This is a genomic window from Streptomyces sp. NPDC090442 (assembly GCF_044769405.1).
Classification (GTDB): domain Bacteria; phylum Actinomycetota; class Actinomycetes; order Streptomycetales; family Streptomycetaceae; genus Streptomyces.
This window is the reverse complement of record NZ_JBIVXW010000013.1, coordinates 1-57508: the sequence shown is the minus strand read 5'-3', so window position 1 is coordinate 57508 and position 57508 is coordinate 1. Positions and strand designations below refer to the sequence as shown.

Annotated in this window: 48 protein-coding genes (1 of these 48 cut by a window edge); 22 read left to right on the top strand and 26 right to left on the bottom strand. The window is 72.4% G+C overall.

All coding sequences use genetic code 11. From position 1 onward, the window contains the following. On the bottom strand, nt 1–861 hold the start of the coding sequence (locus ACIQU6_RS12085; protein ID WP_403481512.1) for a DUF5107 domain-containing protein. It extends 1179 nt beyond the left edge of the window; the window shows 861 of its 2040 coding nt (coding positions 1–861); it begins with the start codon at nt 859–861; its stop codon lies off the left edge, out of view. A gap of 108 nt (nt 862–969) precedes the next feature. Continuing rightward, nucleotides 970–1875 (bottom strand): arginase family protein, encoded by a 906-nt coding sequence (locus ACIQU6_RS12080; RefSeq protein WP_403481511.1) that lies wholly within the window; start codon nt 1873–1875, stop codon nt 970–972. A 137-nt stretch (nt 1876–2012) separates the two neighbouring features. On the opposite strand from ACIQU6_RS12080, the gene ACIQU6_RS12075 reads away from it, so the two are divergent. Continuing rightward, the gene (locus ACIQU6_RS12075; protein ID WP_403481510.1) at nt 2013–2348 is read left to right on the top strand and encodes a DUF6204 family protein; all 336 of its coding nucleotides are present in this window, start codon (nt 2013–2015) and stop codon (nt 2346–2348) included. Here the strand turns inward: ACIQU6_RS12075 and ACIQU6_RS12070 are convergent. The 3 genes from ACIQU6_RS12070 to ACIQU6_RS12060 form a co-directional block, all read right to left on the bottom strand. Then, entirely contained in the window at nt 2329–2775 is a 447-nt protein-coding gene (locus ACIQU6_RS12070) for a glyoxalase superfamily protein (RefSeq protein ID WP_403481509.1), read from the bottom strand. The two genes, ACIQU6_RS12075 and ACIQU6_RS12070, sit on opposite strands and share 20 nt — an antisense overlap. Continuing rightward, nucleotides 2772–3386 carry a GNAT family N-acetyltransferase gene (locus tag ACIQU6_RS12065; RefSeq protein ID WP_403481508.1) on the bottom strand — a complete coding sequence of 205 codons (615 nt, stop codon included), beginning with the start codon at nt 3384–3386 and terminating at the stop codon, nt 2772–2774. The genes ACIQU6_RS12070 and ACIQU6_RS12065 overlap by 4 nt, the downstream gene beginning before the upstream one ends. A gap of 148 nt (nt 3387–3534) precedes the next feature. Continuing rightward, the gene (locus ACIQU6_RS12060) at nt 3535–4977 is read right to left on the bottom strand and encodes a CoA transferase (RefSeq protein WP_403481507.1); all 1443 of its coding nucleotides are present in this window, start codon (nt 4975–4977) and stop codon (nt 3535–3537) included. A 307-nt stretch (nt 4978–5284) separates the two neighbouring features. Here ACIQU6_RS12060 and ACIQU6_RS12055 point away from each other — a divergent pair, with 307 nt between their 5' ends. From ACIQU6_RS12055 to ACIQU6_RS12045, 3 genes are all read left to right on the top strand, one after another. Beyond that, complete coding sequence (locus ACIQU6_RS12055) at nt 5285–5968, top strand: TetR/AcrR family transcriptional regulator (protein ID WP_403481506.1); 684 nt, start codon at nt 5285–5287, stop codon at nt 5966–5968. Nucleotides 5969–6162: 194 nt separating this feature from the next. After that, complete coding sequence (locus ACIQU6_RS12050) at nt 6163–7350, top strand: cytochrome P450 (protein WP_403481505.1); 1188 nt, start codon at nt 6163–6165, stop codon at nt 7348–7350. Between the two features lie 50 nt (nt 7351–7400). Next, nucleotides 7401–7595, top strand: a complete 195-nt coding sequence (locus tag ACIQU6_RS12045) for a ferredoxin (RefSeq protein ID WP_274912426.1) — start codon at nt 7401–7403, stop codon at nt 7593–7595. Nucleotides 7596–7725: 130 nt separating this feature from the next. On the opposite strand, the gene ACIQU6_RS12040 is transcribed toward ACIQU6_RS12045, so the two are convergent. From ACIQU6_RS12040 to ACIQU6_RS12025, 4 genes are all read right to left on the bottom strand, one after another. Next, nucleotides 7726–9546 carry a CocE/NonD family hydrolase gene (locus ACIQU6_RS12040; RefSeq protein ID WP_403481589.1) on the bottom strand — a complete coding sequence of 607 codons (1821 nt, stop codon included), beginning with the start codon at nt 9544–9546 and terminating at the stop codon, nt 7726–7728. 233 nt (nt 9547–9779) lie between these two features. Continuing rightward, on the bottom strand, nt 9780–11168 hold the full coding sequence (locus ACIQU6_RS12035) for a M20/M25/M40 family metallo-hydrolase (protein ID WP_403481504.1): 1389 nt from the start codon (nt 11166–11168) through the stop codon (nt 9780–9782). Then, nucleotides 11161–11994: a M55 family metallopeptidase gene (locus tag ACIQU6_RS12030; RefSeq protein WP_403481588.1), complete on the bottom strand. Its 834-nt coding sequence runs from the start codon at nt 11992–11994 to the stop codon at nt 11161–11163. Before ACIQU6_RS12030 ends, ACIQU6_RS12035 begins: the two co-directional genes overlap by 8 nt. Nucleotides 11995–12577: 583 nt before the next feature. Then, on the bottom strand, nt 12578–13084 hold the full coding sequence (locus ACIQU6_RS12025; RefSeq protein ID WP_403481503.1) for a PadR family transcriptional regulator: 507 nt from the start codon (nt 13082–13084) through the stop codon (nt 12578–12580). A 795-nt stretch (nt 13085–13879) separates the two neighbouring features. Between ACIQU6_RS12025 and ACIQU6_RS12020 the strand changes: the two genes are divergently transcribed. The 3 genes from ACIQU6_RS12020 (at nt 13880) to ACIQU6_RS12010 (ending at nt 17587) form a co-directional block, all read left to right on the top strand. Beyond that, nucleotides 13880–15562, top strand: a complete 1683-nt coding sequence (locus ACIQU6_RS12020) for a glycoside hydrolase family 13 protein (RefSeq protein WP_403481502.1) — start codon at nt 13880–13882, stop codon at nt 15560–15562. A 334-nt stretch (nt 15563–15896) separates the two neighbouring features. After that, nucleotides 15897–16808, top strand: coding sequence for a serine hydrolase (locus ACIQU6_RS12015; protein ID WP_403481501.1), 912 nt, complete (start codon nt 15897–15899; stop codon nt 16806–16808). 32 nt (nt 16809–16840) lie between these two features. Next, on the top strand, nt 16841–17587 hold the full coding sequence (locus tag ACIQU6_RS12010) for a Clp protease N-terminal domain-containing protein (protein ID WP_403481500.1): 747 nt from the start codon (nt 16841–16843) through the stop codon (nt 17585–17587). A 56-nt stretch (nt 17588–17643) separates the two neighbouring features. On the opposite strand, the gene ACIQU6_RS12005 is transcribed toward ACIQU6_RS12010, so the two are convergent. From ACIQU6_RS12005 to ACIQU6_RS11990, 4 genes are all read right to left on the bottom strand, one after another. Further along, nucleotides 17644–18378: a methyltransferase domain-containing protein gene (locus ACIQU6_RS12005; RefSeq protein ID WP_403481499.1), complete on the bottom strand. Its 735-nt coding sequence runs from the start codon at nt 18376–18378 to the stop codon at nt 17644–17646. 88 nt (nt 18379–18466) lie between these two features. Then, nucleotides 18467–20956: a SpoIIE family protein phosphatase gene (locus ACIQU6_RS12000; protein ID WP_403481498.1), complete on the bottom strand. Its 2490-nt coding sequence runs from the start codon at nt 20954–20956 to the stop codon at nt 18467–18469. A 128-nt stretch (nt 20957–21084) separates the two neighbouring features. Further along, entirely contained in the window at nt 21085–23577 is a 2493-nt protein-coding gene (locus ACIQU6_RS11995) for a collagen binding domain-containing protein (RefSeq protein WP_403481497.1), read from the bottom strand. Between the two features lie 251 nt (nt 23578–23828). Further along, nucleotides 23829–24272 (bottom strand): SRPBCC family protein, encoded by a 444-nt coding sequence (locus ACIQU6_RS11990; protein ID WP_274912434.1) that lies wholly within the window; start codon nt 24270–24272, stop codon nt 23829–23831. Nucleotides 24273–24445: 173 nt separating this feature from the next. Between ACIQU6_RS11990 and ACIQU6_RS11985 the strand changes: the two genes are divergently transcribed. Next, nucleotides 24446–25474 carry an Rv2578c family radical SAM protein gene (locus ACIQU6_RS11985; RefSeq protein WP_403481496.1) on the top strand — a complete coding sequence of 343 codons (1029 nt, stop codon included), beginning with the start codon at nt 24446–24448 and terminating at the stop codon, nt 25472–25474. Nucleotides 25475–25518: 44 nt separating this feature from the next. On the opposite strand, the gene ACIQU6_RS11980 is transcribed toward ACIQU6_RS11985, so the two are convergent. Both ACIQU6_RS11980 and ACIQU6_RS11975 read right to left on the bottom strand, forming a co-directional pair. After that, a complete protein-coding gene (locus ACIQU6_RS11980; protein ID WP_403481495.1) occupies nt 25519–25869 on the bottom strand; it encodes a MerR family transcriptional regulator in 351 nt (116 codons plus the stop codon). A gap of 84 nt (nt 25870–25953) precedes the next feature. Continuing rightward, nucleotides 25954–26745 carry an SDR family NAD(P)-dependent oxidoreductase gene (locus tag ACIQU6_RS11975; RefSeq protein ID WP_403481494.1) on the bottom strand — a complete coding sequence of 264 codons (792 nt, stop codon included), beginning with the start codon at nt 26743–26745 and terminating at the stop codon, nt 25954–25956. 236 nt (nt 26746–26981) lie between these two features. Here ACIQU6_RS11975 and ACIQU6_RS11970 point away from each other — a divergent pair, with 236 nt between their 5' ends. Continuing rightward, nucleotides 26982–27509 carry a GNAT family N-acetyltransferase gene (locus ACIQU6_RS11970; protein ID WP_403481587.1) on the top strand — a complete coding sequence of 176 codons (528 nt, stop codon included), beginning with the start codon at nt 26982–26984 and terminating at the stop codon, nt 27507–27509. A gap of 14 nt (nt 27510–27523) precedes the next feature. On the opposite strand, the gene ACIQU6_RS11965 is transcribed toward ACIQU6_RS11970, so the two are convergent. After that, nucleotides 27524–28201, bottom strand: a complete 678-nt coding sequence (locus ACIQU6_RS11965) for a HEAT repeat domain-containing protein (protein WP_403481493.1) — start codon at nt 28199–28201, stop codon at nt 27524–27526. A gap of 447 nt (nt 28202–28648) precedes the next feature. On the opposite strand from ACIQU6_RS11965, the gene ACIQU6_RS11960 reads away from it, so the two are divergent. From ACIQU6_RS11960 to pssA, 9 genes are all read left to right on the top strand, one after another. Beyond that, on the top strand, nt 28649–30475 hold the full coding sequence (locus tag ACIQU6_RS11960) for a 3-hydroxyacyl-CoA dehydrogenase family protein (protein ID WP_403481492.1): 1827 nt from the start codon (nt 28649–28651) through the stop codon (nt 30473–30475). A 136-nt stretch (nt 30476–30611) separates the two neighbouring features. Then, entirely contained in the window at nt 30612–31415 is an 804-nt protein-coding gene (locus tag ACIQU6_RS11955) for a TetR family transcriptional regulator (RefSeq protein WP_403481491.1), read from the top strand. Between the two features lie 463 nt (nt 31416–31878). Continuing rightward, nucleotides 31879–33291 (top strand): crotonyl-CoA carboxylase/reductase, encoded by a 1413-nt coding sequence (gene ccrA, locus ACIQU6_RS11950; RefSeq protein ID WP_403481490.1) that lies wholly within the window; start codon nt 31879–31881, stop codon nt 33289–33291. A 13-nt stretch (nt 33292–33304) separates the two neighbouring features. Beyond that, entirely contained in the window at nt 33305–35317 is a 2013-nt protein-coding gene (locus ACIQU6_RS11945) for a protein meaA (RefSeq protein ID WP_403481489.1), read from the top strand. Next, the gene (locus ACIQU6_RS11940; protein ID WP_403481488.1) at nt 35314–36279 is read left to right on the top strand and encodes an HpcH/HpaI aldolase/citrate lyase family protein; all 966 of its coding nucleotides are present in this window, start codon (nt 35314–35316) and stop codon (nt 36277–36279) included. Before ACIQU6_RS11945 ends, ACIQU6_RS11940 begins: the two co-directional genes overlap by 4 nt. Nucleotides 36280–36284: 5 nt before the next feature. Beyond that, entirely contained in the window at nt 36285–36809 is a 525-nt protein-coding gene (locus ACIQU6_RS11935) for a MaoC family dehydratase (RefSeq protein WP_403481586.1), read from the top strand. 4 nt (nt 36810–36813) lie between these two features. Continuing rightward, a complete protein-coding gene (locus ACIQU6_RS11930) occupies nt 36814–38019 on the top strand; it encodes an acyl-CoA dehydrogenase family protein (protein ID WP_403481487.1) in 1206 nt (401 codons plus the stop codon). A 170-nt stretch (nt 38020–38189) separates the two neighbouring features. Then, nucleotides 38190–38837, top strand: a complete 648-nt coding sequence (locus tag ACIQU6_RS11925; RefSeq protein ID WP_403481486.1) for a phosphatidylserine decarboxylase — start codon at nt 38190–38192, stop codon at nt 38835–38837. Then, the gene (pssA, locus tag ACIQU6_RS11920; RefSeq protein WP_274912444.1) at nt 38824–39684 is read left to right on the top strand and encodes a CDP-diacylglycerol--serine O-phosphatidyltransferase; all 861 of its coding nucleotides are present in this window, start codon (nt 38824–38826) and stop codon (nt 39682–39684) included. Before ACIQU6_RS11925 ends, pssA begins: the two co-directional genes overlap by 14 nt. Before the next feature lie 103 nt (nt 39685–39787). On the opposite strand, the gene ACIQU6_RS11915 is transcribed toward pssA, so the two are convergent. Beyond that, on the bottom strand, nt 39788–40912 hold the full coding sequence (locus ACIQU6_RS11915) for a glycerate kinase (RefSeq protein ID WP_403481485.1): 1125 nt from the start codon (nt 40910–40912) through the stop codon (nt 39788–39790). Nucleotides 40913–41183: 271 nt separating this feature from the next. On the opposite strand from ACIQU6_RS11915, the gene ACIQU6_RS11910 reads away from it, so the two are divergent. Together ACIQU6_RS11910 and ACIQU6_RS11905 are read left to right on the top strand one after the other, a co-directional pair. Next, the gene (locus ACIQU6_RS11910; RefSeq protein ID WP_403481585.1) at nt 41184–41690 is read left to right on the top strand and encodes an NUDIX domain-containing protein; all 507 of its coding nucleotides are present in this window, start codon (nt 41184–41186) and stop codon (nt 41688–41690) included. Nucleotides 41691–42018: 328 nt separating this feature from the next. Beyond that, nucleotides 42019–42834, top strand: a complete 816-nt coding sequence (locus tag ACIQU6_RS11905) for a nucleotidyltransferase domain-containing protein (protein ID WP_403481484.1) — start codon at nt 42019–42021, stop codon at nt 42832–42834. Between the two features lie 471 nt (nt 42835–43305). Here the strand turns inward: ACIQU6_RS11905 and ACIQU6_RS11900 are convergent, their stop codons facing one another. The 6 genes from ACIQU6_RS11900 to ACIQU6_RS11875 all read right to left on the bottom strand — a co-directional run bounded on the left by ACIQU6_RS11900 (nt 43306) and on the right by ACIQU6_RS11875 (nt 50689). Further along, complete coding sequence (locus ACIQU6_RS11900) at nt 43306–43890, bottom strand: methylated-DNA--[protein]-cysteine S-methyltransferase (RefSeq protein ID WP_403481483.1); 585 nt, start codon at nt 43888–43890, stop codon at nt 43306–43308. A gap of 8 nt (nt 43891–43898) precedes the next feature. Beyond that, the gene (locus ACIQU6_RS11895; protein ID WP_403481482.1) at nt 43899–45371 is read right to left on the bottom strand and encodes an AlkA N-terminal domain-containing protein; all 1473 of its coding nucleotides are present in this window, start codon (nt 45369–45371) and stop codon (nt 43899–43901) included. 346 nt (nt 45372–45717) lie between these two features. Then, entirely contained in the window at nt 45718–46248 is a 531-nt protein-coding gene (locus tag ACIQU6_RS11890) for an O-acetyl-ADP-ribose deacetylase (RefSeq protein ID WP_403481481.1), read from the bottom strand. 32 nt (nt 46249–46280) lie between these two features. Further along, a complete protein-coding gene (locus ACIQU6_RS11885; RefSeq protein ID WP_403481480.1) occupies nt 46281–47702 on the bottom strand; it encodes a phytoene desaturase family protein in 1422 nt (473 codons plus the stop codon). A gap of 40 nt (nt 47703–47742) precedes the next feature. After that, complete coding sequence (locus ACIQU6_RS11880; protein WP_403481479.1) at nt 47743–48672, bottom strand: inositol monophosphatase family protein; 930 nt, start codon at nt 48670–48672, stop codon at nt 47743–47745. A gap of 211 nt (nt 48673–48883) precedes the next feature. Continuing rightward, nucleotides 48884–50689 (bottom strand): gamma-glutamyltransferase family protein, encoded by a 1806-nt coding sequence (locus ACIQU6_RS11875; protein WP_403481478.1) that lies wholly within the window; start codon nt 50687–50689, stop codon nt 48884–48886. 145 nt (nt 50690–50834) lie between these two features. Here ACIQU6_RS11875 and ACIQU6_RS11870 point away from each other — a divergent pair, with 145 nt between their 5' ends. Both ACIQU6_RS11870 and ACIQU6_RS11865 read left to right on the top strand, forming a co-directional pair. Continuing rightward, nucleotides 50835–51599 (top strand): SIR2 family NAD-dependent protein deacylase, encoded by a 765-nt coding sequence (locus ACIQU6_RS11870; RefSeq protein WP_403481477.1) that lies wholly within the window; start codon nt 50835–50837, stop codon nt 51597–51599. A 120-nt stretch (nt 51600–51719) separates the two neighbouring features. After that, entirely contained in the window at nt 51720–52787 is a 1068-nt protein-coding gene (locus tag ACIQU6_RS11865; RefSeq protein WP_403481476.1) for a biotin/lipoate A/B protein ligase family protein, read from the top strand. 42 nt (nt 52788–52829) lie between these two features. Here ACIQU6_RS11865 and ACIQU6_RS11860 read toward each other — a convergent pair whose 3' ends face one another. From ACIQU6_RS11860 to ACIQU6_RS11850, 3 genes are all read right to left on the bottom strand, one after another. Next, the gene (locus ACIQU6_RS11860; RefSeq protein WP_403481475.1) at nt 52830–54338 is read right to left on the bottom strand and encodes a CoA transferase; all 1509 of its coding nucleotides are present in this window, start codon (nt 54336–54338) and stop codon (nt 52830–52832) included. Nucleotides 54339–54498: 160 nt separating this feature from the next. Further along, nucleotides 54499–55527 (bottom strand): GDP-mannose 4,6-dehydratase, encoded by a 1029-nt coding sequence (locus tag ACIQU6_RS11855; protein ID WP_403481474.1) that lies wholly within the window; start codon nt 55525–55527, stop codon nt 54499–54501. A 40-nt stretch (nt 55528–55567) separates the two neighbouring features. Then, nucleotides 55568–57496, bottom strand: coding sequence for an alpha/beta fold hydrolase (locus ACIQU6_RS11850; protein WP_403481584.1), 1929 nt, complete (start codon nt 57494–57496; stop codon nt 55568–55570). Nucleotides 57497–57508: the final 12 nt, after the last annotated feature.

Genomic DNA, 57508 nt, shown 5'->3' with positions numbered 1-57508 from the left:
CACCAGACCGCACCCCGCACGGTCGAGGGAGGCGATCCAGGGGCGGGCGCCCTCGGGCAGGTCGTAGAAGTAGTCCGCGGGGAACTCGCTGCCCAACGGGTACGTCCGGTCGGCCCCGTCGGACTCCGGCACCGGGACGCGTCGCAGGGTGCGCTGGTACCCGAAGTGCCAGGCGTCCTCGGCCGGGGCCAGGACGCGGGTGTGGGCGTCCTCGGGGACGGCGGTGTTGGACCACCAGTACACCGGGACGGTGTGATGGTGCGGGTTGCGGATGCGCACGCCCACGTAGAGGAAGTCCGCGCCGTCGGGCAGCCACAGGTCGACCTGGAACGGCAGGTCGCGCAGCCGCTCCCACTCCCACAATCGGAGCATCTCGCCCCCGTCGGGGGCCGGCACCCGGGCGGCGTGCAGGGGGGCGCACGAGAGGGTGGTGTGCCCGGTGGCGCCGATGTTCCATTCGATGCCACCGGAGAACCACGCGCCGTTGAGGGCGAAGTCGGCGGGCTGCACCACCGGGTTGCGGTAGAGCAGTTCACGGCCGGTGGGCTTGTGGTGGAGGGAGTGGATCCGGCCGCCGAGGCCGGGCAGGACGGTGGCGCGCAGCCGGTCGTTCTCGATGACCAGGGCATCGAGGTCGGTGCTGCGGCGGTCCCGGCCGTAGCCGTCGCGCCTTCGGGTGGGCAGGATCGAACGCAGCGGCTCGTAGCGGAGCTGCCGCGCCATATCGGGCGGCGGGGCGGCACCCGAGGGGACCTCGACGCGGTGCACGTCGCCGGGGTCGTGCAGGGCGGGCAGGGGATTGTCCGGGCCGACGGCGGCCATGGGAAGGGTCAGGGTGGTGCGTCGCACACTCGTGGCCACGGCTGCCTCGCAAGATCGTGCCGGGCCCCCTCGGCTGCGGCGGCCCCCTGTTGACCATGGAACAACGTGATCGCCGGTCTGACCAGGGCCCCTGGAGACCGGGTGGGGTCAGGGTTGCGCAAAAACGCCCTCAAGGAGGTCGGCCAGCAGCACGGCCCCGGAGCCGTCGGGGTCACGGTCCGGGTCGTAGATCGCCACGTCGATCCCCACGCAGCGCGGGGAGGCCGCCAACGGGCCGAGCAGCGCCCGCAGTTCCTCGGTGGACAGGCCGTCGGGGTCGGGACTGTCCACCGCCGGCATCACGGAGGGGTCCAGCACGTCCGCGTCCAGATGGATCCAGAAGCCGTCCAGCGGGGAGTTCTGGAGGTGCCCGAGCGCCGCCCGCGCGACCGTCTCCGGGCCGCGTCGCCGGATCTCGCCGACGTTGGTGCAACTGATGCCCAACCGCGCCAGCTCTCCCTGGTCGGTGTCCGCGTCCCGGATTCCCAGGAGGTTCACGTCCTCGTCCCGGACATACGGGCGCAGGCCCTCGATGTCCGTCAGATCGGGCTGACCGCGCCCGGTGATCTGGGCGGCGCCCTCGCCGGCCGCGGCACCAACGGGGCCGGACACCTCGGTGTTCCCCGGATGCCGGAAGTCGCTGTGCCCGTCCAGGTAGGCGACGCCGTACCGTCCCAGGCGCCGCAGCGCGAGGACCGAACCCAGCAGGATGCTGCAGTCGCCGCCGAGGACGACCGGGAAGTCCCCGTTGCGGACGTGGCCCTGGATCCGTCGGGCGAGCCGCACGCTGTACTGGGCGAGCGCCGCGGCGTGGAAGTCCCCGTCTCCCTCGCGCCACTCCCCCAGGCCGTACCGGGGCGGCACCACCACCCCGCCCTCCTGGGCCCCGAGCCGCCGCAGCAGTCCCTGCTCCCGCAGCGCTCCGGCCAGTTTGTAGCAACCGGGCACGGCACCGGGCGCGGGCGGCCGCAGTCCCAGGTTGGAGGGGGCGTCGATCAGCACGTTCCGGCGCATACGGCGATCGTAACGGGCGGCGTCCAAACGGCCGGTCGTTGCAGGGGGTTGCACGGAAAATGCGCGGGCGGCGCCGGGCTCGTGCGCATAGCCTCTACTGCTGCACACTGGGAACGGGAAGAACGGAAGCGGTGCAGATGGCCACGCAGCACACCTACCGGGTGATCGTCCGCGGCAAGTGGGACAACCTCACCGAGGAGGCGCAGGCGAAGCTGCTCGCCGAGGTCGACGACCACGGACTGGCGCAGATGAAGTTCACCCCCGAGGGCTCGCTGGCCTACGACAGCGCGCTGCACGCCTTCAGCTACCGCTACGTCATCGTCTCGGACGCCGAGTACGGCGAGGCGATGGCCGCCGCGCTCGGCGAGGAGAAGGCGGAGGACGCGCTCCGGGAGGCGGGTCTGGGTCACCGCGAACTGCGGGCCACCGCCACCGACATGGACACCATGAAGGTCAACCGGAAGCGCCGGTAGCGGCCCTCCCGTCAGAAGCGCCCTGGTTCCCCTGCCCCTTGGGGAACTGCTCGTTGAGGCGGATCCGGTTGCCGAACGGGTCGGTCAAGGTGAGGCAGGTCCCGAACTCGTCCTCCTCCAGGCCGGGTCGCAGGTACGGGTAGCCCTTGGTGGCCAGTTCGGCGTGCAGGGCCCGCACCCCGGTCAGCTCGACGTAGACGGTGGAACCGGGGGTCGCGTCGCCGTGGTGCTCCGAGAGGTGGAGCACCAGGCCGTCGCGGGAGACCTGGGTGTAGAGGGGCATGCCCGGCTCGAAGCGGTGTTCCCAGTCGACGGTGCATCCGAGGTAGTCGACGTAGAACTCGTGCGCCTTGGCCACGTCGAAGATCCGGAAGACCGGCACCGTGCGCCGGACGACGACCGCCCGCGTGTCCTGGGAATCACTCACTCCGCTTCGCCGCCCTTCGGGGTGTTCCGTTCCGCCCGGATACCGTCCAGGTCGGCCTGGTCGTCGGTGTCCTCCTGGAGCATCTCGCGGGTGATGGCCCAGCGTTCGTGGTCGCGCCAGGCGCCGTCGACGAAGAGGAAGTCCGGCGAGAAGCCCTCCAGACGGAAGCCCGCGCGCTCCACCAGGGAGATGGACTGCTTGTTGGGCGGCTGGATGTTGGCCTCCAGGCGGTGCAGGCCGAGCGGCCCGAAGGCGTGGCGGAGCACCAGCCACAGCCCCTCGCTCATCAGGCCGCGCCCGGCCGCGTGCGCGAACGCCCCGTAGCCGATGGCACCGCTGCGAAAGGCGCCGTGCACGATGTTGTTGACGGTCAGGTAGCCCGCGATGCGTCCCGCGTGGTGCTCGCAGATCAAGTAGCCCTCGCGCAGCGGCTCCTGGAGCCGCGCCAGATAGTCGTCGTACGCCTCGTCGGTGGCCGGCGGGAACAGCCAGGGGCGGTGCAGGTCGGCGCTCTGCCGGGCGAGGGCGGTGAACTCCTCGCGGTCGTCGGCGGCGAAGGGGCGAATACCCACCCTGGGACCACGCACGAGATAGCGGTCGGTGCTCGTCATCAGCAGATCGTACGAGGGGCGGTGGCACCGGACCAGCCGTCCCCTCTTCCGGGTGGCACACCACCCGGCTGTCGGCTCCGAACGACCGGGCGGCCACCCGGAGCCGACAGCGCCGGTGCGATGCCGAACGGGAACGCACCGGGATCGTTCAGCGCCACACGGGCGCGTCACTGCCGCAACGGCCGGGCGGCGTCGTCCAGTTCACCGGACCGCCGTCGAAGGCCACCGGAGGCAGGGCGTGCCGCAGCCGCCCAACGGGGCTGTCGGCCTCCCCGAGATAGCGGTCGGGGTCATAGCCCGGGGAGGGGGCGGGGAGCGTCGTGCCCTCATGGGCGGGCGGTTCGGTCTCGTTCCCCAGGTCGTGCACGAGCCAGCGTGCCGTACGGGCCAGCGCCAGCGTCGCCAGGTGCGAACCGCCCGTCCGGGACTGCTCGGTCAGCGCCCGCAGCACCGCCGCGGCCAGGAGGTACCCGGTGCCGTGGTCCAGTGCCTGGGCGGGCAGCGCGCCCGGGGTGCCGGCGCCGTCCGCCTCGATGGCGGCGATGCCGGTCGCCACCTGGACGACGCTGTCGAAGCCGCGCCGCCCGCCCCAAGGGCCGTCGTCGCCCCAGGCGGAGAGCTGCGCCACGACCAGCCCGGGGCGGCGCTCCGCGAGGGCCTCGGGGGCGAGCCCGAAGCGGTCGAGCGCACCGGGGCGGTAGCCGGTCACCACCACGTCCGCCTCGGCCAGCAGCGCCTCGAAGGAGGCGCGGCCGCCGGGCGAACCCAGGTCGAGCGCGGTGGAGCGCTTGCCGAATCCGGTGTCGTTGTGGGCGTCCTGGCTCTCCGGGAGCTGCGGGGCGTCGATGCGCAGGACGTCGGCGCCGAGGAGGGCGAGCGTACGGGTGGCGACCGGGCCGGCGATCACCCGGGTCAGGTCCAGGACACGCAGCCCGGCGGCGGGCAGCACCGGGTCCCCTGCGCGGGCCGGCACAGCGCGCGGCGGGGCGGCAGCGCCGAGCGGCTCCCGCGTCAGCAGCGGGTGACGGGCGACGGCGGCGCCCTGCGGGTGGGCGGACCACTCCTCGGGGGTGCGGGCGGCGATCGCCAGTCCACCGGCCGCGTAGACGGCGTCCTCGACCTCATCGGCCCGCCGGCCGGCGATCACGGCCTCGACGTCCGCGGGCTCGGCGGTATCCGGGAGGCCCAGTGCGCGGAGCAAACGGGCGCGGTGGTGCGGGTAGTTGGCGTGGGTACGGAGCCAGCCGTCGGAGGCGCGCCAGAAGCGGGAGAGCGGCGCGAAGGTCGAGGCGGCGTGACCGTCGATGCGCAGATGCCGCTCACTGACGAAGGCGGTGGCCACCGCGCCGTCGTCGACCCGTACGGAGCGCAGCGGGCCTCCGTCGCGCCCGGCGGCCAGTTCGGCAGCGGCCAGGGCGCAGGCGGCGACGGTGGCGCGGGCCAGGTCCATGGCCGGGAGTCGGGCCGCCAGCAGGCCGGGCGGCCCGGCGTAGGAGATCCGTTCCGTCAGCCCGGGATCGCCGCCGAGCGCGGCCCAGGCCTGGTCCGTAGCGAGAGTCCGTCGCCGTCCCGTGTCGTCTCGTTGCACCATGAACCGAGTCTGGCACTGAGTGCCAACCTTGACCAGGGGGTGACCCTCGGGGCGCCGAGCTGCGGGAAGCTGCCGATGACGATCACGGCGGCGACGCGCGTGAACAGAGCACCATGACGACGGTCGACGCACTCCCGACGCGCACGCCAGAGCGGCACCGTGTGCCAGCACGGCGCGCCGCCCGACCACTCCCCACACCCCGATGCCCTTCATCGCATCGCCGTACAGCCGACGGGAGTTGAGGCATCGCGCGCCATCCACAGGCCGCCGTCACGCGATGGCGCACGGAGTGACCGTACGGTAGCGTATGGCCATGGCGCGAAAGCGGGCGAAGGGGACCGACGACGGTGCCGCGCGGCAGCGGTTGACCGTGCAGGACTGGGCCGACGCGGCCCTGGCCGCGATGGGCGAGGGCGGGCTGGCGGCGGTCGCCGTGGAGCCGTTGGCGGCCCGGTTGGGCACCACCAAGGGCAGTTTCTACTGGCACTTCGCCAACCGGGACGCACTGATCGAGGCCGCCCTGGACCGCTGGGCGCAGGCCCGCACCGAGGCTGTGATCGCCGAGTCGGCGGACGAGCGGGATCCGGGCGAGCGGCTCCGCCTGCTGTTCCGACGGGCGACCCGCCGGACCGCCGGCGACCCCCTGGAGGTCTCGCTGCTGGCCTCCGCGGCGGACCCTCGGGTGGCGGCCGCACTCGCCCGGGTGGCCGACCGCCGGATCGGCCATATCGCCACCCTCTTCGCCGAGTTGGGCTTCCCCGAGGACGAGGCGCATCATCGGAGCCTGCTCGCCTACACCACGTATCTGGGGCACACCCAGCTCAGCCATGCCGTGCCGCGGTCCCTGCCCGACGGCGCCGCGCGCGAGCGCCACCTGGACGCGGTCCTGGAAACCCTGTTGCGTCCGGCGGGAACACCGGGGACAGTTTCGGACGTTCGACCATCGAAGCCACAGCACCGAGCAACGGAGACCACCGTCGAGAGGGGATGAGAGCGCATTCGAGCACCCAACGGGACCGCTTGCGCGCCGCGTTGAACGACCGGCGCGGAGCCGCGCCCGGTCCACCGCACCCCTCTGGAGATCAGCGCGGCCCCTCACACTCGCACGGGGGACGGCATGTCACACGACGGCCGTCGGTGACATCCCCCTGGTGAGCGCATCACCTCACCCGCACGGGAGAAACCGTGAGCGAAACCATCCCCTTCCCCCAGAACCGCACCTGCCCCTACCACCCGCCCTCCGCCTACCGGCCGTTGAGTGAAAACGGCCCGCTCTCCCACGTCTCCCTCTTCGACGGCCGCACCATCTGGGCGGTGACGGGTCACGCGGAAGCGCGGGTCCTGCTGAGCGATCAACGACTGTCCGCCGACCGGCAGAACCCGGCGTTCCCCATCATGATCGAGCGCTTCTCGAACATCCGGCGGGTGCGGACGCCGCTGATCGGCGTGGACGACCCGGAGCACAACACCCAGCGGCGGATGCTGATCCCCACCTTCAGCCTCAAGCGAACCGCCATGCTCCGGCCGAGGATCCAGCGCATCGTGGACGACCTGCTGGACCGGATGCTGGCGCAGGGCCCGCCCGCCGAGTTGGTCTCCGCGTTCGCGCTGCCCGTCCCGTCGATGGTGATCTGCGCGCTGCTCGGCGTCCCGTATGCGGACCACGAGTTCTTCGAGGAGCGGTCCCACCGCATCCTGCGCGGGCGTACGGCCGAGGAGGGCGAGGAGGCCCGCCGCGAACTGGAGGGGTATCTGGCGGACTTGATCGCCCGTAAGGAGAGGGAACGGGGCGACGGCCTCCTGGACGAGCTGATCGACGACCGGCTCCGGGCCGGCTCGCTGGAGCACCAGGAACTGGTCCGCCTGGCCATGGTGTTGCTGATCGCCGGCCACGAGACCACCGCCAACATGATCTCCCTCGGCACCTTCACCCTGCTCGAACACCCCGACGCGCTGGCTCAGTTGCGGGCCGACGACAGTCTGATCCCGGGCGCGGTCGAGGAGTTGCTGCGTTTCCTGTCCATAGCCGACGGCATGGTGCGGGTGGCGACCGCCGACATCGAGATGGCCGGCCAGACCATCCGCACCGGCGACGGCGTGCTGTTCCCGACGTCGCTGATCAACCGCGACGAGACGGCCTATCCGTCGCCGGACGAACTGGATCTGGAGCGCTCGGCGCGCCACCATCTCGCGTTCGGCTTCGGCATCCACCAGTGCCTCGGCCAGAATCTGGCCCGCGCCGAGATGGAGATCGCGCTACGCTCCCTCTTCAGGCGAATTCCCGATCTGCGACTCGCCGTGCCGGCTGCCGAGATTCCCTTCAAGCCGGGAGACACTCTCCAAGGAATGATCGAACTGCCGCTCGCCTGGTAGCGCCGATCGGCAACCACCGGGGGCGGCTCGTCAACGAAAGGGGTCCGGTCATGCGGATCACCATCGACAAGGACGTCTGTATCGGCTCCGGCCAGTGCGCCCTCACCGCCCCCTCGGTGTTCACCCAGGACGACGACGGATTCAGCGCGCTGCTGCCGGGCCGCGAGGACGGCGGGGGCGACCCGCTCGTTCGGGAGGCCGCCCGCGCCTGCCCCGTGCAGGCCATCGAGGTCACGGAGGACTGACGCCGGACGACCGTCCGCGAACCGCGTCGATGACGACCGCGTCCCCGATCGCCCCTCGGCACCGGGCGACCGCGGCCCGCCGGACGCGCACCGCCGCTGACTCCGCCACGTACGCCAGCCACCCCTTCCGCTACGGCACGGCCCCCTGGGTGACGGGGAGTTCGAGAACCCCGGTGTCCCCCGGCGCGCTGGTGACCGTCACCCACTTCGACCCGCGGTTGCCCACGTAGGCGGAGTCACTCGCGGCGATCACCAGCCGCAGCCGGTGCCCCGGCTGGTAACGGTGCACGATGCCCGGGAGTTCCACCGTGAACCGCCGGGTCACATCGGACACCCGGGCCGGGGCCACCAGCCGGTGCACCAGCGTCTTCCTCCCGTCCGGCGCGATGTCATAGAGCTTCGCGAAGAGCACCAACTTGTCGGCCGCGTCCGAGGAGTTCTGCACCTGCTCGGTCTGCGGCGAGACCACCCGCAGCGTCAACTTCGGTGCACCCACCACGTCCAGCGGCCGGCCCTCGACCGGCGCCGAGGTCCAGTCCAGGTAGGTGCCCTTGATGTCGTACGGCTGCGGGTCCGAGAAGCCGACCATGCTGGCGAGCGAGCTCTCCGAATGGCTGGTGGGCAGCCGCAGGTCACGGTACTCACGACTGCCGGGGACCACCTCGCCGCGGTCGTGGACCAGTTTGCCGTCCCCGGACAGGTAGAGCCGGCGGCTGCCGCCCGTGGGAAAGGCGGACGAGGCGGCGTAGGTGGGACCGTTGGTCACCCAGTCCCGGTAGTAGGCGAAGGCCGGCCCGGTGGCGGCCGTCCGGTGGCGGAGATAGCGGTCGAACCAGGAGAGGATCCGCTGGCCGACGTAGCTGCTCTCCAAATTGCCCTTGGCCAGGTCGAGTTCGCCCCTGGCCGGGTCCTTCATCCCGCCGCTGTGGCCCCAGGACTGCCAGATCATCTTGACCGGAGTGCCCTGGTCGGCGAGGGTGCGGTAGGTGGCCGCCGCCTCGTTGAGGTTGAAGAGGGTGTCGGCCTGGCCCTGGACGAGCAGCGTGGGCGCCTTCACGGACTTCAGATAGGAGACCGGGGAGACGCTGCGCACGTACTGGAACACGGCCCGGGTACCGTCGGCCGGGTACCGGTGGGAATCCAGCAGCCGCTTGGTGCGGCAGGCCGGCGCGACGAAGTGCAGACAGCCGGCGCTGCCGGTGCGCGACAGGCTCAGCCCCGGGTGGAGCAGCCCCTGCGCCTCCCCGAGGAGGAAGAACGCGTTCGTCCATTGGTACTTGTACGCACCGGCCAGCGGGCCGCTGACGCCGTGGGTGCGGTCGGCGTTGTTCGGGTCGAGGGAGTAGGACAGGTCGTTCCAGGTGACCAGCGGGACCAGTGCGTCGATGCGGTGGTCGACCGCGGCGGTGGCCATCTGGATCGCCCCGCCGTACGACCCGCCGATCATGCCGACGCTGGGGTCGCCGGGCCCGTCCTTGGCGACGAAGTCGACACGGGTGCCGTCGTTGGCGGCGCGGGTGCCGGCCAGCAGGTCGACCAGTTGGCTGGCCGCCTTGCCGTCGATCTCCGGGTCGTCGAGGGAGATCGGGCAGCCCGTCTCGCCGAAGCCCAGACCGGAGTAGGCGAGCACGACATAGCCGCGGGTGGCGAACGCCCGCGCGATGGCGTCGGTCGAGCCGTCGGTCTTGCTGCCGCCGAAGCCGTTGGTGGTCATCACGGCCGGAGCCGGGTGCGCGGCGTCGACACCCAGCGGACGGTAGAGGTCCGCGTCCACCTCACAGGTGCGGTCGCCGGCCCGCACCGACACCTTCAGCGCGGTGACGTCATACGGCGCGGCGGCGCCACCCGCGACGGCGGCGGGGGCGCTCAGGGCGAGGGGCGCGGTGAGGGCCGTACCGGCCAGCAGGGCGAGGGAGACGCGGACCACGGGGCGGAACGCGCCTCGGGACACGTTGGGCACGCAGACCTCCAAAAGGGCACGTCGTACCAACCAGTCGGTAACGGCGGGCTCATGGTGTGGCACGAGTAGCGGACAAGTCAACGCTCACGGCACGCGTCGGTGATAGGACGTCAGTTCAGCTCTCTGGGCGTGGAGATGAGCGGAAGCTACGGGTGGAAAGGCCGCGGGTGGGACGGCCGATCGCGGGCCGGCCGGGCCATCGGGCGGACCGGCCGGCCCCGTCGTCAGACGGCCGCACCTCCGCTCCCCGGCACGCCGCGCAGGAAGTGGTCCAGAACGCGGACACCGAACTGCAGGCCCTCCACGGGAACCCGTTCGTCCACGCCGTGGAACATTTCCTGATAGTCGAACCCCTCGGGCAGCTTCACCGGTGAGAAGCCATAACCGACGATGCCCAGACGGGAGAACTGCTTGGCGTCCGTGCCCCCCGACATGCAGAACGGCACGGTGCGGCCCTGCGGATCGAACCGCTCGATGGCGGCCCGCATCGCGGCGAACGTCGGCGAGTCGACCGGGGCCTGGAGCGCGACCTCACGGTGCTGGTAGTCCCAGGCGACGTCGGGACCGGTGAGTTCGTCCATGGTGGTGCGGAACTCGGCCTCGCCTCCAGGGACGACCCTGCCGTCTACGTAGGCGACGGCGGACCCCGGGATCACGTTGACCTTGTAACCGGCCGCCAGCATCGTCGGGTTGGCGCTGTTGCGGACCGTGGGCTCGACCAGCTTGGCGGACGGCCCCAGCTTGGCGAGCAGGGCGTCGACGTCGAAGTCGGCCCGCTCGGGGTCGATGTCGAGGTCGTGCAGCGCGGCGAGTTCGCGCAGGGCGGCGCGGACGGTGGGGGTGAGCCGCACCGGCCAGTCGTGCGCGCCGATCCGGGACACCGCGTCGGCCAGCCGACTGACCGCGTTGTCGCGGTTGACCTTCGAACCGTGCCCGGCCCGACCGTGGGCCGTCAGCTTCAACCAGGCGGTGCCGCGCTCCCCGGCCGCGATCGGATAGATCCGCATCCCGCCGCCGGCGTGGAAGGTGAACGCCCCCGACTCGCTGACGCCTTCGGTGCAGCCTTCGAAGAGGGCCGCGTGGCGGTCGGCCAGGAACCCCGAGCCGTCCTCGGCGCTGGCCTCCTCGTCGGCGGTGAACGCGAGCACGATGTCGCGCCGGGGACGCACTCCACCGCGGGCCCACTGCCGGACGACCGCGAGCATCATGGCGTCCATGTCCTTCATGTCGACGGCGCCGCGGCCCCAGACCACGCCGTCGCGGACCTCTCCCGAGAAGGGGTGGACCTGCCAGTCGGCTGCCTCGGCCGGGACCACGTCCAGGTGCCCGTGCACCAGCATCGCGTCGACGGACGGATCGCTGCCCTCGATGCGGGCGACGACGTTCGTGCGCCCCGGGGTGCGCTCCAGCAGGACCGGCTCGATGCCCACGTCGGTCAACTGCTCGGCGACGTACTCGGCGGCCGGACGCTCCCGGCAACTGCCGTCGCCGGCATTGCTGGTGTCGATCCGGATCAGCTCCGAGGTGAACCGCACCACCTCGTCGAGCGCCTGCTGATCGACCGCCCCGGCACCCGGGTCGGTCCTGTGCTCCGCCAGCTCTTTCTCAGCCATATTGTTCCTCCACGGCGGACGAGACGACGGTGGTGACCGCCTTGAAACACCGGATGGCTTCGTACATGTCCTGACTGGTATACGCGACGCGGCGCTCAGCGCTGCGCTCCACGCCGGGCACGCATGTCGCCGCCCCCACCAGATGCTCTGCGTCGAACTCCAACTCGAAACGGAACGGGCCGCCGTGGAACGGCTCGTGACGCACCGCGAGCGCCACGGCCTCGCTGGCCGCGGCCCGTATCTCGGCCGCCGTTCGGGCCGGCGGCCGGCACACCGCCGCGTAACGCGACACGTAGTCCTTGACCGCCACGGCGGGTGCCCGCGGGGCGTACCCCTGGGCGTCCGCACAGGTCCGGTCGTCGCCCGTCACCAGCACCACGGGCACGCCGTACTCGGCCACGACCAGGGAGTTGAGATATCCCTCGCTGGCCCGTGTGCCGTTGACCCAGACGCCGGTGAGCGTGTTGGCGAGGTAGGTGTGGGCCAGCACGCCCTCCGTCCCGGCGCCGGTGTGATAGCCGACGAACGCAATGCCGTCGACGTCGCCGTGCTGGACTCCCTCGACCATGCTCAACGCCTTGTGACGTCCCGTCAGCATCGCGGCGCGCTCGTCGAGCTGCTCCAGCAGCAGGTTACGCATCGTCCAGTGGGCCTCGTTGACGAGGACCTCGTCGGCGCCGCCCTCGAAGAACCCCGCGACGGCGGCGTTGACGTCCGAGGTGAACATGTGGCGGCAGCGCTCCCATTGCGGCGTGCCCGGCAGTACATCGGCGGGCCACGTCACGCCCGTGGCACCCTCCATGTCCGCGGAGATCAGGATCTTCACGTCTATCAGTCCCATCGCAGGTGAGAGGGCGTGCACTCAGCTCTTGAACGATCACGTTACGCGGCCACGAACACCCGTACCAGGGCTGTGGATAACTCCGGAGGTCCAGACCACTGGAGATCAACTGCAGGGCTGGGACGGGGCGTTCGGGCGGGGCGGACGGGGCAGGCGGAGTCGTGGTGCGCGCGTTCGCGTGTCGCGTCCGGCCCTCCACACCCGCCCACCCCCCGAAGGGGGGTGGGCGGCGGGGAAAAAACAAACCTAGGCAGGAGTCGACAGAGCGCGCGGCAGGGCGGGGCGGGAAGCACAGCAGGCAACGCGACAGGAAGCGAAGCGGGAAGCACGGCAGGGAGGACAGCAGGCAACACGGCAGGAAGCGCGGTAGCACGCACGGCCAGGAGTACCGCAGGCAACACGGCAAGGAACGCACCAGCACGCACAGTGAGGAGCCCAGCAGGCAGCGCGGCAAGGAACGCAGCGGGAAGTGTGGCACGTAGCGCAGCAGGAAGCCCGGAAGGAAGCGCGGTAGCACGCACCGCCGCGCGTCAGGGGCTGTAGGGGTGTGGCACGAGCGGGGCGCGCTTCACTCCAGTTCTTCCTGGCAGCGTTCCAGCCACTCCAGGTCTGCTTGGAGGTGCAGTAGCGCGCCTTCTATCAGCAGGTGTGCGACCCGGTTGCCCCGGTCCTCGGAGGCCGCCAGACGGGAGAGTTCCCGCATGGTCTTGAGGTAGTGCCGGCGCTGCTTGTTGATCAGGGCGATCTGACTGGCGGCCCCGGCGCGGGAGGCGAGCGCGAGCTTCATGAAGAACTCGTCGCGGACCCGTGGTGCGACCGTGGCGTCGCCGAACCACGCGCTCACCGTCTCCCGGCCGGCCTCGGTGATCCGGTAGATGCGCTTGTTCGGGCGGTCCGGTTGCTCGACCTCCTCACCCACGATGAGGCCCGCCTTCTCCAACCGCCCCAGGGTGACGTAGATCTGGCCGACGTTCGGCTGGGGGTAGGCCGCGCCCAGAAGCGTCTCCAGGGCGTGCTTGAGTTCGTAACCGTGCGCGGGCCCGTTGGCCAGCAGTGCCAGGAGTGGCAGCCGCACGCTTTCCCTCTCCCTGTGCCCTTGTTGACCGTGCCAATCGTCCGACCGTAGCCCGGTCCCGTCCGGCGGAGGAGGCCCTACCGGCGGCCGTTCACCCCGGAGGGGCCGGCAGGCCAGCGTCCCGTTGGGGAGGCCTCCCCCGGGAAGACTCGCCCTGAAGGCCACGACCCGAAGGACTTTCTTTAGTTTTTCGGCTCCTACCGACCGTCCCCTGTGGGCAACAGGTATACACGCACGTTGTCGACGAGTTCCGCCGGCCCCTGGACGCGCCCCGCTCCCTCCGGGTGCGGCGCACCGCGCCTCGCCCTCGCCGTTCCTCCACATCCGCCCCGCCACCCGGTGCCCGCCCCACCGCTTCCCGCGATCCGGCACCCCCGTTCCGGCGCGCGTCGCCCCACCCCCCGAAAGGCTCAACCACCGCTCCCCAAGCGCCGGTTTCCACGCCCCGAACACCCCACCACCCAACCCCCAGCGCCCGCCACCCAACTCCCCACCCCCGCTCCCCGCACCGCACCCGGCCCCGCACCGCACCCGGCCCCACGCCGCCCATCACCCACCGCCACCCTCTACTCGCTTGTTGTATACGGGAGTTGAGAGTGAGCGGAAGCAACCACCATCCCATCGGGTGCGATTTGGCAGTGGAGTTGGGCGCCATACGCCACAAATCCGGGCACGTATCGTTCGACTTCCGTCATTCCGTTGACACCGAAAAGATGCGGCTACCTAACATGCATGCATCACAGCAACTCGCAAGTTGCCGCGCCGACTTGCACCGTAAGAAGTGGATCCCGGCAGATGCTCACAGCCACCGCAGATCGCGGCCACCCGACCCCCGCCCAGGACACGGCCCAGCGCTGGTGGCGCGATGCGGTCATCTACCAGGTCTACGTACGCAGCTTCCGTGACACCACGGGGGACGGTGTCGGAGACCTGGCCGGGGTCCGCGGCGGGCTGCCGTACCTGAAGAAGCTGGGCGTGGACGGGGTGTGGCTCAGCCCGTTCTTCCCGTCGCCGCAGCACGACCACGGCTACGACGTGGCCGACTACCGCGACGTGGATCCGGCGTACGGCGACCTCAACGAGTTCGACCGGCTGGTGGCCGACGCCCACCGGCTCGGCCTGAAGGTGCTGCTGGACATCGTCCCCAACCACTGCTCCAGCGAACACCCGTGGTTCCAGGAGGCGTTGGAGGAGGGGCCGGGCGGACCGGCGCGTTCCCTGTTCCACTTCGCGGACGGACGCGGGGAGGGCGGGGAGCTGCCGCCCAACAACTGGCGGGCGATGTTCGGCGGGCCCGCGTGGTCCCGCATCACCGAGGAGGACGGCACCCCTGGGCAGTGGTACCTCCACATGTTCACGCCCGAGCAGCCCGACCTGAACTGGCGTAACCCCGAGGTGGCCGCCGACTTCGACAAGGTGCTGCGCTTCTGGCTGGACCGCGGGGTGGACGGCTTCCGGATCGACGTGGCGGCGGGGCTGTTCAAGCACCCCGAACTCCCCGACTCCCCCGACCCGTCGGCCGACGAGCGCACCCGCGACTCGGTCAACCCGTTGGCCTGGAACCAACCCGAGGTGCACCAGGTATGGCGTGACTGGCGGGCGCTGTGCGAGGAGTACACCGCCCGGGACGGTCACGACCGGCTCCTGGTGGGCGAGGTCTCGGTGCGCACCCCGATGGAGCAGGCCGCGTACGTCCGCCCCGACGAGCTGCACCAGGCGTTCTTCTTCCACCTGTTGACCGCACGGTGGGACGTCGACCTCTTCCGGAAGGTCATCGCCGAGGCGTTGACCGACATCGCCAACACCGGGTCCACCGTCACCTGGGTGCTCAACAACCACGACCAGGTGCGGACCGTCACCCGTTACGCGGGCGAACCGGGCACCCCAGAGGCCGCGTCGGGCCCGGCCCGGGCCCGTGCCGCGGCGCTGCTGATGCTGGCCCTCCCGGGGGCCGCGTACGTCTACCAGGGCGAGGAGTTGGGTCTGCCGGAGGTCGACGACCTGCCGGACGAGGTGCTCACCGACCCGATCTTCCATCGCACGGGCAGCCGACAGCACATCCGGGACGGCTGTCGGGTGCCGCTGCCCTGGTCGGGAGAGGCGGCCCCGTACGGCTTCAGCCCAGCCGAGGGGGCGCGGAGCTGGCTGCCGCAGCCCGCGTCGTTCGCGGCGCACACCGCGGACCGGGCGGTGGCCGACACGGGGTCGTTCTGGCATCTGTACCGCGAGGCGCTCCAGTTGCGCCGGGGCCTGCCGCAGCTCGGTGATGGCACGCTGCGTTGGTTGGAGTCGGAGCCGCAGGTGTTGACGTTCGTCCGGGGCGAGGGGCTGGTCTGCGCGATCAACTTCGGGACGGAGCCGGTGCCGGCCCCGGTGACCGGGGCGCCGCTGCTGGCCAGCGGTGACTGCCCGGCGGGAACGCTCCCGGGGGCCACTGCCGCGTGGTGGATGGACCCGGCCCGGCCGTTGCTCCCGTAGGCGGGCGGCGGTCAGGAGCGATACGGGAACGGGGGCGAGGCGCCGACCCCTGTTCCCCTCCGCCGGCGCCCTGCCCGCCATGTCCGTTTGGCGAATGTCACACGCGGCCGCCCTTCTCAAGGTGTGCCGCCGGCCCGCACGCTTGCGGAGTGCCCGCTTCCAGGGCACCGGCGTCGCTTCCTCGCCACTGCTGGTGGGATACCGGGCGGGCTTCCCCTAGGGGTGCCAGGCGGGCGGCGCACCCAGTGGGACAGGACGTACGCCCATGCACGGATCACGCATCGCACCTCGCTCGCGCCGGACACGTCGGGTGTTCGGAAGGCTCTGGACGCGATTGACGTGGCGTGCGCGTCGCGGACTGGCCACCCTGGTGGCCGCCGTGGCGACGGTCACCGTGCTGGGCGCCGCGGGGCCCGCCTCGGCGGGCACCGGCAGCGGCACCGTGGACGGCGCCGCCGAGGTCGTCTGCACCTCCGGCCGGCCGGGCCTGGCCGGCACCCTCTCCCGCGACATCGCCGGCGCGCTCCACGGGCGCGGCGGCACCTCGGCGCTCGCCCTCTACGACCGCCCCTCCGGGACCGACTGCGAGTTCCGGGCCGGCACCCACTTCGACTCCGCGAGCGTCATCAAGGTCACGGTCCTGGGGGCACTGTTGAGGCAGGCGGCGGAGGCGCACCGCGCGTTGACGCCGCACGAGGTCGAGCTGACCACCGCCATGATCACCAAGTCGGACAACGCCTCGACCAACGCCCTGTGGCACCAGATCGGCCGGGCCGGCATCCAGCACTTCCTGGACCTGGCCGGCATGCGCCACACCGTGCCCGGTGCGGGTGGCGCCTGGGGCCTCACCCAGATCACCGCCGACGATCAACTCGCCCTGATGCGGCTGCTGTCGACGGACAACGCGGTGCTCGGCCCGGCGTCCCGGCACTACGCCCTCGACCTCATGCGGAAGGTCGCCCCGGACCAGCGCTGGGGCGTCCCCGCCGGGGCGCCCGCCTCCACCACCGCCCACCTCAAGAACGGCTGGCTGCCGCGCCCTGAGGACGGCTGGCGGGTGCACAGCGTCGGCTCGTTCGACGGCAACGGCAACGACTACGCCATGGCCGTCCTCTCCAGCGGCAACGACACCCTGCGTGACGGGGTGGCCACCGTGGAGGCGGCCGCCAAGGTCATCCACCGGGATCTGGCCGGCGACGGTCGACCACCGGGGCGGGCCGCCACAAACCCGTCAACCGACGGTTGACGGGCGCGTGATCGTCAACCTATGGTTGACGCATGACGGAACCCGTACGCATGACGCATCCCGTTCGCCTCGACGATCTGATCGAGGCCATCAAGAAGAACCGCTCGGACGTACTGGAGCAGCTCTCCGACGCCGTGCTGACGGCGGATCACCTCGGCGAGGTGGCGGACCACCTCATCGGGCACTTCGTGGACCAGGCCCGCCGCTCGGGCGCGTCCTGGACCGACATCGGCCAGAGCATGGGCGTCAGCAAGCAGGCCGCGCAGAAGCGCTTCGTCCCCAAGGGGCCGGCCGGCAGCTCGGACTTCGACGTCAGCCAGGGCTTCAACCGGTACACCGAACGGGCCCGGAACGTGGTGGTGGCCGCGCAGAACGAGGCCCACGAGGCCGGCAACGCCGAGATCCGCCCCGAGCACCTGGTGCTCGGGCTGCTCCGCGAGCCCGAGGGGCTGGCGTTCCGGGCCCTGGTGGCGCAGGGCGTGACCGCCGAGGCCCTGCGCGAGGCGGCGACCGCGACGCTGCCGCCCGCGGTCGACGCGCTGCCCGCCCTCACCCCGTTCGACGTCCAGTCCCGCAAGGCGCTGGAACTCACCTTCCGCGAGGCCCTGCGCCTGGGCCACAACTACGTCGGCACCGAGCATCTGCTGCTGGCGCTGCTGGAGTTGGAGAACGGGTCCGGTCCGCTCACCGGTCTCGGCGTCGACAAGGCGGCCGCCGAGGCGTTCGTCGGCAAGGAGTTGGCCGCGATTCTCGCCGCCCGGCAGCAGCAGAAGCAGTAGTAGCCGGGCGGGGCGGGAGAGGCGCGGAAGAGTGCCACCCCGGTGGCCCCAGGGGGCTAGCCCCCTGGGGCCTCGCTCACCCCGGCCACCACCCACTGCGAGGGCAGCTCGATCAGGGCCCCGTCCGCCCCGTATTCCGTGGTGGTCAGCGGCAGTTGGCCGGACGCGGCGATCCGCAGGCCCTGTGCGCGCAGCAGTCCGGGCAGTTCGGAGTCCGGCATCTCGCCGGGGGCGATGCCGTGCGCGAGGACGGCGCGCACCTTCGCGGGCGGCCCGTCCGGGCCCTGGGCCAGGGCCAGCAGGACCTCCTTGGCGGCCGCGACCGGTTCGACGGCGAGGAGCCGGCCGCGGGTGCCCAGCAGCACCGCGGTGTTCGCCGCGATCCGGGCCCGCTCGCCGGCGGTGCACTGGTGCAGCAGGCCGCGCAAGTAGACGTTGCTGTCGCCGAGTTCGGCGTGGAGTTCGCGGACGGCGGCCTCGTCGGTGGCGTCGAGTCGGCGGAATTCGGCCACCGCGTCGGGGTCCTCGGAGCGGGCCCGCGCGATGGCCGCGGCGGCGCCGTCGACGCCCAGCACGCGTCCGAAGTGGCCGGCCAGACAGCGGGTCTGGGTGCCGTTGCCACAGCCCAGATCGACCAACGGGAGCGCGGCGTCGGCGTGTCCGGCCAGTATCGGGAGGTGCACCCGGGCGGTCAGCGACGGGTCGGAGTCCCAGAAGACCTGGCCCGCACCGGGTGGCGCGTCGTGCCAGAAGCCCTCCCAGGCCAGCAGGGTGCGGCGGGAATCGCTCATACCCCTTGCTACGCCCGCCGGTGATCACCCCGCAAGGGGCCCGGCGCCACCTTCACCAGTTCGCCAGAGGTTCTCCCAGACCGCCCGTTCAGTGCCGTCCGCGCCGCGTCGCCCCGGGCAGCGGCTGTTCGAACCAGACCGTCTTGCCGGTCGTGGTGCGGCTCGTCCCCCATTCCCGGGCCAGCCGGCTCACCACCCGTAGGCCGCGCCCGAATTCGGCGTCGGGCTCCGCGTCCAGCAACTGCGGCAGGGCGTGGTCGTCGTCCGAGACCTCGCACAGCAGGGCGTCGGTGTGCACCAGGCGCAGCACCACCCGCTCGGTGTGCGCGTGTTGGACGGCGTTGGTGACGACCTCGCTGACCAGGAGTTGGGCGGTCTCGACGGCCGACGGCAGGCCCCAGGCGGTGAGTTGCCCGGCGACCAGCCGGCGGGCCCGGCCGGCCTCCCGCGGGTCCAGCCGGAGCCGCCATTCGGCGACCGACTCCGGCGGGATGCCGTTGAGGCGGGCCATCAGCAGCGCCACGTCGTCCTTGCGGTCGTCGGTGACGTTCAGCGCCCGGATGATGGCGTCGCACGCGTCGTCCATCGAGGCGGCGGGGTGGGCCGCGGACTCCGCCAGCGCGGCCAGCCCCACCCCGATGTCCTCGCCGCGCACCTCCACCAGCCCGTCGGTGCACAACACCAGGCGGTCACCGGGCGCCACCGGGACCGTCACCGCCTCGAAGGGCACCCCGCCGACGCCGATCGGCGCGCCGGTGGGCAGCCGAAGGAGTTCGCTGCGGCCGTCCGCGGCACGGACCAGTACCGGCGGGACGTGCCCGGCGTTGGCGAGGGTCAGCCGCTGGCCGATCGGGTCGTAGACCGCGTAGAGGCAGGTGGCCAGGTAGGTGTCGCCGAGCCGCTGGGCGAGGTCGTCGAGGCCGCGCAGGAGCTGGGCCGGCGGCATGTCGATGGCGGCCATGGTCTGCACCGCGGTCCTCAACTGGCCCATCATCGCGGCGGAGTTCAGGCCGTGGCCCATGACGTCGCCGACCACCAGCGCGGTGCGGGAGCCGGGCAGCTTGATGGTGTCGAACCAGTCCCCGCCGACCCGGCCGAGGTGGGTGCCGGGCAGGTAGCGGGTGGCGGTGTCGCAGCCCGGCATACGGGGCACGATCTGCGGCAGCATGCTGTCCTGGAGCGTCTCGGCGACGTTCTCCTGGAGGGTGTACATCCGGGCGTTGTCGAGTACGAGGCCGGCGCGGGCGGCGAGTTCGGCTCCCGTTACCCGGTCCATGTCGTTGAACTCCGTGCGCGCCGGGTGCCGCAGCAGGATCATGAAGCCGAGCACCACGGTGCGCGCCTTGAGGGGGACGACCAGCAGCGACCGGCCGTTGATCAGCGGGCTAATGTCGCGCTTCTCGAACTGCGCGGCGATGGCGTTGCCCAACTCCTCGGTGATCCGCGGGATCAGCACCGGCCGCCCGGTGGTCATGCACTGGAAGAACGGGGTGTGGACGGGGAACGGCATCGACTCGCCGACCGGGACGACGTCGTCCCAGCGGCCCGGCTCGTCGTTGTGCTCGACGGCGACGCGGTGCCACAGGGTGGTGGCGTCGGGCGGGCCGTCGGGGAACCCCTCGCCGGCCACGACCTGTTCGCGCAGGTAGGTGCCGGCGACGTCGGTGAAACGGGGGACGACGGCCTGGCTGACCTCCTGGATGGTGCGGGCCAGGTCGAGCGAGGAGCCGATCCGACCGCTGACCTCGTTGAGGAATTCCAGGCGTTCGCGGACCGCCGCGTGTTCGAGGTCCGGCTCCGGTTCGGCGGCGGTCGCGGCGGCGCCCGGGTTCCGCTCGGCCTCCGCCGCCCGTTGCAGCCGGGCGCGCCGCTCGACCCGGCGGGGCACGCCCCAGTCCGGCGTCACCGGGACGCGCTCCTGTTGGCTGATCTCCAGTACGGGGTAGCCGAGTTCGAGCACCTGGGCGACGATCCGGGCGCTTTCCCGGGGGCTCATGCTCGGCAGGATGTCGGGCAGCCGTCGGGCCAGTTGCCCGGCCCCGGGGAAGTCGGTGTGGAGCGCGAAGCCGGGCGCATGGCGGCGCCGGTCGGCCCCGTGGTCGCCGGCGCCCGGCAGTCGGGCGGCGTCCGCGGCGAGGACGAGCAGCCGCTCGGGCCCGGGGCCGGCCAGGGGGTAGGCCCACCACAGCAGGTCCACCAGGCCGGCCGCGGCGGCCATCCGGGCCCGGCCCGCCGTGGGGTACGTGGCGCCGCCCCCGAGGTACGCCGCGAGCCCGTGCGCCGCCGGCAACTCCCCCAGCTGGGCGCCGAGATCGGCCGCATCGGCTCCGGGGCCGTCCCACTCCTCGGTGCCGAGGGCGCCGCTGACCGGTAGCAGGTCGACGGCGGGGGCACCCACCGCGTCCTCCTTGGCGGCGCCGAACAGCCGGCGTGCGCCGGTGCTCCAGTGGGAGATCAACCCGTCGGCGTCCACCACCACGACGGCGAGCGGGATCCGGCCCGGGATCGCCGCCCGTGGCGCGGGCACCTCGGGTACCGGGCCGGAGTGGTCATCGCCTCGCGCCGGGCCACGCTCCATGGGCGGTTGCTCCTTCGTATGCACCGATCTTGCACCACCGACACCAAGGTACGACCGCGGGCGGATGCGGCGGGTGGCATTCCGCGAAGAGGGCGTGCGCGGGCGCATGCGCGGGTGAGGACGTCGCGTCAGTCCTCGTGCCCCAGTTGGAGGTCCCGTTCCGTCCGGCCGCCCCCCGCGACCCGCAGCACGGTGGCGACCGGCGGGTATCCGGCGGCGATCACGGTGTACTCGCCGGCCGACAGGTCGACGAAGCGGAACAGCCCGTCGGGGCCGGTGGTCGCGGTGTCCACCACGTTGCCGGCGGCATCGAGGAGGGTGACCCGGGCGTCCTCCACCGGGCGCCCGTCGCCGGCCCGTACGGTGCCGCGCAGCACGGCGCCGCCGGCGAGTTCGACGTCCTGACGGGTTTCGCGGGACGCCTGGACGCTGACCGGGAGCGCGGCCGGGCGGAACGCCGGGGCGCTGGAGGCCAGGGTGTACTCCCCCGCCACCAACTCCCCGATGACGTAGCCGCCTTCGCGCCCGCTGCGGGTGGTGGCCACCACCTCGCCGCGGACGTCGGTGAGGGTGACCATGGCGTCGCGGACGGGGGTGCCGTCGGCGGTGGTGACCGTACCGGCGAGCCGTCCGGCGCCGCCGAGCACCACGTCCAGCTCCACCGGGCGCTCGCCGACGGTCACGGTGACGGCCTGCGGTTGGTGCCCGCCGGCGGCCGCGATCAGCACATAGGCGCCGGCCCCCGGGGTGCTCAGGGCGTACCGGCCGTCCTCTCCGGTGGCGCCGCGGCCGATCTGCCGGCCGGCGACGTCGATGAGGGTGAGCGCGGCGCGCGGCACGATGCTGCCGTCGTGGTGCTGGACGGTGCCGCATACCGGGACGCCGGCCGTGGCGGGCGCGGGCGCCCCGGCGTACGCCAGGCGGCCGGCCGGGTAACCGTCCCCGTTGGTCGCGGGGTTGACCGGGGCGTCGGCCGCGGCGCGGGCCGGTGGGACGGCGGCGGGGTCCGCGGGGTCGCCGTACGGCGGGTATGCGGTCGGTGAGGTCTGTGGGGCGTGGGACACCAGGGTGTTCTCTTTCCGGAAGAGGGCGAGCAGGATGCCCAGGACGAGGGCCGGGGCGAGGAAGAGGAGGCTGCCGGGCACGGCCTCGGCGTAGGCGGCGAGGGCGCCGTAGCCGTCCCGCAGCGTGGCGGGCAGGGCGTCCGGCAGGTGCGGGTCCACGAGCGCGCCGGGGAGCGGCAGTTGGGCCGTGAGGCGGGCTACGAGCAGCACGAGGGCGAGGGCCGCGCCGATGCCACCGCCGAGCCGTCGGAGGCAGGCGGGGGCGCCGGTCGGGTCGGGGTCGGGCACGCGGGCGCGGACGGCGCGCACCAGCACCGGCAGCACCAACCCGAGGCCGAGCCCCAGGAAGCCGGACCACAGGCCGAGGACCATCCGGGAGGCGTCCGGGCGCGGGTGGTCCAGGAGCCAACTGCCCGCCGCGGCCACCGCGCAGCCCAGGAACGGGAGGACCATGACGTGGCCGGTGCGGCGGATGATCCGGTCGGCGGTGAACCAGGCCAGCAGCAGCGCGCCCGGCAGGGGCAGCATCGACAGCGCGGACGCGGTGGCGGTGGGGCCGCCGGCCGGCGGCAGGACGGCCGGGAGGTGGCGGAGCGCCCCGTAGAGGGCGATGCCGAGGGCCGCGGCAACCAGGCCGGTGCGTCCGAAGAGCACCTCCCGGAGCAGCCGGGGCGGGATCAGCGGCGCGGTGACGAGGCGCTCGACGACGGGGAAGAGTGCCGCGGCGGCCAGTGCGCCGCCTCCCAGGCCGAGGATCAGCGGCGCGTCCCAGGGGTAGCGGGTGCCGCCCCAACTGGCCAGCAGGGTCAGGCAGATGGCGAGGCCGGCGAGGAGCAGCGCGCCGACGAGGTCGGGGCGGGGGCGGCGGCCGGCGGGCCGGGGCAACCGCAGCGCGGCCGCGGCAACGGGGAGGAGCAGCAGGCCGAGCGGCACGGTGAGGGTGAGGCTCCAGCGCCAGACACCGTGGTCCGCGCAGTATCCGCCGACCAACGGGCCAACGAGCAGCGCCACGGCACAGGTGACGGCTGCGGCCGTGCGGCGGCCCCGGCCCCGCCCCTGGTCCGGCGTGGTCTCGGCGAGGATCGCGTGGACCCCGCCCAGCAGGCCGCCGGCACCGAGGCCCTGGAGGGCCAGGAACGCGAGCAGTTGGGGCGGCGCGTGCGTCGCCCCGGCCAGCCCCGCGCCGGTGGCGAAGACCAGCAGCGCGAGGAGGAGAGCGGTCTTCTTGCCGAGGAGGTCGCCCAGCTTGCCTCCCAGGGGCAGGCCGACGGCCGTGGCCAGGAGGCAGGTGGCCACCACCCAGAACGCCCTTGGGTGGCCGGGCAGTTCGGCGGCGAGGGCCGGGAGCGCGGGGAGGACGGCGGTCTGGCCGAGGGCCGCGGGCAGTACCAGCGCCAGCAGCACCGGCAGGGGCGCCCTCGGCGGCCGGGGGCCGGACAGGACCTCCGGCGCCTCGGCGTTCGCCGGCTCGGCCGGTTGCGGCGCCGGGCCCGCGGTCGCCTCGGCGGCGGTCGGCCTGTCCGGCCGGTCCCGCTCGCTCAGGGTGGTCCCGCCCACGTCCTGCTCCCCTCGTCACGCTGCTGCGGGCGCCCATTTCTCGCACCGGCGACAACAACGATCAAGCGAGGAGAATCGGAACAGGAGGGGCGGGAACGGACCTCAAGTGCCGCACCTGGGAGGCCTCTTGGGCTCCCATCTGGGGTTTCCGTCGACGGGCCGACCGAAAGCACGAACGGCACCGCCCCGGGGAAACCACCCGAACCGGTGAGCATGACCGCTCCCCGAACGGGTTACGACGGGAGCCGCCCTCACTTCTCCATGTGGGCCGCGAGGTTGGCGAGGATCGCGTCGTAGATCCGACCAAGTCCCTTGGGGGCGAAGGTCCGCTCGAAGAAGCCGCCGATGCCGGTGGCGCCCTGCCAGGTGGTGGTGACGACGACCTTGGCGCGGTTCTCGCCGGCCGGGGTGACGACCCAGGTGGTCACCATCGAGGAGTTGCGGTCCTTCTCCACCAGCTGGCCGTCGGTCGGCTCGTCGACCTCCAGCAGGCAGTCGCGCACCCGCTTGCTGGTGGCCTGGAGCTTCCAGTGGACGAGAGTGCCCTTGCCGTCGCCGCCCTCACGGACCTCGTACTCGCTGAACTGCTCGGGCAGCAGTTGCCGGCGCGTGCCGCTGTAGTCGGCGAGCGCGTCGAACACATCCTCCGGATCCGCCGCGATCTCGCGCTGCGTGGTGGCCTCTACCTGCCCCATGTGTGCCTTCCTCCAGTAGTCGGCTGCCGGACCTGCGTGCGCCGCCAACCTGCGGTGCGCGGACAAGCCAACCACCACTGGGCAGCGGGCCCAAATCCGGGTTGACACCCCGGAAGCGAACGTGTGTTCTATTATCGACCTGGGGGCTCGGCAGGATCGCAACAGGAGGCCCGATGCGCTGGGACAATCTGGGCGAAAGCCCCTCCGCGCTGTTCGGCACGGATGTCGTCACCCGAACGGTGGACACCCCCGAATTCCGCGGCCTCACCTTCCACGAGGTGCGCGCCCGCTCCCTGGTGAACCGCGTCCCGGGCGCCTCCCGGATGCCGTTCGAATGGACCGTGAACCCGTACCGCGGGTGCAGCCACGCCTGCGTCTACTGCTTCGCGCGGAGCACCCACGGCTACCTCGACCTGGACACCGGCCTCGGCTTCGACTCCCAGATCGTGGTCAAGGTCAACGCCCCCGAACTGCTGCGCCGGGAACTGGCCGCGCCCCGTTGGCGCGGCGACCACATCGCGATGGGCACCAACGTCGACTGCTACCAACGGGCGGAGGGTCGCTACGCCCTGATGCCCGGCATCATCGCGGCGCTGCGGGACCGCGCCAACCCGTTCTCGATCCTCACCAAGGGCACCCTGATCCTGCGCGATCTGGAGCTGTTGCGGCAGGCCGCCGACGTCACCGACGTGGGCATCTCGGTCTCCGTCGGCTTCCTCGACGGCGAGTTGTGGCGCACCGTCGAGCCGGGCACGCCCGCCCCCGGGCGCCGCCTGGACGTGGTGCGCACCCTCGCCGCCCACGGCATCCCCTGCGGGGTGCTGATGGCCCCGGTGCTCCCGTTCCTGTCCGACACCCCGGAGCAGCTGCGGGCCACGGTCCGGGCCGTCGCCGAGGCGGGCGCCGACTCGGTCACGCCGCTGGTGCTGCATCTGCGACCGGGCGCCCGCGAGTGGTTCCTGTCCTGGTTGGGCCACCACCATCCGCACCTGGTGCGGCGCTATGAGGCGCTCTACGCCGGCGGCGCGTACGCGCCCAGGTGGTACCAGCGCCGGATCACCCGGCAGGTGCACGAGTTGGCGGCCGAGTGCGGCCTGGGGCCGTTCCGGCCGGGTCAGGCGCGGCGGATCCCGCCCGAGCCCGCGCCGCCCGCCGAGGCGGACGAACCGACGCCGGGGGCCACGCAGTTGACGCTGCTGTGAGGGGCCGGGCGGGCCTCTGCGCGCCCGGGCGGGCTCGGCACGGCTCAGGGGCCGGCAACGTCCAGGGCGCGCGCCAGGCGGTCCCTGGCGGCCGTCTGGGCGGCGATCCGCCGGTCGATGACGGCCAGCCGCGCGCGGGCGATCCGCAGGCCCTCCGGCGACGGCGGGGCGGTGGACAGGTCGCCGTCCAGGCAGTCCCGGAAACAGGCGACGTCGGCGAGGGTGAGGCCGGCGTCGAGGAGATGACGGACGTTGCGGACGCGGTTGGCGACGAGGTCGTCGTAGACCCGGTAGCCGTTCGCCGCCCGCCGCGAGTCGATCAGACCCGCGTCCTCGTACTTGCGCAGCGCCCGCGGCGACACCCCGGTGGCGTCCGCCAGTTCACCGATCCGCACCGGATCACCTCCCCTCGTGCGGGCCGACCCGGCGCGGGGGTCCGGCCGCGCTACCCCGGCCCGCCCCCACGCTACCGGCCCCGTTCAGCCGACCACCGCGCCGCCGTCCACCGGAAGCACCACCCCGGTCACGAACGCCGCAGCCGGGGCTGCGAGTCGGGTGACGGCCCAGGCGACCTCCTCCGGGCGGCCGATGCGGCCCATCGGGGTGTGGTCGATCTGCCAGGCGCGCAGTGCCGTGCGGTGTTCCGGGGACCAGCCCTGGTGGTCCGCGATGGGGGTGTCGATCGCCCCGGGTGCCACGGCCACCACCCGGACGCCGCGCGGCGCCAGTTCCACCGCCCAGCTACGGGTGAGGAGTTCCAGGCCGGTCTTGGTGGCGGCGTAGACGGCGTTGCCCGGCCAGGCCCGTTGGCCGACCGAGGTGCTGATGTTCACCACCACCCCACCGGTGCGCTCCAGTTCGGGCACCGCTTCCTGGGTGAGCAGGACCGGTGCGACCAGGTTGGTGGCCAACTGCGGCGCCATGGACTCCTTGGTGTGGCTGCCGAGGGCCCCGCTGCCGACCACCGCGGCGTTGTTGACCAGGACGTCCAGCCGGCCGTGGGTCTCGACCGTGTGCCGTACGACGGCCGCCGGGACGCCGTGCGCGGTGATGTCCGCGGGGTAGGGGGTGATCGCGCCGTCGGTGCCGGCGGCCAGGGCGACCGTCTCGGCCAGCGGCCCGGGACGGCGGCCGACGGCCACCACGTGCGCGCCCTCCGCCGCGAACGCCACCGCGGCGGCCCGGCCGATGCCGGTGCCGGCCCCGGTGATGACGACGACCCGGTGCCCGGTGCGCGGCGCCCCGGCGGTCTCCAGAGGTGTGAGTGCCATGCCGCAAGCCTCGGACCCTGACCCCAGGGACAAGGTCAAGTGCGGTGTCCAGAAGGCGTTCCCCAGGAGTGGCCGGGCGGACCGAAATCGGATTGACCGGTGTCCACGGCGGACCGGACCCTCGACGGAATGTGCCGAGCGGACAGGCGGACGTCGTGGAGACCGCGATGCGGGGGACGGATGGGGTTGGTGAGGGGATGGCGGTGCGGCCGGAGCGGGGGTTGCGGGTACGCGAGATGACGGAGGCCGATGTCGACGCGGTCGCGGAAGTGCGGGTCCGCGGTTGGCAGTCGGCGTACCGGGGGCTGATGCCACCGGCGTACCTGGCGGCGCTGAGCGTGGCGGAGGACGCCGACCGGCGGCGGGAGTGGTTCGCGCGCCGCCGGCCCGAGGCGTGGGAGCTGGTGGCCGAGCGGTCCGGCGGGGTCGTCGGCTGGCTGGCCGCCGGCCCGGCCCGGGATCCCGATCTCGCGCCGGGCCGCCGGGAGTTGCCGTCCGGCCGCGCGCCCGTGGCCGAGCTGCTGGCCCTCTACGTGGCGCCGCCGCTCATCGGGACGGGCGTCGGACGGGCGCTGCTGGACGCCGGGACGGCCGGGGCCCGGGCTCGCGGCTTCGGCGCGCTGTCCCTGTGGGTGGTACGCGGCAACGCCCGTGCCCAACGCTTCTACGAGCGGGCCGGGTTCGCACCGGACGGGGCGGAGCGGTCCGAGGACGTGGCCGGTCGGCGCGTCCCGGAACTGCGCTACCGGCGCCCGCTCCCGTAGGGCGTCGGCCCCGCCTAGGCGACCGGGCCGGTGCGGCCGGCCTCTCCCGGCGCCCTTTCGGCGGCCCGCCCGCTGACCACCCCCGGTGGGTCCTCGTGGACGCCGAGGCGGGCCAGGGATGCCGAGGCGGCCGCGGCCAGCCGGGCGTGGGCGGCGGCCGCCCGCAGCGCCGGCACGGCCCGCTTGTCGCCGAGCGCGCCCAGCCCTTCCACGCAGGCCAGCGCGACCCGCCAGTACGGGTTGTGCGGGGTCAACAGCCGTTCCAGGGTGGCGATCAGCGCCGGGACGGACTGCGGGGCGCGGAGCTCGGCGAGCAGGCGGACGGGGTGCAGGGCGTAGGCGGTGCGCAGCGGGTTGGTGGCCAGGGCGGCCGCGGCCCGGGCGGTGCGCGGGTCGCCCAGCTTGCCCAGGGCGTGGGCGGCGGTGGCGCAGCGGACCGGTTCGCGGTAGTTGAGCAGCAGGACCAGGGTCTCGAAGGCGCGTTTGTCGCCGGCGCAGCCCAGGATGAAGGCGGCGATCTCCCGTGCCCACAGGGGACGTTCCACCGCGGTGAGTATCCGGGCGAGTTCCTCGCGGCCGGCCGGGGTGTTCTTGCGGGCCAGCCCGAGCAGCCGCTCGTAGGCGACCAGATCCTGCGGGGAGCGGAGTTCGGCTCGCACCCGGTCCGTCAACTCGTGGAATTCGTCTTCCATTTACCGCTCCCCTCCCGCTGGCCGGGCCGGTTCTTCCGGCGTGGCCCGCACCACAACCTCATGCCCCGCATTACCCCTGGCGCTTCGGTTACCCACCGGTTAACCTGCTTCAACGAGCAGCACCCCTGCTCGGGCGGCCTGGTGACGCAGCCGCCGGAGTGTGACGTCGGTTCGGCACACCGCAACAGCACCACGCGTGCGCGGGCACGACAGCCCCGCGCGCGGCATCCACACAGCACGCCCCTCAGGGGGGAAGCGGCACGGCCTCGGGACAGGGTCCGCCGCGCTCCTCCACAGTAGGCGCCGCCCGCGGTGCCGTGGCTTCCGCGGCCCAACCGCCGCCGGTAGACCGCGCGTTGCCGCAGTCTTCCGCGCCGTGCGCCCGCCCCTTCAGTCGTCACGTTCTCCCCTTGCCCTTACAAGGGGAACACCTTCAGGAGTCTCGTGATGGGCCCTCAGTCCACCCCTGATCTCTCCACCGTCCGCTCCGCGTTGTCCCTCTCCACCGTCGCCGTCGTCGGCCTGGGCACCATGGGCACCGGCATCGCCCAGGTGTTGACCCGCGCCGGCCGCACGGTCATCGGCATCGACACCGACGAGTCCGCGATCCGGCGGGCCCGGGCCGCCCTCGAAACCGCCACCGCCCGCGCCGTGCAGCGGGAGCGGATCACCGAACGGGAGCGGCAGGACGCGCTGTCCCGCTTCCGCACCTCCGGCGATCTGCGGGCCGCCGCCGACGCCGATCTCGTCATCGAGGTGGTGCCGGAGGACTACGCCCTCAAGCGGGAGGTCTTCGCCGCGCTGGACGGCATCGTGCGCCCGGACACCGTCCTGGCCACCGGCACCAACGCGCTGTCGGTGACCCGGCTCGCCGCCGATTCCCAGCGCCCCGAGCGGGTGCTCGGCGTCCACTTCTTCAACCCGGCGCCGGCCATGAAGCTGGTCGAGGTGGTCTCCTCGGTGCTGACCGCGCCGACCGCGGTCGCCGCCGTCACCGACCTCGCCCGCGAGCTGGGCAAGGACCCGATCGCGGTCGGCGACCGCCCCGGATTCGTCGCCGACGGGCTGCTGTTCGGCTATCTCAACCAGGCCGCCGCGATGTACGAGTCGCGCTACGCCACCCGCGAGGACATCGACGCCGCGATGCGGCTCGGCTGCGGTCTGCCGATGGGGCCGCTGGCCCTGCTCGACCTGATCGGCGTGGACACCGCCCGGACGGTCCTGGAGGCGATGTACGCCGAGTCCCGCGACCGGCTGCACGCGCCCGCGCCGATCCTCGGCCAGCTCGCGGACGCCGGGCTGACCGGCCGCAAGGCGGGCCGCGGCTTCTACACCTACGAGGCACCCGGTTCCGCGGCCGTCGTGCCGGACGACCTCACGCCGGCCGCCGCCGACGGGGACGGCCGGGCGGCCGGCCGGCCGGTCCGCAGCGTCGGCGTCGCCGGCTCCGGCACGATGGCCAGCGGCATCGCCGAGGTCTTCGCCAAGGCGGGCTTCGCGGTGGTACTGGCCGCCCGCAGCCAGGAGAAGGCGGAGCGGGCCAAGGCCCGGATCGCCACGTCGCTGGGCCGCTCGGTGGACAAGGGCCGGCTGACCGCCGAGGCGCGCGACGCGGCGCTCGCGGCGATCACCCCGTCCGGGTCGCTGGACGCGTTCGCCGACGTCGACCTGGCGGTGGAGGCGGTGGCCGAGGAACTGGCCGTCAAGCAGCAGGTGTTCCGCACCCTGGACAAGGTCTGCAAGCCGGGCGCCGTGCTGGCCACCACCACCTCCTCGCTGCCGGTCGTCGCCTGCGCCCGCGCCACCTCGCGCCCCCAGGACGTCATCGGGATGCACTTCTTCAACCCGGCGCCGGCCATGAAGCTGGTGGAGGTGGTCCGTACCGTCCTCACCGCCGACGACGTGCACGCCACGGTGCGCGCGGTCTGCGCGAAGGTCCGCAAGCACCCGGTGGACTGCGGCGACCGGGCCGGATTCATCGTCAACGCGCTGCTGTTCCCGTACTTGAACAACGCGGTCAAGATGGTCCAGGAGCACTACGCGTCGCCGGACGACATCGACGCGGCGATGAAGCTGGGCGGCGGCTACCCGATGGGCCCGTTCGAGCTGTTGGACGTGGTCGGCCTGGACGTCTCCCTCGCCATCGAGAAGGTGCTGCACGCCGCGTTCCGCGACCCGGGGTTGGCGCCGGCGCCGCTGCTGGAGCACCTGGTCGCGGCGGGCTGCCTCGGCCGGAAGACCGGCCGCGGCTTCCGTGAGTACGCCCGGCGCTGACCCGCGGCGGCGCCCCCGGAGCGGGGGCGGGTGGGGCGGACTGCTGGAGCCCTCGGCCAGCGGCCCGCCCCAGGTCACGGGGGTCGGAGCGGCACCTCATGCCGCAGGACGCAGGAATATGCAGTACCTTCCCCACATGTCCCAGCCCGCTCGCCCGCAGTCCTCCGACGCCTCCGGCTCCCCCACCCCCGGCACCCGCCGGGCGGCCGCCCAACGCCTGAAAATGCGCCGGGAACTCTCGGCCGCCGCCATGGAGCTGTTCGCGACGAAGGGATACGAGGCGACCACGGTCGACGAGATCGCGGCCGCCGCGGGCGTCGCCCGGCGCACCTTCTTCCGCCACTTCCGCTCCAAGGAAGAGGCGATCTTCCCCGACCACGACGACACCCTGGTGCGCGCCGAGGCCGTCCTGGACGCCGCCCCGCCGCACGAGAACCCCCTCGACACGGTCTGCCGCGGCATCAAGGAAGTCATGCGGATGTACGCGTCCGCGCCCGCGGTGTCGGTGGCCCGTTACCGCCTCACCCGCGAGGTACCCACCCTCCGGGAGGCCGAGATCGCCTCGGTGGCCCGCTACGAGCGGCTGTTCACCCGTTATCTGCTGGGCCACTTCGACGAGGGCGCGCACCGCGAGGGCGACGACGACCCGTTGCTCGCCGAGGTCGCCGCGTCCGCCGTGGTCACCGCGCACAACCACGTGCTGCGCCGCTGGTTGCGGGCCGGTGCGGAGGGCGATGTGGAGACTCAGTTGGACCACGCCTTCGAGATCGTCCGGGAGACGTTCGGCGCGGGCATCGGCGCGGGCCGGGCCACCTCCGCGGAGGCGCCGCCGGCCACCGTCTCCCGGGAGGGCGCGGTGCTGGTCGCGGTCGCCCGCACCGACGCCCCCCTCGACGAGGTCATGCGCACCATCCGCAAGGCCCTCAAGGAACGCCACTGACCCGGGCCCTCGGCTCCGGGCAAGATCCGTAACGCATACCGCCGACCGCCCCGTTCGCGTCCGCCGCCCTCCCGCGGCTGGACGCGAACGGGGCGGTCCGCATTGCGGCCGCGGGCGTCCCAATCGACGCCGACGCGGGCGCAGTTGAACGATCATCGCTCATCTGAAGCCCCACTTACTCAACCGAGAAAATCATGGCACTCAGTGTCTTGCGGCCTGGCACCGGGTGTCATACGTTGGTGGTGTCCGGGCGGCCGGCACACCGATCAACCCCGGTGCGCCGACTGTCCCCGCAAGTACTTCGCGCGCCCGGACGCCTGCGTCACAGGCACCTCCCAGCTACCGCTGGACCCGCGCTCACCCGCGCCATGCCGAGCACCACCGGCCGAACCGACGGCACCGCCCCGCACCACCCCCGACGTTCCCTCAAGCCGTTCCATACGTGCTTCGCCGGAGGCATTCCGTGAACCAGATTCTTGACGCGATCCTCGCGCCGGACAGTACCCGCGAGGACTTCGCCGCCCTGCCCCTCCCCGAGTCGTACCGCGCGGTCACCGTGCACAAGGACGAGGTCGACATGTTCGCCGGCCTGTCCACCCGCGAGAAGGACCCCCGTAAGTCGCTGCACGTCGAAGACGTGCCGGTGCCCGAACTCGGGCCCGGCGAGGCCCTGGTGGCCGTGATGGCCTCCTCGGTGAACTACAACTCGGTGTGGACCTCGATCTTCGAGCCGCTGTCGACCTTCGGGTTCCTGGAGCGCTACGGGCGGCTCTCGCCGCTGGCCAAGCGGCACGACCTGCCCTACCACGTCATCGGGTCGGACCTGGCCGGCGTGGTGCTGCGCACCGGCCCCGGCGTCAACGCCTGGCACCCCGGCGACGAGGTCGTCGCGCACTGCCTGTCCGTGGAGCTGGAGTCCTCCGACGGCCACAACGACACCATGCTCGACCCCGAGCAGCGGATCTGGGGCTTCGAGACCAACTTCGGCGGCCTCGCGGAGATCGCGCTGGTCAAGTCCAACCAGTTGATGCCCAAGCCGCGGCACCTGAGTTGGGAGGAGGCGGCGGCCCCGGGGCTGGTGAACTCCACCGCCTACCGGCAGCTGGTCTCGCAGAACGGCGCGGCGATGAAGCAGGGCGACAACGTCCTGATCTGGGGCGCCAGCGGCGGCCTCGGCTCGTACGCGACGCAGTTCGCGCTGGCCGGCGGCGCCAACCCGATCTGCGTGGTCTCCAACGACCACAAGGCGGAGATCTGCCGGAAGATGGGCGCCGAGGCGATCATCGACCGGAGTGCCGAGGGGTACAAGTTCTGGAAGGACGAGCACAACCAGGACCCCAGGGAGTGGAAGCGGTTCGGCAAGCGGATCCGCGAACTGACCGACGGCGAGGACGTGGACATCGTCTTCGAGCACCCCGGCCGGGAGACCTTCGGCGCCTCGGTCTACGTCACCCGCAAGGGCGGCACGATCGTCACCTGCGCCTCGACCTCCGGCTACCAGCACGAGTACGACAACCGCTACCTGTGGATGTCGCTGAAGCGGATCGTCGGCTCGCACTTCGCCAACTACCGGGAGGCGTGGGAGGCCAACCGCCTGATCGCCAAGGGCAAGATCCACCCCACGCTCTCCAAGACCTACCGCCTGGACGAGACCGGCCAGGCAGCGCACGACGTCCACCGCAACGTCCACCAGGGCAAGGTCGGCGTGTTGTGCCTGGCCCCCGAGGAGGGCATGGGCGTGCGCGACGAGGAGAAGCGCGCCAAGCACATCGACGCGATCAACCTGTTCCGCGACGCGCCCGCGGAGCGGACCAACAAGCGCGGTCGCGACGACGCGCCGGGCCAGCACACCGGCGCCTCCGGCCGGAACGCCTGAGAATCGGGATCACATGACTGAGCGTCAGAAGGATCGTCCGTGGCTGATGCGGACGTACGCCGGGCACTCCACCGCCGAGGCGTCCAACGAGCTGTACCGGCGTAACCTCGCCAAGGGCCAGACCGGCCTGTCGGTCGCGTTCGACCTCCCGACGCAGACCGGATACGACCCCGACCACGTCCTGGCCCGCGGCGAGGTCGGTCGGGTCGGGGTCCCGGTGTCCCATCTGGGCGACATGCGGCGGCTGTTCCAGGACATCCCGCTGGAGCAGATGAACACCTCGATGACCATCAACGCCACCGCCATGTGGCTGCTGGCGCTCTACGAGGTGGTCGCCGAGGAACAGGGTGCCGACACCGGAAAGTTGGCGGGCACCACGCAGAACGACATCGTCAAGGAGTACCTCTCGCGCGGGACGCACGTCTTCCCGCCGGGCCCCTCGCTGCGGCTAACCACCGACATGATCGCGTACACGGTCAACAACATCCCGAAGTGGAACCCGATCAACATCTGCAGCTACCACCTGCAGGAGGCGGGGGCCACCCCGGTCCAGGAGATCTCCTACGCGATGTCCACCGCGATCGCCGTGCTGGACGCGGTGTTCGCGTCCGGGCAGGTCCCCGAGGACCGCAAGGGTGATGTGGTCGCGCGCATCTCGTTCTTCGTCAACGCGGGCGTCCGGTTCGTCGAAGAGATGTGCAAGATGCGGGCGTTCTCGCAGATCTGGGACCGGATCACGCACGAGCGCTACGGCATCGAGAACCCCAAGCAGCGCCGCTTCCGGTACGGCGTCCAGGTCAACTCCCTGGGGCTGACCGAGGCGCAGCCGGAGAACAACGTCCAGCGGATCGTCCTGGAGATGCTCGCCGTCACGCTCTCCAAGGACGCCCGCGCCCGCGCCGTCCAACTGCCGGCCTGGAACGAGGCGTTGGGCCTGCCCCGCCCCTGGGACCAGCAGTGGTCGCTGCGCATCCAGCAGGTGCTGGCGCACGAGTCGGACCTGTTGGAGTACGAGGACATCTTCGCCGGGTCGCACGTCATCGAGGCCAAGGTGGACGCCCTGGTGGCCGACTGCCTGGCCGAGATCGACCGGATCCAGGGGATGGGCGGCGCGATGGCGGCCGTGGAATCCGGCTATCTGAAGTCGCAGTTGGTGTCGGCGCACGCCGAGCGGCGGGCCCGGATCGAGTCCGGCGAGGAGAAGATCGTCGGCGTCAACTGCTTCGAGTCGACCGAGCCCAACCCGCTCACCGCCGACCTGGACACCGCGATCATGACGGTGGACCCGGCCAACGAGGAGCGCGTCGTACGGGCCCTGCACGACTGGCGGGACAACCGGGACGAACTGCGGGCGCAGGAGGCGCTCTCGGCGCTGAAGAAGGCCGCGGCGGGCACCACCAACCTCTTCCCGGCGACGTTGGAGTGCGCGCGGGCCGGCGTGACGACCGGCGAGTGGGCCTGGGCGCTGCGGGACGTCTTCGGCGAGTTCCGGGCCCCCACGGGCGTCTCGGGCGCGCCGGTGGCGGTCACCGCGGAGGCCGGCACGCCGCTGGCGGCGGTCCGCGAGAAGGTCGCGAGGACCGCGGCCGAACTCGGCGGCGGGCGGCTGCGGCTGCTGGTCGGCAAGCCCGGCCTGGACGGGCACAGCAACGGCGCCGAGCAGATCGCCGTGCGAGCCAGGGACGCCGGTTTCGAGGTGGTATACCAAGGCATCCGGCTCACCCCGGAGCAGATCGTGGCGGCGGCGGTCGCCGAGGACGTGCACTGCGTGGGGCTGTCGATCCTGTCGGGGTCGCACGCCGCGTTGGTGCCGGACGTGTTGGCGCGGCTGCGTCGGGCCGGAGCGCCCGAAGTGCCGGTCATCGTGGGCGGCATCATCCCGTCCGCGGACGCCGCGGCGCTGCGCGAGGCGGGTGTCGCCGCCGTCTTCACCCCGAAGGACTTCGGGATCACGGAGATCATCGGCCGTATCGTCGACGAGATCCGCACCGCGAACAAACTCGACCCCATGGAGGTCCTCGCATGAGTGCGCCCGTGCAGCGCCTGCGTCCGCGCCGTTCCTGCCTGGCGGTGCCCGGCAGCAACCCCCGTTTCCTGGAGAAGGCCCAGGGCCTGCCGGCCGACCAGGTGTTCCTGGACCTGGAGGACGCCTGCGCGCCGCTGGCCAAGCCGGAGGCCCGGCACACCATCGTCACGTTCCTCAACGAGGGCGACTGGACGGGCAAGACGCGGGTGGTGCGGGTCAACGACTGGACCACCGAGTGGACTTACCGGGACGTCGTCACCGTCGTCGAGGGCGCCGGGGCGAACCTCGACTGCATCATGCTGCCGAAGGTGCAGGACGCCGCGCAGGTGACGGCCCTGGACCTGCTGTTGACGCAGATCGAGAAGACGATGGGCCTGGAGGTCGGCCGGATCGGCATCGAGGCGCAGATCGAGAACGCCAAGGGCCTGGTGAACGTCGACGCGATCGCCGCCGCCTCGCCCCGTCTGGAGACCATCATCTTCGGCCCGGCGGACTTCATGGCGTCCATCAACATGAAGTCCCTGGTGGTCGGCGAACAGCCGCCCGGCTACCCGGCGGACGCCTACCACTACATCCTGATGCGCATCCTGATGGCGGCCCGCACGCACAACCTCCAGGCCATCGACGGCCCTTACCTCCAGATCAAGAACGTCGACGGCTACCGCGAGGTCGCCGGCCGCGCCGCCGCGCTCGGCTTCGACGGCAAGTGGGTGCTGCACCCGGGCCAGGTGGAGGCGGCCAACGAGGTCTTCTCGCCGTCCCAGGAGGACTACGACCACGCCGAGCTGATCCTGGACGCGTACGAGTGGTGCACGTCCGAGGCGGGTGGGAAGAAGGGCTCGGCAATGCTCGGCGACGAGATGATCGACGAGGCGAGCCGCAAAATGGCGCTGGTGATCGCCGGAAAGGGCCGGGCCGCCGGCATGACCCGCAACAGCACTTTCGAAGCCCCGGAGGCATGAGCGCGATGCAGTTCGGCCGCACCTACGAAGAGTTCACCGTCGGCGACGCCTACAAGCACTGGCCGGGCAAGACGGTGACCGAATACGACGACCACCTGTTCTGCCTGCTGACCATGAACCACCATCCGCTGCACATGGACAGCAACTACGCCGAGCAGACCACCGACTTCGGAAAGAACGTCGTCGTCGGCAATTACATCTACTCCCTCCTGCTGGGCATGTCGGTGCCGGACGTCTCCGGAAAGGCGATCGCCAATCTGGAGATCGAGTCGCTGAAGCACGTGGCGCCGACGTTCCACGGCGACACCCTCTACGGCGAGACCACGGTGCTCGACAAGACGCCGTCGAAGTCCAAGTCCGACCGCGGCATCGTGCACGTCGAGACCAGGGGCTACAAGCAGGACGGCACCTTGGTCTGCGTCTTCCGGCGCAAGGTGATGGTCCCCACGGCGACCTACATCGAGGAGCGCGGCGGCGAACAGCCCGGCCGCCCCGAGCCCAAGGCCCCCGCGGCCCGTAAGGAGAAGTGACCCCATGGCGCGTCTCGCACAGACCGAGGGCCTGACCGACATCCAGCGGGAAATCCTCTCCACCGTCCGGGATTTCGTGGACAAGGAGATCATCCCGGTCGCCACCGAGCTGGAGCACCGCGACGAATACCCCACGCAGATCGTCGAGGGCCTGAAGGAACTCGGCGTGTTCGGGCTGATGATTCCGGAGGAATACGGCGGCCTCGGCGAGTCGTTGCTCACCTATGCGTTGACGGTCGAGGAGATCGCCCGCGGCTGGATGAGCGTGTCGGGCATCATCAACACCCATTTCATTGTGGCCTACATGCTCAAGCAGCACGGCACACCGGAACAGAAGGAATATTTCCTGCCGAAGATGGCCGTCGGCGAGATCCGGGGCGCCTTCTCGATGTCGGAGCCGGCACTCGGTTCCGACGTCTCGGCCATTTCCTCCAAGGGCGTGCGGGACGGCGACGATTACGTCCTCAACGGTCAGAAGATGTGGCTCACCAACGGCGGTTCGTCGACGCTGGTGGCGGTGTTGTGCCGGACCGACGAGGGCCACCCGGAGGGCACCGCTCCGCACAAGTCGATGACGACCTTCCTGGTGGAGAAGGAGGCCGGCTTCGGCGAGGTCCGCCCGGGCCTGACCATCCCCGGCAAGATCGAGAAGATGGGCTACAAGGGCGTCGACACCACCGAGTTGATCATGGATGGTCTGCGCGTTCCGGCGGACCGGGTCCTCGGCGGCGAGAGCGGGCGTGGCTTCTATCACATGATGGACGGCGTCGAGGTGGGCCGGGTCAACGTGGCCGCGCGCGGCTGCGGCGTCGCCCAGCGTGCCTTCGAACTCGGCGTGTCCTACGCCCAGCAGCGGCAGACGTTCGGCAAGCCGATCGCCCAGCACCAGGCCATTCAGTTCAAGCTGGCAGAAATGGCGACAAAGGTAGAGGCCGCCCATGCCATGATGGTTAATGCCGCACGCAAAAAGGACTCCGGACAACGAAACGACCTTGAAGCGGGCATGGCGAAGTACCTGGCCTCCGAGTACTGCAAGGAGGTGGTCGAGGACGCCTTCCGCATCCACGGCGGCTACGGCTTCTCCAAGGAGTACGAGATCGAGCGCCTCTACCGGGAGGCCCCGATGCTCCTGATCGGCGAGGGCACGGCCGAGATCCAGAAAATGATCATCGGCCGCCGGCTACTTGAGGAGTACCGGATCCAGGGCTGAACGTCCCCTTTGGGCCATTTTCCGGTAGATAAAGATCACACCGTGTCATCGTTCTTCGGCCATGGATTGGCTCTGGCTCTTGGCCAGTTGCCGCTCGCAACCGATAGCATCCCAGGAAAGCCGCCGTCCCCCGTATCCATATGCGGCATCCTCCGCTACGAAGGTCATTCATGCCCCACAGCCAATCCTCTGCACCTCGCGGTCGCGTCCGCCTCGCGCGCGGAGCGTCGCCGTGGCTCCTCCCGACCGTGGCAACGGCAGCGGTCAGCCTGGCCCGCTCCCGCCGGTCGGGACGCTGGGCCGCCGTCGCCGTGCCCACCACCGCACTCGCGGCCGGCATGCTGTGGTTCTTCCGCGACCCCGAGCGGGAGATCGCGTCGGGACGCGTCATCTCTCCGGCCGACGGCGTGGTGCAGAGCATCATGCCGTGGAAGGACGGGCGCACCCGCGTCGCGATCTTCATGAGCCCGTTGAACGTCCACGTCAACCGCGCGCCGCTGGCCGGCACGGTGACGTCCGTGGAGCACATCCCCGGCGGCTTCGTCCCGGCGTTCAACAAGGAGAGCGAGAACAACGAGCGGGTCGTCTGGCACTTCGACACCGAGCTGGGCGACGTCGAGATGGTGCAGATCGCCGGCGCGGTCGCCCGCCGCATCGTGCCGTACGTGCCCCAGGGCACCAAGGTCGAGCAGGGCGAGCGCATCGGGCTGATCCGCTTCGGCTCGCGGGTGGACGTCTACCTCCCGGAGGGCGTGGAGCCGGCGGTCGAGGTCGGCCAGGCCACTACCGCGGGGGTGACTCGCCTTGACCGTGATTGATCCCGAGACACAGGCGAGCTGGGCGCCGGAGAACGACGACGAGGTCGACGACATGCCGTTGTCGACGCGGTTGTCAATTGCGGACACCCTGACGCTCGGCAACGCCATTTGCGGCTTCATGGCCGTGTACTTCACCACCACCGGCGTGCTCATCCCGCACCTCACGGGGACCGAGGACGGCGGGATGGCGCGGCACAGCGCGGCGATGGCCGTGATCCTGATGCTGCTGGCATCGGTCTTCGACCTCTTCGACGGGCTGGTGGCGCGCAAGCTGCGGGCCTCGGCGATGGGGGCCGAGCTCGACAACCTCTCCGACCTGATCAGCTTCGGGCTGGCACCCGCGTACTTCGTCGTGACCTGGGGCATGGTCGCCCAGGACGCGCACCAGAAGGTGTCGGTGGTCGCGGCGGTGGTGGTCCTCCTGGCGGTGGTGCTCCGGCTCGCGCGCTTCTCCTGCGTCACGATCCGCGACGGCATCTTCCAGGGGATGCCGAGCCCGTTCGGCGCCCTGACCGTCGTCGCCATCGTCCTGCTGGAGCTGCCGTTCCTGCCGACGCTGCTGGCGATCATCGGGGTGGCCTGGCTGATGGTGAGCCGGGTCGAGTACCCCAAGCCGCGGGGCCGGCTCGCGGTGGCGATGCTGAGCTGGATCGTGCTCAGCATGGGCATGCTCGCCGCCTGGGCCCTGGACGCCCCCAACGGGCAGCTGCTGCTCCAGACCGGCTGCGCCCTGCAGATCGTCCTGGGCGCGATGATCCCGGTCTTCGCGACGGCCCGGAGGGTCAACACCTTCCGCGACAACCGCCGCGAGTCGCGCGCCGAGTCGCACGCCGCGCACCAGCCCTGACGGGCCGGGGCGGCGGCGCCCCACCGAGCACGGGAAGAGGCCCCGAGCGGAACCGTCCGCTCGGGGCCTCTTCGTGTGCCGCGGGCGCCGGGGCCGCCCCGGCTCAGGCCAGGAAGTCCCGCGCCAACCGCTCGGCCGCGCGTTCCAGCAGCGGCCCCGCCTCGGCCATGCAGCGGGCCGGGTCGGGCTCCAGGTCCGTCAGCGCGTACGCCCGCCGGATGCCGGCCGCGGCCAGCGCCTCCTGGGGCAGCCGCAACCGCCCGCAGACCGCGGCCACGTCGATGCCCGCCGCCCGCGCCGCCGCGGCGACCCCGGCCGGCGCCTTGCCGTGCAGGGTCTGCGCGTCGAGCGACCCCTCACCCGTGATCACGAACGTGGCCCGGGCCAGCGCCGGGGCGAAGCCCAGCACCTCCAGCATCACGTCGATCCCCGGCCGGAACGCGGCGTCCAGCCCGGCCAGCGCGCCGTACCCGATCCCGCCGGCGGCGCCGGCACCCGGCGCCAGCGCGTGCTCGGCGGCCTTCGGGCCGACGGCCCGCTCCAGTACCTCGGCGTAGTGCGCCAGGGCCGCGTCCAGGACGGCGACGTCCTCCTCGGTCGCGCCCTTCTGCGGCCCGTAGACCGCCGGTGCGCCCTTGGGGCCGGTCAGCGGATTGTCGACGTCGCTGGCGAGCACGATGTCCGTCGCCGCCAGCCGTGGGTCGAGCCCTGAGAAGTCGGCCGTGGCCAGCTCCCGCAGGCCCCCGCCGCCCGGACCGACCGGCGTCCCGTCGGCGGCCAGGAACCGCGCGCCCAGGGCCGCCAACATGCCCGCGCCGCCGTCCGTGGTGGCACTGCCCCCGACGCCGAACACGATCGAGGTCGCCCCCGCGTCCAGCGCCGCCAGCAGCAGCTCGCCGGTGCCGTACGTGGTGGCCGTGAGCGGCGCGAAGACGCCGTGCGGGAGGTACTGGAGGCCGGACGCCTCGGCCATCTCCACCACCGCGGTGCCGTCCTCGCGCAACGCGAAGATGGCCGTCACCGGCTCGCCCGTCGGGCCGGTGACCCGCGCCTCGTGCCGGGTGAAACCGGCCGCCAGCGCCGCCGCGGTCGTCCCGTCGCCGCCGTCCGCGACCGGGACCGCCGCCACGTCCAGACCGGGGACCACGCGCCGCAGACCGGCCGTGACGTGCTCGGCGACCTGCACGGCCGTGAGCGAGCCCTTGAACTTGTCCGCGGCGATCAGCACGTGTGCTGTGTTTGTCCTTGCTGCGTCCGCCACCGTGTTTCCCCTTGCTTTCGAACTGGCAGTCGCGCCGCTGCGACCTTATCCGCCCGACGCCCCCACGAACAGACCGGAAGAAGATCACCGCGCCCCGGCCACCCGCCCCCACCTGCGCCCCATTGCCTCCCCGTTCCCCTCTCTCCTCCCTCCTCCCCATCGCCCCTACCTCCCCGCACATCTCAGGCCCGCGCTTCTCCTCCCGCCGGCCAGCCCCTAGGCTCGCGCCGTGACGACCATGGACGACGACTACGCCTCCTACATCGCCGGCCTGCCACGCGTCCTCGCGGGCGCGGGGGTCATCTTCCGTGACGCGGAAGGGCGCCTCCTGCTGGTCGAGCCCAACTACCGCGACACCTGGGTCCTGCCGGGCGGCACCATCGAGTCGGACACCGGCGAGACCCCGCGCGAGGCCGCCCACCGGGAAACCATCGAAGAGATCGGCCTGGACATCGAGTTGGGCCCGCTGCTCGCCGTCGACTGGGTCCGCAGCGCGGCCCGGCCGCCGCTGGTGTCGTACCTCTTCGACGGCGGGGTGCTGACCCCGGAGCAGTTCGCGACGATCCGGGTGCAGGAGGAGGAGCTGCTGTCCTGGCGCCTGGTCCACTGGACCGAGGCCGAGCCGCTGCTCGCCAAGGACCTGCGGCTGCGCATCCGCGCCGCCCTGGACGCCTTGGACCACGGCCGCGGCCCGGCGGAACTGGAGGACGGACTCGCGCCGGGCGGGCGGCACGGACTGGGGTGAGCCGCGCGGGCTGGAGGGCGCACGTCCTGGGGAGGGCACACGTCTGGGGTGGGCAGGCGCGCTGGTTTTAGGGGCGGTGGGGCCGGCGGCTCGGGCTTGCTGGGAGGTCGGTGGGATCGGCGAGGCTGACCTGGCCGACGGGGCAGGCTGGGGCTGACGGACCGGTCGGGGGTATGGGGGTTGTCGGGGTGGTCGGACCGCTCGGGCCAGTTGGGGTGATCGGGGCGGCCGTTGGGGTTCGGCAGTGCGTAGCTCCCGCCTCGTAGTACCCCAGCATGAGAACCGTGGGTTGATTCCCTCCCCCCACCCGCGCCGTAGCCTCATTCCCATGAAAGAGATCACGGCACGCATCGCACGGGTGCCGGCAGTCGTCGGGGTGATGCTCGGGGGCAGCCGCGCACGAGGAACCAACCGCCCCGATTCCGACTGGGACTTGGGGATCTACTACCGAGGCACACTGGACCTCTCCGCGCTGGCGGCACTGGCCGCGGAGATGACCGGCGGCCCCGTCGAGATACACCCGCCGGGCGCCTGGGGGCCCTGGGTCAACGGCGGGGCGTGGCTGGTCCTGCCCGACGGCAGCCATGTCGACTGGATCTTCCGGGACCTCGACCGGGTGCGGCGGGTGTGGGACGACTGCCGCACCGGCCGCTTCGAGACCGGCATACAGGCAGGGCACCCTCTGGGCTTCTGGTCCCCCGCCTATCCCGGCGAAGTAGCCCTGGGCCGCGTCCTGGCCGACGAATCCGGGGAGTTGAGCCGCCTCAAGGAGGAGACCGGGACCTACCCGGAGCCCCTACGCAAGGCGCTGACGAGCGCCGCCGTCTGGGACGCGGGATTCTCGGTGGCGATGGCGGCCAAGTCCTCCGCGACCTCGGACGTCCTGCATGCCTCCCTGTGCCTCTCCCGTGCGGTGGGCGCGCTCGTTCAGGCCCTGCACGCCCACCACGGCGTGTGGTGCCTCAACGAAAAGGGCGCGCTGGCCACAGTGGCTGCCCTCCCCCACACACCGCCGGGCTTCGCCCCGCACGCCACCACGCTCCTCGGCGAACTCGGCCGCACCAGCGACGAGTTGCGCCACTCACTCGCGCTAGCCGAGCGCCTGGTGGCCGAAGTGCGGGAGGTGGTCATGGCGCGGGCGTGAGGGGACGGCGGGTGCGATGCAGCGGTGCGGGTGCATTGCGGCGAGCGGGAGCATTGCAGCACGCGGATGCATTGCAGCGGTGCGGGCAGGTAACGGCGGCGCTGGCGCGTGGCCGCGCAGGCGGTGTGTGATGGCACGGCCAGCGTGTGGCAGCACGGCCGACGTGTGACGACACAGCCGGCACGTGACAGCTCGCCCGAGCACGTGACGGTGCGGCCGGCATTGCTGATGCGGCGCGGGCATCGCCGCTCCGGTCGGCGTACCCGATAGAGCCGATGAGGGGCGGCTGCGCGCGGGGTGGGGTGGGTGGGGAGGGGGCGGGGGCGGGGCGGGAGGTTGAGGCCCCAGGGGCCCCTCTCAAGCCGCGAGCCCGCCCAGATCGGCGGACCGGCCCACATCGGCGAGCCTCTCCACATCGGCGGACCGACCCAAAGTGGCGAACTGGTCCGGCGGGCGGGGCAGGCGGATGGGTCAGGCGAGCGCCTCCGGCGGGAAGAGGCCGTCGGTGGTGCTTTCGAAGGCGAGGAGGCGGCGTTTGCGGTCGAGGCCGCCGCCGTAGCCGGTGAGGCTGCCGTTCGCGCCGACGACGCGGTGGCAGGGGACGACGATGCCGATCGGGTTGCGGCCGTTGGCCAGGCCGACGGCGCGGGACGCGGTCGGGTTGCCGAGCCGTTCGGCGAGTTGGCCGTAGGAGACGGTCCGGCCGTACGGGATGGCGCACAGGGCGGCCCAGACGCGGCGTTGGAACAGGGTGCCGTGCAGGGCGAGCGGTAGGTCGAAGGTGGTCAACTCGCCCCGGAAGTAGGCGCGGAGTTGGGCGATGGTCTCGGCGAAGGGCGGTTCGGTGGGGTCGGCCGGGGTGCCGAAGGTCTCTTGGGGCGGGCGGTGGCGCTGGTCGGTCATGTAGAGGCCACTGAGGGCGGTGCCGTCGGCGACGAGGGTGAGCGGGCCGACGGGGGTGTCGTCGAGGACGGTGTGGGTGATGGGGCCAGTGGGTTTCGTAGCGCTGGTAGGTGATGTGGGGCCGGTGGGTGTTGTGGAGTTGGGGGTGGGCATGGTGGGGCTCAATTCGTCGGGAGGTAGTTGATGGGGTGGTCGCCGGTGGCCCAGAGGTACTGGACGGCGTAGGCGCGCCAGGGGCGCCAGCGGGCGGAGTGACGGATGAGGGCGGCGGGCGTGGCCGGCATGCCGAGGTTGGCGGCTGCGCGGCGGAGGCCGAGGTCGGTGGGGGTGAAGGCGTCGGGGTCGCCCAGGGCGCGCATGGCGATGGATTCGACCGTCCAGGGGCCGATGCCGGGAAGTTCGGTGAGTCGGGCGCGGGCCTCGTCCCGGTCGCTGCCGACGCCGAGTTGGAGGGTTCCGTCGGCGAGGGCGGCGACGAGGCCGGTGAGGGTGGTGCGCCGGGTGCGGGGCATGGCGAGGGTTTCGGGGTCGAGTTGGGCGAGGGCGGTGGCGCGGGGGAAGAGGTGGGTGAGGCCGCCGCCGGGGTCGTCGACGGGTTCGCCATGGGCGAGGACCAGGCGGCCGGCGTGGGTGCGGGCGGCGGCGGTGGAGACCTGTTGCCCGAGGACGGCGCGGACCGCGAACTCGTCGGCGTCGGCGGTGCGCGGGACGCGGCGGCCGGGGGCCTTGTCTACCAGCGGCGCGAGTTGGGGGTCGCTGCGCAGGAGTCCGTCGACGGCCTCGGGGTCGGCGTCGAGGTCGAGCATGCGGCGGCAGCGGGCGATGGCGCCGGCGAGGTCGCGGAGGTCGGCGAGGGAGAGGCGGCAGTCGATGTGGTCGGGGCGGGGGGTGAGGGCGACGATGCCGTGGCCGTAGGGGAGGTCGAGGGTGCGGCGGTAGGCGCCGTTCCGCCATTCCTCGACGCCGGGGACGGCGGTGGCGGCGAGGTGTCCGAAGAGGTTGTCGAGGTTGAGGGGTTGGCGGAAGGGGAGCCGTAGGGCGAGGGTGCCGGGGGCGGTGGTGTGGGGTCCGGGGCCGGTGCGGGTACGGAGTTCGGTCGGGGAGAGGCCGAAGACCTCGCGGACGGTGTCGTTGAAGGTGCGGATGCTGGCGAATCCGGCGGCGAAGGCGATCTCGGCCATGGGCAGTGCGGTGGTCTCGATCAGGAGCCGGGCGGTTTGGGCGCGTTGGGCGCGGGCCAGGGCGAGGGGGCCGGCGCCGAGTTCGGCGAGGAGCTGGCGCTCGATCTGCCGGGGGCTGTAGCCGAGTTGGGCGGCCAGGCCCGGGACGCCCGCGCGGTCGACGATGCCGTCGGCGATCAGTCGCATGGCGCGGGCGACCAGGTCGGCCCGCTCGTCCCATTGCGGGGAGCCGGGGCTGGCGTCGGGGCGGCAGCGTTTGCAGGCGCGGTAGCCGGCTTGCTGGGCGGCGGCCGCGCTGGGGTAGAACGTCATGTTCTCGGGCTTGGGGGGCACGACCGGGCAACTGGGCCGGCAGTAGATGCCGGTGGTGCGGACGGCGGTGTAGAACCAGCCGTCGAAGCGGGCGTCCTTGGACTGCACGGCGCGGATACAGCGCTCGGTGTCGGTGTGCATGTCTTCAGGATTGCTCAGTCGCGGGGGCCGCGCTGGCGGAAATCCGACATCGACCTTGGCTCATCAGGGCGGACGCCAGTTCCCCTCGTCACCTCGGTTGGTGCCCGTGCCGTTGCCTGCCCTGTTCCTGGTCCCTGGCCTGGTCCGTTGCCTGCTCTATGGCCTGGTCTGTTGCCTGGTCCGTTGCCTGGTGCGTCGCGGTCCGTGCGGTCCGTCGGCCGTCGGTCCGGGCCGAGCGGTCGGGCTCCCGCGTCGCCCGGCTGTCGCTCCCGTTCCCGCTCCCCCGTCTGCGGGGCTGATCGGGCGCGGAGGCGTTCCGGAGGTCAGCCGGCGGCGTCAGGGGTGTTCAGTCCTCGGCGAGGGCGGCCTCGTAGGCGGTGCGGGCGCGGTCGTCGAAGACCACGAAGCGGATCTCGTCGAAGGCGTCGGGGGTGGCGGCGAGCGCGGCGCGGACGGTGGCGACGGCGGTGCGGGCGGCGTCGGCGAGCGGCCAGCGGTAGACGCCGGTGGAGATGGCGGGGAACGCGACGGTGCGGGCGCCGAGTTGGGCGGCGGTGCGCAGCGACTCGGTGTAGCAGGAGGCCAGTAGGGCGCTGCGGTCCTCGGTGCTGGAGTGGACCGGGCCGACGGTGTGGATCACCCAGCGGGCGGGGAGTCGGCCAGCGGTGGTGGCGACGGCCTGGCCGGTGGGCAGGCCGCGGCCGTAGTGGCCGGCGCGCAGGGTGCGGCACGCGTCGAGGATGTCGGGGCCGCCGCGGCGGTGGATGGCTCCGTCCACGCCTCCGCCGCCGAGGAGGGAGGAGTTGGCGGCGTTGACGACGGCGTCGACGGCCTGTTCGGTGAGGTCGCCCTGGATGAGGGTGAGGGTGGTGCTCATGGGGTGAGCGTAGGGGTTGGCCGGTGGTGAGGTCAGTGGCCGGTGGTGCGGAGGCGGCGCCAGACGGCCTTGGCGGCGTAGTGGCCGGACATGCCGTGGACGCCGGGGCCGGGTGGGGTGGCCTGGGAGCAGAGGAAGACGGCTGGGTGGGCGGTCTCGTAGGGGACGCGGGTGAGTTTGGGGCGGATGAGGAGGCGGAGGCCGGCGGCGGAGCCGGTGGCGGTGTCGCCGCCGACGTAGTTGGCGTTGCGGGTGGCGAGTTGTGGGGGGCCGGCGACGGCGCGGGCCAGGATCAGGTCGCGGAAGCCGGGGGCGAATCGTTCGATCTGTCGCTCGACGACGTCGGTGGCGTCGCCTTCCCAGCCGTTGGGGACGTGGCCGTAGGCCCAGAAGGTGTGGTTGCCCTCGGGGGCGCGGGTGGGGTCGATGAGGCTGGGTTGAGCGGTGATGAGGAAGGGGACGGAGGGGTCGCGGCCTTGGGTGGCGGCGTCCAGGGCGGCGGAGATTTCGCCGCTGGTGGGGCCGATGTGGACGGTGCCGGCGCGGTGGGCGTCGGCGGCGGTCCAGGGGACGGGGCCGGAGAGCGCGTAGTCGATCTTGAAGACGCTGGGGCCGTAGACGACGTTGCGGTAGGCGTTGCCCAGGCCGGCGATCCGGGCGAGCGCGGTCGGGGAGGTGTCGAAGACGTAGGCGCGGGCGGGCGGGAGGTCGTCCAGGCGCTTGACCTCGAAGTCGGTGTGCAGGACGCCGCCGTGGGCGCGGAGCAGGCCGGCCAGGGCGTCGGAGATGGCCTGGGAGCCGCCGCGGGGCACCGGCCAGCCGTTGGCGTGGGCGGCGAGGGCGAACATCAGGGCCAGGCCGCTGGTGCCGAGGCCGCGGAGCGGGGCGATGGCGTGTGCGGCGAGGCCGGCCAGCAGGCCACGGGCCTTCTCGTCCTGGAAGCGGCGGTTGAGGAGGGTGACGGGCTGCAGGGCGACCAGGCCGAAGCGGGCGTAGGTCACCGGGTCCTGGGGCAGGCCGAGCCATTGGGTGCGGAGGAAGTCGTGGGCCATGGCGTCCCACTTGCCGATGAACGGGGCGATGAGCCGGCGGTAGGTGCCGGCGTCGTGCGGCCCGAAGGACATCGCGGTCTCGCCGACGGAGTGCGCGAGGACGGCGGCGGTGCCGTCGGGGAAGGGGTGCGCCATCGGGAGGTCGGGGTGGAGCCATTTCAGGCCGTGCCGTTCCAGGGGCATGGCGCGGAAGGCGGGTGAGCCGGCGGCGAGTGGGTGGACCGCGGAGCAGGGGTCGTGGCGGAAGCCGGGGAGGGTGAGTTCTTCGGTGCGGGCGCCGCCGCCGATTCCGTCGCGGGCCTCGAAGACCTCAACGGACATGCCGCGGCGGGCGAGTTCGACCGCCGCCGTCAGGCCGTTGGGTCCGGATCCGATCACCACGGCGTCGAGCATCGTCGGCACCTGCGCCACTCCCCTCGTGTCCGACCCTCGTCGGTGAGGGTCAGTTGGCGGCCGCCAGCAGTCCGAGGATACGCCGCGCCGTTGCGGCGTCCCGTGCCGCGGTGAAGGGGAGCGCGTTGCCGCCCTGGATGCGGAAGGGTTCGCCGGCGATCGTGCCGCTGGCGCCGCCGGCTTCGTGGACGAGGAGGAGTCCGGCGGCGTGGTCCCAGGAGTTCTCCCAGCTGAAGGCGGTGGCGTCGAGCCGGCCCTGGGCTATGTGGAGGTATTCGAGGCCGGCCGAGCCGCAGGGGCGGGGGGCGACGCCGGGGGTGTTGAGGGTGGCCAGGGCGCGCTTCTGGTCGTCGTTGGTGAAGTCGGGGTGGGAGGTGGCGACTTCGAGGGGGGCGTCGGGCGCGGGGTGGCCGGCGGTGAGGGGCGTGCCGTTGAGGCGGGCGCCGGCGCCGCGGAGCGCGGTGGCCATCTGGTCGAGGGCGGGCGCGTACGTCCAGGAGGCGAGGACCTCGCCGCGGTGGGCGAGGGCGACGAGGGTCGCGAAGCCGGGGTCGCCGTGGACGAACTGGCGGGTGCCGTCGACCGGGTCGACGATCCAGACCAGGGCGTCGCCGTGGAGGGCGTCGAGGACGGTGGGGTCGGCGTGCACGGCCTCTTCGCCGACGACGAGGGAGCCGGGCAGGAGCGCGGTGAGGGCGGCGGTGAGGTGCTCTTCGGCGCGCCGGTCGGCGACGGTGACGAGGTCGTGGGGGCCGTTCTTCTCGACGATGTCCTCGGCGGCGAGCTGCCGGAAGCGGGGCATGATCTCGTCGGCGGCGGCCTGCCGGATGGCGGCCTCGACGGCGGCGAGGTCCAGCCCGGAGAGGCCCGGGGTGGCCGGGGTGGTGGCCGTGGGTGTCGCGGGGGTGGTGCTGGGGGTGACGGCGTCGGTGAGCTCCGTGGTGTCTCCCGCGGTGTGGGTCTTCAGTGCTTCGATCATGCATCCATCGAACCACGTGCCACTGACACTCCGGACGGCCTCCCGGTGAACTCCGGGTGCTGTGCGGGCTACGGGAGGGTGCGGTGGGAACCGGAGTGGGGTCGTTCGCCCGCCCCCGACCTGCGGATGTCACCGCGGGTGGAGGGCGGACGACGGAGCGGTACGACGTGGGTCCGGCCGCGTCCTCCGGAGCGGTCCCGGCCGTTGTGGGTCAGCGGCCGACCGCGTATCCCTGCATGCCGCGGGGGTTGGCGGCGGCCGACAGCACTCCGGTGCGGGGGTCGCGGGCGACGGCGCACAGCCGTCCCTCCGTCCAGGCGCCGCCGATCGTCACGTCATGGCCGCGGTGGCACAGTCCGTCGATGATGGGCTGGCCGACCCGGGATTCGACGGTGACGCTGCCGGGGCGCATGGTGCGCGGGTAGAAGGAGCTGGGGAAGGAGTCGGTGTGCCAGTTGGGGGCGTCGATGGCGCCTTGGAGGTCGAGTCCGCCGCGGACCTGTGGGCGCAGTGCCACGGACAGGAAGAAGTTGAGCTGCCATTGGTCCTGTTGGTCGCCCCCGGGGGTGCCGAACGCCATGACGGGGACGCCGTCGCGCAGGGCGAGGGAGGGGGTGAGGGTGGTGCGGGGGCGGCGGCCGGGGGTGAGGGAGTTGGGCAGGCCGGTTTCGAGCCAGGTCATCTGGAGGCGGGTGCCGAGGGGGAAGCCGAGTTCGGGGATGACGGGGTTGGACTGGAGCCAGCCGCCGGAGGGGGTGGCGGAGACGAGGTTGCCCCAGCGGTCGACGATGTCGAGGTGGCAGGTGTCGCCGCGGGTGGCGCCGTCGCGGGCCACGGTCGGTTCGCCGGCGCCGGTCGCGGGGGTGGCCAACGGGTCGAAGCCGCGGGCGCCGGTGGCCACCGCGAGGGCGTGTTTGCTCAGGCGCGGGGTGCGGCCGTCGGGGTTGCCGGGGCGCAGTGCGTGGGAGGCGCGGTTGTCGATGAGGGCGCGGCGGGCGGTGTTGTAGTCGGCGCTGAGGAGGGTGGTGAGTGGGACGTCGTCGGTGGCGTCGCCGTACCAGGCTTCGCGGTCGGCCATGGCCAGTTTGCAGCCCTCGATGAGCAGGTGGACGTAGTCGGGGCTGTCGTGGGCGGGCAACTCCTCGGGGAGCAGGGCGAGTTGTTGGAGGAAGGCGGGGCCCTGGGTCCAGGCGGCGGCCTTGGCGACGGTCCAGCCGTGCCAGTCGTGGGTGACCGGCTCCTCGTAGGTGGCGGTGAAGGCGGTGAGGTCGTCGCCGGTGAGGGTGCCGGCGTGGCGTTCGCCGGAGGTGTCCATGGTGGGGCGGGCGGCGAAGGCGGCGAGCGCCTCGCCGATGAAGCCCTCGCGCCAGATGCGGCGGGCGGCCTCGATCTGCGTTTCGCGGTCGGTGGCGGTGGCCTCGGCCTCGGTGAGGAGGCGGCGCCAAGTGGCGGCCAGGGGGCGGTTGGTGAGGAGTTCGCCGGGGCGGACGCCTTGGCCGCCGCGGAGGTAGAGCTCGGCGGAGGTGGTCCACTCGGTGGTGAAGAGTTCGCGGACGGTGGCGATCGTCTGCCCTATGCCTTCGACGGCGGGGTGGCCGTGTTCGGCGTAGCCGATGGCGTAACGGAGCACGTCGGCCAGGGACTTGGTGCCGTGGTCGCGCAGCAGCAGCATCCAGGCGTCGAAGGCGCCGGGGACGGCGGCGGCGAGCGGTCCGGTGCCGGGCACCAGGTCGAGGCCGAGGGAGGTGTAGTGGGCGACGGTCGCGCCGGCGGGGGCGGGGCCCTGGCCGCAGAGCACCTGCACCGGTCCGTCGGCGGGGGCCAGGATGAGGGGGACCTCGCCGGCCGGCCCGTTGAGGTGCGGTTCGACGACGTGCAGGACGAATCCGGCGGCGACGGCGGCGTCGAAGGCGTTGCCGCCGTCCTCCAGGACGGCCATCGCGGATTGGGAGGCCAGCCAGTGGGTGGTGGCGGCCATGCCGAAGGTGCCTTGGAGGGTGGGGCGGGTGGTGAACACGGGCGGCTCCTCGGGGTCGTGGGGCGTGCCACCGGGTGCGTGGGCGGTGGTGGCGTTCCGATCAGTCGTAGCCTCCCCGTGTGGCCCGGATTCTCACCCGGGATTCCCCCTCGCCCGGTTCCAGCGCGTTCCGTAGGCTCGCTCCATGAGCAGTGCTGATGCCCTGAGCGGTGTGGACGGCAGGTTGGTGCGTCGTCCCTTGGTGGTGATCCTGAGCGGTGCCGGGATCTCCACCGATTCCGGGATTCCCGACTACCGCGGTCCGCAGGGGGTGTGGCGGCGCGATCCGGAGGCCGAGAAGCTGGTCACCTACGAGACGTACATGGCGGATCCGGAGATCCGGCGGCGGGCGTGGCGGATGCGGCGGGAGAGTCCGGCGTTGCGGGCGCGACCGAATGCGGCGCACGAGGCGGTGGCCCGGTTGGAGCGGTCGGGGACGCCGGTGCGGGTGATCACGCAGAACGTGGACGGTCTGCATCAGCTCGCCGGGGTGCCGGCCCGCAAGGTGTTGGAACTGCACGGCACGGGGCGGGAGGTGGCGTGCACGCGGTGTCATGCCCGGTCGTCGATGGTCCAGGCGCTGGAGCGGGTGGCGGCGGGCGAGGCGGATCCGGCGTGCCTGGTGTGCGGGGGGATCCTGAAGTCGGCGACGGTGATGTTCGGGGAGCGGTTGGATCCGCGGGTGTTGGGCGAGGCGGTGGGGGTGGCGAAGGCGGCGGAGGTGTTCTTCGCGGTGGGGTCCACGCTGCAGGTGCAGCCGGCGGCGTCGCTGGTGGGGGTGGCGGCGGAGCACGGTGCGCGGCTGGTGATCGTCAACGCCGAGCCGACGCCGTACGACGGCTTGGCCGCGGAGGTGGTGCGGGAGCCGATCGGGACGGCGTTGCCGCGGCTGTTGGGGGCGCTGGGCTGACACCGGAGCGATCCGGTCCCTTTTGCCGGGAATGCTGGTGGTCGCGTTACGGTTGACGCCGCTGCCGGCCGCGCGCCGTGCGGGGGAACGGGCAGCCGGTTGTGGAAGGGCGGTAGGGCCGTGCAGGGCAAGCACCACGGTGAGTACAAGGTGCCGGGCGGCAAGCTGGTGGTCGTCGACCTCGATGTGGTGGACGGGGCGCTGCGGGACGTGCGGGTGGCCGGGGATTTCTTCCTGGAGCCGGACGAGGCGCTGGACGCCATCAACGGTGCGTTGGAGGGCGCGCCGGCGGAGACCGATGCGCGCGGGTTGGCCGCCCGGATCGACGCGGCGTTGCCGGCGGGTGCGGTGTTGTTCGGGTTCAGCAGCGAGGCGGTGGGCGTCGCGGTGCGGCGCGCGGTCGCGGGCGCCCGGGAGTGGACGGACTTCGACTGGCAGATCATCCACGAGGGGCCGCAGCCGCCGGCGTTGCACATGGCGCTGGACGAGGTGCTGACGGCCGAGGTCGCCGCGGGGCGGCGGCCGCCGACGCTGCGGGTGTGGGAGTGGGACCGCCCGGCGGTGATCATCGGCAGCTTCCAGTCGTTGCGCAACGAGGTCGATGCGCAGGGCGCGGAGCGGCACGGCGTCACGGTGGTCCGGCGGATCTCCGGCGGCGGGGCGATGTTCGTGGAGCCGGGCAACACCATCACCTACTCGCTGTGCGTGCCCAACTCCCTGGTGCAGGGCCTGACGTTCGCGGAGAGCTATGCCTATCTGGACGACTGGGTGCTGGGGGCGCTCGGCGACATGGGCATCAAGGCGTGGTACAAGCCGTTGAACGACATCGCGACGGAGGCCGGCAAGATCGCCGGGGCGGCGCAGAAGCGGATGGTGGCGGGAGACGGTGCGGTGCTGCACCACGTGACGATGTCCTACGACATCGATGCGGAGAAGATGGTGCAGGTGCTGCGGATCGGCAAGGAGAAGCTGTCGGACAAGGGCACCACCAGCGCGAAGAAGCGGGTGGATCCGCTGCGTCGGCAGACGGGGCTGCCGCGGGACGAGGTCATCGCGCGGATGATCGCGTCGTTCCGGGCCCGGTACGGCGGGGCGATGGGGTCGGTGTCGGCGCAGGAGCTGGCGCGGGCCGAGGAGTTGGCGGCGGGGAAGTTCAGTTCTCGGGAGTGGCTGACGCGGGTGCCGTAGGGGCGCCCGGCGGCCGGTGGGGGCCGGCCGCGGGCCGGGCGGTCAGGGGCGGGCCAGCCAGGCGGGGCGGTCGGCGCCGCGGTGGCTGAGGACGGTGCGGTAGCGGCCGGGGGTGGCGGACATGACGACCTGGTCCGTGACGCCCTGGTAGTGGCCCATGGGGGTGTCGGCGGTGAAGGTCTCCAGCGGGTGGTTCTCGTGCGGGCCGGGTGTGCCGGCGGTCTCGCGGGCGTAGTCCTTGTCGAAGACGCCCATGCTCACCGCCCAGAGGGCGACGCGGGTCAGGGAGATGTGGACGCGGTAGCTGCCGCCCTCGACGGCGCGGCGCCTGAGGGCGCGGCCGATGCCGGCGGCCAGCAGCCAGCCGCAGATGTTGTCGTTGATGACGCCGATCGGCGGCAGCGCGGGCCGGCCCTCCTCGCCCTCGAACATCAGCATCCCGGAGACGGCGCCGGCCACTTGGTCGAAGCCGATCCGGCCGGCCCACGGGCCGGTGCGGCCGTGCAGGGACACCGTGGCGTGCACGATGCCGGGGCGCAGGGCGGCCGCCTCTTCGGCGGTCAGGCCGATCCTGGCCAGGTAGCCGGGGCGGCGGTTGGCGAAGAACACGTCGGCGCCGCGCAGCAACTCCCGGACGGCGGCGGCTCCTTCGGGCCCGTAGGGGTCGAGGGTGGCCTGGCGCATGCCGACGTTGGCGGTGCAGTAGAGGGTGTCGTGCTCCAGCTCGAAGGGGCGCCAGAGGTTGAGGACGTCGGCGCCGTGCAGGGCGAGGGCGCGGCCGGCACCGGCGCCGGCGATGACGTGGGCCATGCCGAGGGCGCGGATGCCGTCGAGGGGTTGGGCGGCGCCCGCGGGGAAGGGTTCGGGGTCGCTGTCGCCGATCTTCTCGATCTCGATGAGCGGCAACTCGGCGAGCACGTCGCGGTATTGGGGTTCGGCCATCAGTTCCGCGGTGGTGCGGACCATGGGCAGGACGGTGCCGGCCTGCTCGGCGGCCGCTTCGAGGTCGGTGGCGCGCCAGGTGGCGATGGCCGCCGCGGCGGCGGAGGCGTCGTCGGGGATGCCGAGGAGCTTCGTGGCGGCCAGGCTGAGCTTGGGGTAGAAGTTGGCCGGCATGATCCAGCGGTCGTCGGCGGTGCGGTAGAAACCGATGGTGACGCCGTCGCCGACGATCGCGGGGGTGGCGGGCGGGTAGCCGTTGAGGCGTTCCCAGCGGCCGGGCTCGGAGATGGGGGCGAGGCGGCGGGGGCCGCGGCGCAGGTCCATGGTGATGTCCTGGCCGGCGCCGCCGCGGTCGCGCCAGATCGCCGCCGCCACCGCGGACTTGGTGACGAGGGCGAGCGCCGAGGCGGCGCCCAGGCGCAGCGGGCTGGGGACGATCGGGTCGGCGCCGTGGAAGGTGATGGCGCCGCCGGTCTCGTCGGGCGTCATGCCGATTCCGGCGAGGACGTCGGCGAGTTCGCGGTGCGGGTCGAAGGCGTCGTCGGTGGCCGGGGCCGCCAGCGCGGCGGTGAGGCGTTCGGTCAGGCGCGGCGCGGACGGCTCGGGCACGGGGTGCTCCTCGGTGTCGTCGATGGGGGCGACGGTCAGGGCGGTGGACGGGGGCGGCGCGGGGCCACGACGCCCAGGGTCGGGGTCCCCGGGCGCGGTGCCGGGGCGGGGCGGGGCGCCCGCTGGTGCCGGGGACCGCCGGGTAACGGGGGGCGGTGGCTCACCATTCGCTGAACAGGTACTCCTCGCGGTTGGGTTGGGCCTGGCGGCGCAGGTCCGCCTCCACCATCAGCTCGATCAGTTCCCGGAAGTTGACCTTGGGCTTCCAGCCGAGCTCCGCCTCGGCCTTGGCGGGGTTGGCGCAGAGGGTGTCGACCTCAGCCGGGCGGACCAGCGCCGGGTCCAGGTAGACGTACTCGTTCCAGTCCAAACCGACGGCTTCGAAGGCGATTTGGAGCACATCGCGGACCGAGTGCATCACGCCGGTGCCGATGACGTAGTCCTGGGGCTCGTCGCGTTGCAGCATCAGGTGCATAGCCTGGACGTAGTCCGCGGCGTAGCCCCAGTCACGCCGGGCATCGAGGTTGCCGAGCGGCAGCTTGGACTGCAGGCCCAGCTTGATCCGGGCCGCCGCGAGGGTGATCTTGCGGGTGACGAACTCGGTGCCGCGGCGCGGCGATTCGTGGTTGAACAGGATGCCGGAGACGCCGAACATGCCGAACGACTCACGGTAGTTCTTGGTGATGAAGTGGCCGTAGGTCTTGGCGACGCCGTAGGGGCTGCGGGGGTGGAAGTGGGTCGTCTCGTGCTGCGGGGTCTCGGTGACCTTGCCGAACATCTCGGAGGACGACGCCTGGTAGAAGCGGATCTGTTGACCGCTGGGTGCCGAGGTGGAGCCGTTGAAGCCGCTGAACATGCGGATCGCCTCCAGCATGCGCAGCACGCCCAGGCCGGTGACACCGCCGGTGAGTTCGGTCTGCTGCCAGGACAGCGGGACGTAGGAGATGGCGCCGAGGTTGTAGACCTCGTCGGGCTGGGCGAAGTCGAGGGCCTTGACCAGGCTGCTCTGGTCGAGCAGGTCGCCGTCGACGAGCTTCACATCGGGCAGCAGCCGGTTGATGCGGGGCCGGTGCGGGTTCGCCTGACCGCGTATCAGGCCCCAGACCTCGTAACCCTCGCTGAGCAGGTGCTCGGAGAGGTAGGAGCCGTCCTGCCCGGTGATTCCGGTGATGAGTGCGTGTTTGGCCATGTGCTTTCCCCCAGATGCCTGGTGACTGTGTTGTGGACGGTTATGCGCTCGCCATGCGCCCTGAGGCGATCCAGTCGTCGACTGCCCGCGCCGCTTCCTCCGCGTGGTCCCGCATCATCGTGAAGTGGTTGCCCGGTACGTCGATCGCGGTGTGCGGGAATTCCAACGTGGCCTGCCAGTCGTCTTCTCCGGACCACGCGCCCAAGGGTTCGGTGGCCCGCAGCAGCAGGGTGGGTGCGGCGGTCGGTCGCGGCCGCCAGTCGGCGAACAGTTTCGAGTGGGCGGCCGATGCGGTGATCCGGGTGTCGTCGAGGGCGACGAACGCACCGTCGCGGTCGAGCACCCCCTCGGTGAGCTCCTTCTCCCAGGTCAGGAGACGGTCCATGATCCGTGGCTCGTACATGTCGCTGAGCACGACGGCGCCCGGGCCGCTCCCCTGCTCCTCCAGGCGGCCGGCCAGGGCCTGGGCGATCAGTGCGCCTCCGGAGTGGCCCATGAGGACGAACGGCCGTCCGTCGGCCAGTCGTTGGACGGCGTCCGCCTGGACCGCCAGCAGTGCGTCGAGGTCGGCGGCCACCGGTTCGCCGGCACGGTAGCCGGGCACCGGCAGCGCCCAGAGGTCCCGGCGGCCACGCAGCGGCGCGGCGAACCGCACGAACTCGTGCGGGCCGGACGTGGCGACGAATCCGCAGCAGCCGATCAGCAGCGGCCCCGCCTCGCCCCGGGCCAGGCGGACGGGGGGCGGCAACTCGCCCGCCCCGTCCGGCCCGTGGTAAGCCGGTCGGTACGCGGACAGGCCGGCCATGGCCAGCATGAACTCCCGTACCCGGTCGGTGCGCACCGCCTCGCGGTACATCTCCCCCAGCGCGCCGGGGCCGCTGGCCCGGCCGGAACCGGGGGCGGTGGCCCCGCCCAGTTCGCCGTGGAGGTGCGCGGCGAGCTCGCGGGGCGTCTGGTGGTCGAAGACGACGCCGACGGGGAGCGGGAGGCCGGTGGCGTCGCCGAGGCGGTTGCGCAGTTCGGTGGCGGTCAGCGAGTCGATGCCGCATTCGGTGAACAGTGCGCCGGTGTCGATGAGTTCGGGACCGTCGTAGCCGAGGACCTCGGCGGTGAGCGCGCGCACCAGGTCCAGCGCGGCGTCCTCGCTGTCCGGCGGAACGGTGCGGGGCGGGGCGGACTCGGGGCACTGCTCGGGTGCGGTGGTGTCCGGGGCGACCGCGGCGGGCTCCGGCGCGCCTCGGGTGCGGGGGCGCGGCCAGTAGCGTCGGTGCTGGAAGGCGTAGGTGGGCAGGTCGACCGTGTGGGCGCCGGCGAGCAACGGGCCCCATGTGGTGTCCACGCCCTGGGCGTTGAGCCGGGCGACGGCGGTGAGCAGCGCATGCACCGGATCGCGGTCGGCGCGTTGGGTGGCGACGCAGTCGGCATCGGAGCCGTCAAGGGTGGCGGCGGCCAGGGCGGTGAGGACGCCGTCCGGGCCGACCTCCACGAACCGGGTCACACCGGCATCGAATGCCGCGCGCACCGCGTCGGCGAACCGCACCGCCTCCCGCACCTGCCGCACCCAGTACGCGGGCGAACACAACTCGTCAACGGAAGCGACCTGACCGGTAAGCGTCGAGACCACCGACAAGCGCGGCGCCCGATACACCAACTTACCCGCCACCGCAGCGAACTCATCGAGCATGCCATCCATGCGAGGGGAGTGAAAGGCATGCGAGACCCGCAGACGATGGGCCTTCCGACCGTGCGCCAGAGCCCACTCACGTACGCCCTCGACGGCGTCAGCGTCACCAGAGACCACGACCGCGCCCGGACCGTTGACCGCAGCGAGCGACACCAACGCACCCACATGCTCAACGATCTCGTCCTCACCGGCCTGGACAGCAAGCATCGCCCCACCCTCCGGCAACGCCTGCATCAACCGACCACGCGCCGCAACCAAAACGCAGGCGTCCTCCAACGACAACACCCCCGCCACATG

Coding starts and splice junctions, on each gene's coding strand:
- ACIQU6_RS12080 (WP_403481511.1), bottom strand. CDS start 1,875: ATGCGCCGGAACGTGCTGATCGACGCCCCCTCCAACCTGGGACTGCGG.
- ACIQU6_RS12075 (WP_403481510.1), top strand. CDS start 2,013: ATGGCCACGCAGCACACCTACCGGGTGATCGTCCGCGGCAAGTGGGAC.
- ACIQU6_RS12065 (WP_403481508.1), bottom strand. CDS start 3,386: ATGACGAGCACCGACCGCTATCTCGTGCGTGGTCCCAGGGTGGGTATT.
- ACIQU6_RS12060 (WP_403481507.1), bottom strand. CDS start 4,977: ATGGTGCAACGAGACGACACGGGACGGCGACGGACTCTCGCTACGGAC.
- ACIQU6_RS12055 (WP_403481506.1), top strand. CDS start 5,285: ATGGCCATGGCGCGAAAGCGGGCGAAGGGGACCGACGACGGTGCCGCG.
- ACIQU6_RS12045 (WP_274912426.1), top strand. CDS start 7,401: ATGCGGATCACCATCGACAAGGACGTCTGTATCGGCTCCGGCCAGTGC.
- ACIQU6_RS12035 (WP_403481504.1), bottom strand. CDS start 11,168: ATGGCTGAGAAAGAGCTGGCGGAGCACAGGACCGACCCGGGTGCCGGG.
- ACIQU6_RS12020 (WP_403481502.1), top strand. CDS start 13,880: ATGCTCACAGCCACCGCAGATCGCGGCCACCCGACCCCCGCCCAGGAC.
- ACIQU6_RS12010 (WP_403481500.1), top strand. CDS start 16,841: ATGACGGAACCCGTACGCATGACGCATCCCGTTCGCCTCGACGATCTG.
- ACIQU6_RS12005 (WP_403481499.1), bottom strand. CDS start 18,378: ATGAGCGATTCCCGCCGCACCCTGCTGGCCTGGGAGGGCTTCTGGCAC.
- ACIQU6_RS12000 (WP_403481498.1), bottom strand. CDS start 20,956: ATGGAGCGTGGCCCGGCGCGAGGCGATGACCACTCCGGCCCGGTACCC.
- ACIQU6_RS11990 (WP_274912434.1), bottom strand. CDS start 24,272: ATGGGGCAGGTAGAGGCCACCACGCAGCGCGAGATCGCGGCGGATCCG.
- ACIQU6_RS11985 (WP_403481496.1), top strand. CDS start 24,446: ATGCGCTGGGACAATCTGGGCGAAAGCCCCTCCGCGCTGTTCGGCACG.
- ACIQU6_RS11975 (WP_403481494.1), bottom strand. CDS start 26,745: ATGGCACTCACACCTCTGGAGACCGCCGGGGCGCCGCGCACCGGGCAC.
- ACIQU6_RS11970 (WP_403481587.1), top strand. CDS start 26,982: ATGACGGAGGCCGATGTCGACGCGGTCGCGGAAGTGCGGGTCCGCGGT.
- ACIQU6_RS11965 (WP_403481493.1), bottom strand. CDS start 28,201: ATGGAAGACGAATTCCACGAGTTGACGGACCGGGTGCGAGCCGAACTC.
- ACIQU6_RS11960 (WP_403481492.1), top strand. CDS start 28,649: ATGGGCCCTCAGTCCACCCCTGATCTCTCCACCGTCCGCTCCGCGTTG.
- ACIQU6_RS11955 (WP_403481491.1), top strand. CDS start 30,612: ATGTCCCAGCCCGCTCGCCCGCAGTCCTCCGACGCCTCCGGCTCCCCC.
- ACIQU6_RS11945 (WP_403481489.1), top strand. CDS start 33,305: ATGACTGAGCGTCAGAAGGATCGTCCGTGGCTGATGCGGACGTACGCC.
- ACIQU6_RS11940 (WP_403481488.1), top strand. CDS start 35,314: ATGAGTGCGCCCGTGCAGCGCCTGCGTCCGCGCCGTTCCTGCCTGGCG.
- ACIQU6_RS11935 (WP_403481586.1), top strand. CDS start 36,285: ATGCAGTTCGGCCGCACCTACGAAGAGTTCACCGTCGGCGACGCCTAC.
- ACIQU6_RS11930 (WP_403481487.1), top strand. CDS start 36,814: ATGGCGCGTCTCGCACAGACCGAGGGCCTGACCGACATCCAGCGGGAA.
- ACIQU6_RS11925 (WP_403481486.1), top strand. CDS start 38,190: ATGCCCCACAGCCAATCCTCTGCACCTCGCGGTCGCGTCCGCCTCGCG.
- ACIQU6_RS11910 (WP_403481585.1), top strand. CDS start 41,184: ATGGACGACGACTACGCCTCCTACATCGCCGGCCTGCCACGCGTCCTC.
- ACIQU6_RS11905 (WP_403481484.1), top strand. CDS start 42,019: ATGAAAGAGATCACGGCACGCATCGCACGGGTGCCGGCAGTCGTCGGG.
- ACIQU6_RS11900 (WP_403481483.1), bottom strand. CDS start 43,890: ATGCCCACCCCCAACTCCACAACACCCACCGGCCCCACATCACCTACC.
- ACIQU6_RS11895 (WP_403481482.1), bottom strand. CDS start 45,371: ATGCACACCGACACCGAGCGCTGTATCCGCGCCGTGCAGTCCAAGGAC.
- ACIQU6_RS11890 (WP_403481481.1), bottom strand. CDS start 46,248: ATGAGCACCACCCTCACCCTCATCCAGGGCGACCTCACCGAACAGGCC.
- ACIQU6_RS11880 (WP_403481479.1), bottom strand. CDS start 48,672: ATGATCGAAGCACTGAAGACCCACACCGCGGGAGACACCACGGAGCTC.
- ACIQU6_RS11870 (WP_403481477.1), top strand. CDS start 50,835: ATGAGCAGTGCTGATGCCCTGAGCGGTGTGGACGGCAGGTTGGTGCGT.
- ACIQU6_RS11855 (WP_403481474.1), bottom strand. CDS start 55,527: ATGGCCAAACACGCACTCATCACCGGAATCACCGGGCAGGACGGCTCC.